Annotated in this window: 56 protein-coding genes, 1 tRNA gene and 2 pseudogenes (2 of these 59 cut by a window edge); 18 read left to right on the forward strand and 41 right to left on the reverse strand. The window is 64.5% G+C overall.

Annotated elements, in window-relative coordinates; genetic code table 11:
- Positions 1–549 carry the 5' portion of a TetR/AcrR family transcriptional regulator gene (locus LGT36_RS08495; RefSeq protein ID WP_226096516.1) on the reverse strand. 15 nt of this gene lie to the left of the window's left edge, so 549 of the gene's 564 nt are visible here — the first part of the coding sequence; its start codon is at positions 547–549; its stop codon lies beyond the left edge, outside the window.
- 87 nt (positions 550–636) lie between these two features.
- Here LGT36_RS08495 and LGT36_RS08500 point away from each other — a divergent pair, with 87 nt between their 5' ends.
- Positions 637–1599: a ketopantoate reductase family protein gene (locus LGT36_RS08500; RefSeq protein ID WP_226096515.1), complete on the forward strand. Its 963-nt coding sequence runs from the start codon at positions 637–639 to the stop codon at positions 1597–1599.
- A gap of 49 nt (positions 1600–1648) precedes the next feature.
- Positions 1649–4024, forward strand: coding sequence for an MMPL family transporter (locus LGT36_RS08505; protein ID WP_226096514.1), 2376 nt, complete (start codon positions 1649–1651; stop codon positions 4022–4024).
- A gap of 14 nt (positions 4025–4038) precedes the next feature.
- Here LGT36_RS08505 and LGT36_RS08510 read toward each other — a convergent pair whose 3' ends face one another.
- Together LGT36_RS08510 and LGT36_RS08515 are read right to left on the reverse strand one after the other, a co-directional pair.
- On the reverse strand, positions 4039–5502 hold the full coding sequence (locus LGT36_RS08510; RefSeq protein WP_226096513.1) for a YdiU family protein: 1464 nt from the start codon (positions 5500–5502) through the stop codon (positions 4039–4041).
- A gap of 278 nt (positions 5503–5780) precedes the next feature.
- On the reverse strand, positions 5781–6146 hold the full coding sequence (locus tag LGT36_RS08515) for a VOC family protein (RefSeq protein WP_226096512.1): 366 nt from the start codon (positions 6144–6146) through the stop codon (positions 5781–5783).
- A gap of 154 nt (positions 6147–6300) precedes the next feature.
- On the opposite strand from LGT36_RS08515, the gene LGT36_RS08520 reads away from it, so the two are divergent.
- Entirely contained in the window at positions 6301–6666 is a 366-nt protein-coding gene (locus tag LGT36_RS08520; RefSeq protein ID WP_226096511.1) for a cupin domain-containing protein, read from the forward strand.
- A 297-nt stretch (positions 6667–6963) separates the two neighbouring features.
- Here the strand turns inward: LGT36_RS08520 and LGT36_RS08525 are convergent, their stop codons facing one another.
- From LGT36_RS08525 to ychF, 5 genes are all read right to left on the reverse strand, one after another.
- Positions 6964–7536, reverse strand: coding sequence for a hypothetical protein (locus LGT36_RS08525; RefSeq protein ID WP_226096510.1), 573 nt, complete (start codon positions 7534–7536; stop codon positions 6964–6966).
- A gap of 259 nt (positions 7537–7795) precedes the next feature.
- Positions 7796–8086, reverse strand: coding sequence for a hypothetical protein (locus LGT36_RS08530; protein WP_226096509.1), 291 nt, complete (start codon positions 8084–8086; stop codon positions 7796–7798).
- Positions 8087–8114: 28 nt separating this feature from the next.
- Positions 8115–8435: a HigA family addiction module antitoxin gene (locus LGT36_RS08535; RefSeq protein ID WP_226096508.1), complete on the reverse strand. Its 321-nt coding sequence runs from the start codon at positions 8433–8435 to the stop codon at positions 8115–8117.
- Entirely contained in the window at positions 8410–8691 is a 282-nt protein-coding gene (locus tag LGT36_RS08540) for a type II toxin-antitoxin system RelE/ParE family toxin (RefSeq protein WP_226096507.1), read from the reverse strand. The genes LGT36_RS08535 and LGT36_RS08540 overlap by 26 nt, the downstream gene beginning before the upstream one ends.
- 33 nt (positions 8692–8724) lie before the next feature.
- Positions 8725–9810: a redox-regulated ATPase YchF gene (gene ychF / locus LGT36_RS08545; protein WP_226096506.1), complete on the reverse strand. Its 1086-nt coding sequence runs from the start codon at positions 9808–9810 to the stop codon at positions 8725–8727.
- A gap of 72 nt (positions 9811–9882) precedes the next feature.
- On the opposite strand from ychF, the gene LGT36_RS08550 reads away from it, so the two are divergent.
- A complete protein-coding gene (locus LGT36_RS08550) occupies positions 9883–10116 on the forward strand; it encodes a hypothetical protein (protein WP_226096505.1) in 234 nt (77 codons plus the stop codon).
- Positions 10117–10124: 8 nt separating this feature from the next.
- Here the strand turns inward: LGT36_RS08550 and LGT36_RS08555 are convergent.
- The 5 genes and pseudogenes from LGT36_RS08555 to LGT36_RS08570 all read right to left on the reverse strand — a co-directional run.
- Positions 10125–10382, reverse strand: a pseudogene (locus tag LGT36_RS08555) (ABC transporter ATP-binding protein); the annotation flags it as partial.
- 951 nt (positions 10383–11333) lie between these two features.
- The gene (locus LGT36_RS14230) at positions 11334–12611 is read right to left on the reverse strand and encodes a lanthionine synthetase LanC family protein (protein ID WP_371922741.1); all 1278 of its coding nucleotides are present in this window, start codon (positions 12609–12611) and stop codon (positions 11334–11336) included.
- Positions 12602–14590 (reverse strand): thiopeptide-type bacteriocin biosynthesis protein, encoded by a 1989-nt coding sequence (locus LGT36_RS08565; protein WP_226096519.1) that lies wholly within the window; start codon positions 14588–14590, stop codon positions 12602–12604. Before LGT36_RS08565 ends, LGT36_RS14230 begins: the two co-directional genes overlap by 10 nt.
- 63 nt (positions 14591–14653) lie before the next feature.
- Positions 14654–15394: pseudogene (locus tag LGT36_RS14235) on the reverse strand (lantibiotic dehydratase); the annotation flags it as partial.
- 1094 nt (positions 15395–16488) lie between these two features.
- A complete protein-coding gene (locus tag LGT36_RS08570; protein WP_370634280.1) occupies positions 16489–17151 on the reverse strand; it encodes a DDE-type integrase/transposase/recombinase in 663 nt (220 codons plus the stop codon).
- A gap of 854 nt (positions 17152–18005) precedes the next feature.
- On the opposite strand from LGT36_RS08570, the gene LGT36_RS08575 reads away from it, so the two are divergent.
- The 3 genes from LGT36_RS08575 to LGT36_RS08585 all read left to right on the forward strand — a co-directional run bounded on the left by LGT36_RS08575 (position 18006) and on the right by LGT36_RS08585 (position 19130).
- Positions 18006–18302 (forward strand): transposase, encoded by a 297-nt coding sequence (locus tag LGT36_RS08575; protein WP_226096502.1) that lies wholly within the window; start codon positions 18006–18008, stop codon positions 18300–18302.
- An 82-nt stretch (positions 18303–18384) separates the two neighbouring features.
- Positions 18385–18705: an IS3 family transposase gene (locus tag LGT36_RS08580; protein ID WP_248642054.1), complete on the forward strand. Its 321-nt coding sequence runs from the start codon at positions 18385–18387 to the stop codon at positions 18703–18705.
- Positions 18706–18920: 215 nt separating this feature from the next.
- Positions 18921–19130 carry an integrase core domain-containing protein gene (locus LGT36_RS08585; protein WP_226094641.1) on the forward strand — a complete coding sequence of 70 codons (210 nt, stop codon included), beginning with the start codon at positions 18921–18923 and terminating at the stop codon, positions 19128–19130.
- Between the two features lie 443 nt (positions 19131–19573).
- Here LGT36_RS08585 and LGT36_RS08590 read toward each other — a convergent pair whose 3' ends face one another.
- From LGT36_RS08590 to LGT36_RS08605, 4 genes are all read right to left on the reverse strand, one after another.
- Positions 19574–21328 carry a dipeptide ABC transporter ATP-binding protein gene (locus tag LGT36_RS08590; RefSeq protein ID WP_370634264.1) on the reverse strand — a complete coding sequence of 585 codons (1755 nt, stop codon included), beginning with the start codon at positions 21326–21328 and terminating at the stop codon, positions 19574–19576.
- Positions 21325–22266, reverse strand: a complete 942-nt coding sequence (locus LGT36_RS08595) for an ABC transporter permease (RefSeq protein ID WP_226095978.1) — start codon at positions 22264–22266, stop codon at positions 21325–21327. The genes LGT36_RS08590 and LGT36_RS08595 overlap by 4 nt, the downstream gene beginning before the upstream one ends.
- The gene (locus LGT36_RS08600) at positions 22259–23185 is read right to left on the reverse strand and encodes an ABC transporter permease (RefSeq protein ID WP_226095977.1); all 927 of its coding nucleotides are present in this window, start codon (positions 23183–23185) and stop codon (positions 22259–22261) included. Before LGT36_RS08600 ends, LGT36_RS08595 begins: the two co-directional genes overlap by 8 nt.
- A gap of 177 nt (positions 23186–23362) precedes the next feature.
- Positions 23363–25003: an ABC transporter substrate-binding protein gene (locus tag LGT36_RS08605; RefSeq protein ID WP_226095976.1), complete on the reverse strand. Its 1641-nt coding sequence runs from the start codon at positions 25001–25003 to the stop codon at positions 23363–23365.
- Between the two features lie 258 nt (positions 25004–25261).
- On the opposite strand from LGT36_RS08605, the gene rmuC reads away from it, so the two are divergent.
- Positions 25262–26617, forward strand: a complete 1356-nt coding sequence (gene rmuC / locus LGT36_RS08610) for a DNA recombination protein RmuC (RefSeq protein ID WP_226095975.1) — start codon at positions 25262–25264, stop codon at positions 26615–26617.
- Here the strand turns inward: rmuC and LGT36_RS08615 are convergent.
- Positions 26614–27591 carry a 4-hydroxy-3-methylbut-2-enyl diphosphate reductase gene (locus LGT36_RS08615; RefSeq protein ID WP_370634265.1) on the reverse strand — a complete coding sequence of 326 codons (978 nt, stop codon included), beginning with the start codon at positions 27589–27591 and terminating at the stop codon, positions 26614–26616. The two genes, rmuC and LGT36_RS08615, sit on opposite strands and share 4 nt — an antisense overlap.
- A 30-nt stretch (positions 27592–27621) precedes the next feature.
- Between LGT36_RS08615 and xseA the strand changes: the two genes are divergently transcribed.
- Positions 27622–28911: an exodeoxyribonuclease VII large subunit gene (xseA, locus tag LGT36_RS08620; RefSeq protein ID WP_226095973.1), complete on the forward strand. Its 1290-nt coding sequence runs from the start codon at positions 27622–27624 to the stop codon at positions 28909–28911.
- A gap of 10 nt (positions 28912–28921) precedes the next feature.
- Here xseA and LGT36_RS08625 read toward each other — a convergent pair whose 3' ends face one another.
- Positions 28922–29344 (reverse strand): hypothetical protein, encoded by a 423-nt coding sequence (locus LGT36_RS08625; protein ID WP_226095972.1) that lies wholly within the window; start codon positions 29342–29344, stop codon positions 28922–28924.
- A 105-nt stretch (positions 29345–29449) separates the two neighbouring features.
- Between LGT36_RS08625 and LGT36_RS08630 the strand changes: the two genes are divergently transcribed.
- Together LGT36_RS08630 and LGT36_RS08635 are read left to right on the forward strand one after the other, a co-directional pair.
- The gene (locus tag LGT36_RS08630; RefSeq protein ID WP_370634288.1) at positions 29450–29668 is read left to right on the forward strand and encodes an exodeoxyribonuclease VII small subunit; all 219 of its coding nucleotides are present in this window, start codon (positions 29450–29452) and stop codon (positions 29666–29668) included.
- Complete coding sequence (locus tag LGT36_RS08635) at positions 29658–30578, forward strand: carbohydrate kinase (protein WP_226095971.1); 921 nt, start codon at positions 29658–29660, stop codon at positions 30576–30578. The genes LGT36_RS08630 and LGT36_RS08635 overlap by 11 nt, the downstream gene beginning before the upstream one ends.
- A gap of 55 nt (positions 30579–30633) precedes the next feature.
- On the opposite strand, the gene LGT36_RS08640 is transcribed toward LGT36_RS08635, so the two are convergent.
- On the reverse strand, positions 30634–31023 hold the full coding sequence (locus LGT36_RS08640) for a hypothetical protein (protein WP_226095970.1): 390 nt from the start codon (positions 31021–31023) through the stop codon (positions 30634–30636).
- Between the two features lie 230 nt (positions 31024–31253).
- Here LGT36_RS08640 and LGT36_RS08645 point away from each other — a divergent pair, with 230 nt between their 5' ends.
- Entirely contained in the window at positions 31254–32654 is a 1401-nt protein-coding gene (locus LGT36_RS08645; RefSeq protein WP_226095969.1) for an aspartate ammonia-lyase, read from the forward strand.
- 47 nt (positions 32655–32701) lie between these two features.
- Positions 32702–34015, forward strand: coding sequence for an NAD(P)/FAD-dependent oxidoreductase (locus tag LGT36_RS08650; protein WP_226095968.1), 1314 nt, complete (start codon positions 32702–32704; stop codon positions 34013–34015).
- Positions 34016–34036: 21 nt separating this feature from the next.
- On the opposite strand, the gene LGT36_RS08655 is transcribed toward LGT36_RS08650, so the two are convergent.
- From LGT36_RS08655 to hemE, 4 genes are read right to left on the reverse strand one after another with little or no spacing between them, the layout of a single operon-like run.
- Complete coding sequence (locus LGT36_RS08655) at positions 34037–35218, reverse strand: ferrochelatase (protein ID WP_226264559.1); 1182 nt, start codon at positions 35216–35218, stop codon at positions 34037–34039.
- Positions 35215–35889, reverse strand: coding sequence for a hydrogen peroxide-dependent heme synthase (gene hemQ / locus LGT36_RS08660; protein WP_226097419.1), 675 nt, complete (start codon positions 35887–35889; stop codon positions 35215–35217). The genes LGT36_RS08655 and hemQ overlap by 4 nt, the downstream gene beginning before the upstream one ends.
- Positions 35890–35916: 27 nt before the next feature.
- Complete coding sequence (locus LGT36_RS08665) at positions 35917–37209, reverse strand: NAD(P)/FAD-dependent oxidoreductase (RefSeq protein ID WP_226097420.1); 1293 nt, start codon at positions 37207–37209, stop codon at positions 35917–35919.
- Positions 37199–38275, reverse strand: coding sequence for a uroporphyrinogen decarboxylase (gene hemE / locus LGT36_RS08670; protein ID WP_226097421.1), 1077 nt, complete (start codon positions 38273–38275; stop codon positions 37199–37201). Before hemE ends, LGT36_RS08665 begins: the two co-directional genes overlap by 11 nt.
- 42 nt (positions 38276–38317) lie before the next feature.
- On the opposite strand from hemE, the gene LGT36_RS08675 reads away from it, so the two are divergent.
- Positions 38318–39610, forward strand: coding sequence for a glutamyl-tRNA reductase (locus LGT36_RS08675; RefSeq protein WP_226097422.1), 1293 nt, complete (start codon positions 38318–38320; stop codon positions 39608–39610).
- Between the two features lie 39 nt (positions 39611–39649).
- Here the strand turns inward: LGT36_RS08675 and LGT36_RS08680 are convergent, their stop codons facing one another.
- Both LGT36_RS08680 and LGT36_RS08685 read right to left on the reverse strand, forming a co-directional pair.
- A complete protein-coding gene (locus LGT36_RS08680; RefSeq protein ID WP_255633216.1) occupies positions 39650–41044 on the reverse strand; it encodes a PhoH family protein in 1395 nt (464 codons plus the stop codon).
- A 276-nt stretch (positions 41045–41320) separates the two neighbouring features.
- Positions 41321–42085, reverse strand: a complete 765-nt coding sequence (locus LGT36_RS08685; RefSeq protein WP_226097424.1) for an isoprenyl transferase — start codon at positions 42083–42085, stop codon at positions 41321–41323.
- Positions 42086–42150: 65 nt separating this feature from the next.
- Between LGT36_RS08685 and LGT36_RS08690 the strand changes: the two genes are divergently transcribed.
- The 3 genes from LGT36_RS08690 to greA all read left to right on the forward strand — a co-directional run bounded on the left by LGT36_RS08690 (position 42151) and on the right by greA (position 44030).
- Entirely contained in the window at positions 42151–42867 is a 717-nt protein-coding gene (locus LGT36_RS08690; protein ID WP_226097425.1) for a hemolysin III family protein, read from the forward strand.
- Between the two features lie 209 nt (positions 42868–43076).
- Positions 43077–43466 carry a DUF4307 domain-containing protein gene (locus LGT36_RS08695; RefSeq protein WP_226097426.1) on the forward strand — a complete coding sequence of 130 codons (390 nt, stop codon included), beginning with the start codon at positions 43077–43079 and terminating at the stop codon, positions 43464–43466.
- A 78-nt stretch (positions 43467–43544) separates the two neighbouring features.
- The gene (gene greA / locus LGT36_RS08700) at positions 43545–44030 is read left to right on the forward strand and encodes a transcription elongation factor GreA (protein ID WP_370634286.1); all 486 of its coding nucleotides are present in this window, start codon (positions 43545–43547) and stop codon (positions 44028–44030) included.
- 57 nt (positions 44031–44087) lie between these two features.
- On the opposite strand, the gene rlmC is transcribed toward greA, so the two are convergent.
- Complete coding sequence (rlmC, locus tag LGT36_RS08705) at positions 44088–45260, reverse strand: 23S rRNA (uracil(747)-C(5))-methyltransferase RlmC (RefSeq protein ID WP_226097428.1); 1173 nt, start codon at positions 45258–45260, stop codon at positions 44088–44090.
- A gap of 17 nt (positions 45261–45277) precedes the next feature.
- Positions 45278–46531, reverse strand: coding sequence for an AI-2E family transporter (locus tag LGT36_RS08710; protein ID WP_226097429.1), 1254 nt, complete (start codon positions 46529–46531; stop codon positions 45278–45280).
- A gap of 70 nt (positions 46532–46601) precedes the next feature.
- Between LGT36_RS08710 and msrA the strand changes: the two genes are divergently transcribed.
- Positions 46602–47246 carry a peptide-methionine (S)-S-oxide reductase MsrA gene (gene msrA, locus LGT36_RS08715; protein WP_226097430.1) on the forward strand — a complete coding sequence of 215 codons (645 nt, stop codon included), beginning with the start codon at positions 46602–46604 and terminating at the stop codon, positions 47244–47246.
- A gap of 16 nt (positions 47247–47262) precedes the next feature.
- Here msrA and LGT36_RS08720 read toward each other — a convergent pair whose 3' ends face one another.
- From LGT36_RS08720 to mfd, 13 genes are all read right to left on the reverse strand, one after another.
- Positions 47263–48246 (reverse strand): acetylxylan esterase, encoded by a 984-nt coding sequence (locus LGT36_RS08720; protein WP_226097431.1) that lies wholly within the window; start codon positions 48244–48246, stop codon positions 47263–47265.
- 29 nt (positions 48247–48275) lie between these two features.
- On the reverse strand, positions 48276–49037 hold the full coding sequence (locus LGT36_RS08725) for a Bax inhibitor-1/YccA family protein (protein WP_226097432.1): 762 nt from the start codon (positions 49035–49037) through the stop codon (positions 48276–48278).
- Positions 49038–49139: 102 nt separating this feature from the next.
- Positions 49140–49898: an ABC transporter permease gene (locus LGT36_RS08730; protein ID WP_226097433.1), complete on the reverse strand. Its 759-nt coding sequence runs from the start codon at positions 49896–49898 to the stop codon at positions 49140–49142.
- On the reverse strand, positions 49895–50716 hold the full coding sequence (locus LGT36_RS08735; RefSeq protein WP_226097434.1) for an ABC transporter ATP-binding protein: 822 nt from the start codon (positions 50714–50716) through the stop codon (positions 49895–49897). The genes LGT36_RS08730 and LGT36_RS08735 overlap by 4 nt, the downstream gene beginning before the upstream one ends.
- Positions 50713–51078 (reverse strand): DUF1048 domain-containing protein, encoded by a 366-nt coding sequence (locus LGT36_RS08740; RefSeq protein WP_255633215.1) that lies wholly within the window; start codon positions 51076–51078, stop codon positions 50713–50715. Before LGT36_RS08740 ends, LGT36_RS08735 begins: the two co-directional genes overlap by 4 nt.
- Positions 51075–51410: a PadR family transcriptional regulator gene (locus LGT36_RS08745; protein ID WP_226097456.1), complete on the reverse strand. Its 336-nt coding sequence runs from the start codon at positions 51408–51410 to the stop codon at positions 51075–51077. The genes LGT36_RS08740 and LGT36_RS08745 overlap by 4 nt, the downstream gene beginning before the upstream one ends.
- Positions 51411–51646: 236 nt before the next feature.
- Positions 51647–51720 (reverse strand) — tRNA-Leu (locus LGT36_RS08750).
- A gap of 37 nt (positions 51721–51757) precedes the next feature.
- The gene (locus tag LGT36_RS08755) at positions 51758–52711 is read right to left on the reverse strand and encodes an exopolyphosphatase (protein ID WP_226097435.1); all 954 of its coding nucleotides are present in this window, start codon (positions 52709–52711) and stop codon (positions 51758–51760) included.
- Between the two features lie 10 nt (positions 52712–52721).
- Positions 52722–53255, reverse strand: a complete 534-nt coding sequence (locus LGT36_RS08760) for a DUF501 domain-containing protein (RefSeq protein ID WP_370634248.1) — start codon at positions 53253–53255, stop codon at positions 52722–52724.
- Positions 53243–53773: a septum formation initiator family protein gene (locus LGT36_RS08765; RefSeq protein ID WP_226097437.1), complete on the reverse strand. Its 531-nt coding sequence runs from the start codon at positions 53771–53773 to the stop codon at positions 53243–53245. The genes LGT36_RS08760 and LGT36_RS08765 overlap by 13 nt, the downstream gene beginning before the upstream one ends.
- 232 nt (positions 53774–54005) lie before the next feature.
- A complete protein-coding gene (eno, locus tag LGT36_RS08770) occupies positions 54006–55289 on the reverse strand; it encodes a phosphopyruvate hydratase (RefSeq protein WP_226097438.1) in 1284 nt (427 codons plus the stop codon).
- 94 nt (positions 55290–55383) lie between these two features.
- Positions 55384–56028, reverse strand: coding sequence for a hypothetical protein (locus LGT36_RS08775; RefSeq protein ID WP_226097439.1), 645 nt, complete (start codon positions 56026–56028; stop codon positions 55384–55386).
- Between the two features lie 5 nt (positions 56029–56033).
- Positions 56034–56658 carry the 3' end of a transcription-repair coupling factor gene (mfd, locus tag LGT36_RS08780; RefSeq protein ID WP_226264478.1) on the reverse strand. 2912 nt of this gene lie beyond the right edge of the window, so only the last 625 of its 3537 coding nucleotides appear in the window; its start codon lies beyond the right edge, outside the window; the stop codon is at positions 56034–56036.

The raw sequence follows: 56658 nt of genomic DNA on the forward strand, positions 1-56658 counted from the left end.
CCCGTCAACGAGTAGTTGGATGACGGCATCCGCTTCCGTCCGAGACGCTGACCTCGTCGAAGCGAACGCGATGCCGTGAAGGGCAAGCATCAACGCTCCCGTTGAGACATCGTCGCGGATGTCTCCTGCCTGGATTCCACGTTCCAAGAGCGCGCTGACAGCGTCTTCGAGCTCAACGCCCTCACCAGCGATCGCGCCGCCAGCGGCCTCCGCGAAGGCGGCGAAGGTGCGCCCAAGACCGCGGTGCGTGTACATGTGATCCACCATCTCGCGCAGGAACAGCGCAAGTGCTTCACGGGGGGCATGAGCTTCGGACAGGTCGCGCGCCCTGTCACATAGCGCAGACACTTCTGCACGGTAGACCGCAGCCGCCAGCGCGTCCCTCGTGGGGAAGTGGCGGTACAGCGTCCCTGCTCCCACGCCGGCACGCCGAGCGAAATCCTCGAACGGCACCTCTGTTCCCTCCGCGGCGAAGATCTCGCGGGCAGCGGCGATCAGGGCGTCGCGATTGCGACGGGCGTCGGCCCGTAGGGGCTTGTCCTGGTTCACGGTGTTCCTCGCGCTTGACAAGTGGAGACCGTCTCCATATCGTTAACTGGAGACAACGTCCACTTTAGCACGAGGCCAGGAGATGGCATGAAGATCTTGATGATCGGCAGGGGCGTGATCGCCTGCGTGTACGGCTGGGCGTTCGAGCAGGCCGGGCACGTCGTTGAGTTTTTGGTGAGGCCAGGACGCGCTGCGAAGTACGCGCGCCCGATCGACCTCGATCTGATCGACTCGCGCCGACGAGGGGGCCAGGCTCAGGTGTTGCAGGAGTGGTCCCCTCGATATCGAGAAACCCTCTCCCCCGATCACGATGTTGATCTCATCATTCTCAGCGTGCCCCACTACAGCCTCGCCGATGCGGTGGATTTACTGTCCACTCGCACAGGGGACGCCACGGTGCTGATGTTCGGCAATATGTGGCAAGAGCCGCTCGATGCGATCGCCCCCCTCCCCTCTGGTCAGGTCGCCTGGGGCTTTCCACAGGGCGGCGGGGGCTTCGATGCGACAGGCGCCCTGCGCGGAGTGTTGCTCTCGTCGGTCGTGTTCGGGCACTTCGGAGAGGGTCTAACCGAGCGAGAACTGGCGGTGCGTGGCCTCTTTCACGGTGCCGGGTTCCGCGTGTGCGAGCAGCACGATTTCAGGGGATGGCTCCTGTTGCACACCGCGGTAGGAGCGGGCCTCTACTCACAGGCACTTCAGCGCGGGGCGATGGCCGACCTCGTCCGAGACACGGGGGCGTTTGCCGAAGCGATGCGGGTGGGGCGCGAACTCCTCCCGCTCTTGCGGGCGCGAGGTGTCGACCTCTCACGGCATCGAGGCACGTCGATGATGCTCAGGGCCCCAAGCTGGTTGGCTGGCGCAGCGATGTCGCTGGCAATCAGTCGCATTGCCGCCGCGCGGCGATCCTTCGAAGCCCAGGCGGATCCCAACGCCCTGGAACCACGACTGGTCTGCCGCGATGTGGAGGCCGACGCGCGCCGGCTCGGTGTTCCCACGCCACGCCTGTCCGCGATCTCGGCGCTGTTCGCCGACGCACCGCATCCGCGCTGACTCGAACAACCACGCCACCCCGCATCCGGATTCAAGGCAGGAAACTCCCATGGCAACGCTTCTTCAACGACTAGGCCTCTTCTCCGCTCGGCATCGATGGTGGGTGATCGCGGCGTGGATAGCCATCCTCGGCACGGTCGCGCTGACGTACGCAACGGTCGGCGGCGCCCTGTCAACGTCCCTGTCGATTCCAGGGACGCCTGCCCAGAAAGTCAACGATCAGCTCGCGAGCGCCTTCCCTAGCGCGGGGGGCGGCAACGGGCAGCTCGTGTTCTCGACGCGCAACGGGGAGCCCTTCACGGCGGCCCAAGAGGCAGCCATCGCCGACGCATTGAGCAGGGCCGTCGACGTCGATGTGGTCAGCGGTGCAATGGACCCCTTCGTGTTCGCGGATCAGCGTGCGGCTGCCGCGGAACAACTGGAAGAAGCCAGGAGTCAGATCTCGATGGCCAGCGAGCAAGTAACGTCGCCGGAGGAGCAGGCGGCCCTCGATCTTCAGGCGCAGGTCATCGAGGACCAACAGCGGATCATGCAGGCCGGGTCAGGCTTTGCCAGCGTCTCTCCCGGTGAAGACACGGCCGTAGCGACGTTGCAGTTCACCACAGCCAATGCTGAGATCGCACCGTCGGAACTCGCGCAGATCAGGGACGCCGTGATCCGCCAAGAGATCGACGGAGTCACGGTGGAGTTCGACTCTGCGATCGCTGACCCCGGCGAACCGCCAGGCGCCACGGAGGCGATCGGCGTCGTCATTGCCGCCGTCGTCCTGTTCGTGATGCTCGGCTCACTGGTGGCAGCCGGCCTGCCACTCGTCTCAGCCATCGTTGGCGTCGCCGTCGGAGCCGTTGGCATCCTGTCGTTGTCCGGCGTCGTCGAGATCTCGTCGACCACGCCAATCCTCGGTGTCATGCTGGGCCTTGCCGTCGGCATCGACTACTCGCTGTTCATCCTCAACCGACACCGGCAATACCTCCGCGCGGGGGTGCCGGTGCGGCGCTCCATCGGTCTTGCGACAGGCACCTCCGGTAGCGCCGTGCTTTTCGCCGGAATGACCGTGATCATTGCCCTCGCCGCCCTCAACCTCACGGGAATCGGCTTGATTGGTTTGATGGGCACGGCAGGGGCCATATGTGTTGCCATCGCCGTCCTGGTGGCGCTGACTCTCACTCCCGCGCTGCTCGCTTTGGCGGACGTGCGCGTTCTTCCCAAGCGCGAGCGACGCCTCGCCCATACGGACGACGACGCCCTTGCCACCGCGCCTAGCAACCTGGGTTCGCGGACCGCCAAGGGCGGACGCCAAAACGGGAGCGTCGCTACCCGCCACCCCGTCGTCGTCATTGTGAGCGGACTGTTGGCCTTGCTCGTTCTCGCGGTACCAGCGGCGAGCCTCCGGCTCGGCTTGCCAGACGCGGCCTCGCAACCAGCGTCGTCCACGCAGTACAAGGCCTACTCGCAGATTGGCCGCGCCTTTGGCCCCGGAATGAACGGGCCGATCGTGGTGGTCGCGACCCTTCCCGAAGCGGCGAACGAAGCCGAGCTGACGCGCATCGAAGCCGACGTGGCGGACCACCTCATGACGATCCCCCACGTCACCGCGGCCGCACTCGGCGGGGCGTCGGAAGACAACAGCGTCGTCGTCTTCCAGGTGATCCCTGCAGAAGGTCCCGTGGCGGCCTCCACCGAGCAACTGGTCAAGGACCTCCGTGCTGCCTCGTCAACACTCGAGACGGACTTGGGGGTGACGATCGGCGTCACGGGTTTGACGGCCATGAACATCGACACCTCGGCGAAATTGGGGGACGCCCTGCCTCTCTATCTGATCGTGGTCCTAGGGCTGTCGATCTTGATTCTCGTGGTGGTGTTCCGGTCGATTCTGATACCGCTCATCGCCACTGCTGGATTCCTTCTGAGCATTCTGGCGACCCTAGGCATCGTCACTGCGGTGTTCCAATACGGCTGGGGGCTGTCGCTGCTCGGCCTCGAGACGCCTTCGCCTGTCCTCAGTTTCTTGCCGACGCTCCTGGTGGGAATCGTCTTCGGCCTCGCCATGGACTACCAGCTCTTTCTTGTCTCAGGAATGCGCGAGGCTCACGTCCAGGGCGCAAAGGCGCGAGATGCGGTGCTGGTCGGCCTCGACGGATCAAAGGCGGTCATCACGGCCGCCGCCCTCATCATGATCGGCGTCTTCGGAGGCTTTGCGCTGTCGCAGAGCTCGACCGTCACTCCCATTGGCCTTGGCCTGGGCCTTGGAGTTCTGATCGACGCGTTCGTGGTCCGCATGCTGCTGATACCCGCGACCATGACGCTCCTGGGGGAATCGGCATGGTGGCTCCCCAAGCGGATCGACAGGATCTTGCCGGACATGGATGTCGAGGGAAGTCAGCTCACGCACGGGCCGCAGTCACGCGGGGCAATGAGCGCCTAGGGCACGGCCCAGAGTCAGGTGCCGCAGAAGGTGCGGTAGGTGCCGAACTCTTCGGGCGCCGCGGCGGCGTAGCGTTCAAGGCCCTCGCGCTCGTCGTACGGGCGGGTCACCGCGGCCAACAACCGCTGGAAGGGGTCGACGTCTCCCGCAGTCGCCGCCGCGAGAGCTTCTTCGACGAGATGGTTGCGGGGGATGTAGATGGGGTTGACCTTGTTCATCAGTTCGGCATCTGGTCGAAGCGGTATCCAGCGCTCCATCCAGCCGTCGAACGCCACTGGGTCGGAGAAGAGGGACCGCGCCTGCTCGGGTGCGCCCGAAGCCGCGGCGCCCAGACTGCGGAAGACCGCCGTGTAGTCGACCTCGTGCTTCTCGAGCACATCCAACAGGTCTTGCACCACTCCCGACGCGATGTGGTCCACGACGTCATCGCCCAGTCCGATCTTTGCCTTCGCGCCTGCCAGCCAGTGGGTTCTGTACTCGCGTGAGTAATGGTCGAGCGCCTGAGTGGCAATCGCTACTGCTTGGTCCTGATCGTCGTGGAGGAGCGGCAGCAGCGCCTCCGCGAGGCGGGCAAGGTTCCACCCAGCCACCGCCGGCTGATTGCCATAGGCGTAGCGGGCCGCGTGGTCGATGGAGCTGTAGACCGCGCCAGGATCGTAGGCGTCCATGAATGCACACGGCCCGTAGTCAATGGTCTCGCCCGAGATGGTCATGTTGTCGGTGTTCATCACCCCGTGCACGAAGCCGACGAGCATCCATCGGGCCACGAGCGACGCTTGAGCGTCAATCACCCCTCGAAGCAATGCCTGGTACGGATGCTCCGCCTGCGCCGCGTCGGGGTAGTGGCGGGCGATCGCGTGGTCGGCAAGCCTTCGCAGCAGGTCGACGTCACCCGTGGCGCGCGCGTACTGAAAGGTGCCGACGCGCAGATGACTGCTGGCCACGCGTGCCAGCACAGCCCCTGGAACCCGGGTCTCTCGAAGCACCGTCTTCCCTGTGCCCACGACCGCGAGTGACCGCGTGGTGGGGATACCCAAGGCGTGCATCGCCTCACTGAGGACATACTCGCGCAGCATCGGCCCCACCACGGCCTGGCCGTCGCCCGCACGGGCGAAAGTTGTTGGACCGGAGCCCTTCAGATGAAGGTCGCGAAGACGGCCATGGCTGTCCGTGATCTCGCCCAGCAGCAACGCGCGCCCGTCGCCGAGCCGCGGCGAGTAGTGGCCGAACTGGTGTCCCGCGTAGGCCTGAGCGACTGGAGCAGCGCCCTCTGGAACATGGTTCCCCGCCATCAAGAGCAGCCCGTCTGGACTGCGCAAGGCGGACGGGTCGAAGCCTAGATCGACGGCCAGCGCGTCATTGAGCACCAGCAGTTGTGGGCCTTCAAGCTCTTGCGCCTTCCACGGGACGCAGAGTTCCGGCAGCTCCTCGGCGAAGCGAGCCTGGAAAGCAACCTCGACGTGCGATGACGTGCTCATCCATCGAGGCTACCCGCCGCGTCCGGTGACGGTGCCGGAGCGCAAGTTGACGCGGGGCTACACGTTGAAGCGGAACTCCACCACGTTCCGTAGCCGAATAGTGTTCCGACACCTGGGCCCTCTCTCCAAGTTGCCAACCTCATCGCCACCGCCCTCGGCTGAAAGCACCTCAGACGCAGCGGGCGTTAGCCCCCCGATCAACCTCACCGCCTGCTCGCGAATCTGTGGCTCGCGCTGCGCAGCCGCGCCAGGAGGATTCCCGTCGACTCCACGAAGGCTCAGTCCGTAGGAGAGACGCGAATGAGATTGCCATCGGGGTCCGTGATCACAAACGTGCGGCCAAAGACATCGTCGTGGGGCTCTTGGACAACCCTAACTTCCTTGGCCGCCCAGAAGGAATACACCTCGTCTACAGCCTCGGCACCCCCAGGCACCATGAGCCCCACTTCGGACATGCGCGGCGTCGACGCCTCCGCGTCCGAGCGGTGACCATTCCACAGAGCGAACAGCACTCCGGGCGCAACCTCAAAGGGGACATAGCGCGGCGTGACCATCGTGGGTTCCATCTCGAACAAGTCGCTGTAGAACGCGGTGGCGCGTTCGATGTCAGTGACGTGGATCAGGAACAGGTTCGGTGTGCCCACTTCGAGATCTCCCTGGTTGCTTGCGGTTGCGACGGCCTGACAATTGCAGCAGCCCCTGACAGTTCACACCGATTCTCGCCACCTGGGCTGACGTCGGACACTGATGGCGTCCCAAGATTGTTCCTGAAGACGCACGTCGCATAGGGTTTTCTGCATGGCAGACGACGTTCGCAACGTTCATGAGGCGCTTTCCACGATCGCTACGCCTTGGCGGCCGCACCGGCTGACAAGCGTCAACGACTACGACGTCAAGGTCGTCAAATTGCATGGCGAGTTTGTCTGGCACACCCACCCCGACACCGATGAACTTTTCATGGTGGTGAGCGGGCGACTGACGATCCAGCTTCGCGACCGCGATGTCGTCTTGAACCCGAACGACGTATTCGTGGTGCCGCGTGGCGTCGAGCACTGTCCGAAGGCCACGGAAGAGGTCCACGCGATCCTGTTCGAGCCGCAAGGCACCGCCAACACCGGGGACGCCGGAGGCGACATGACTGCGGACTTGCGAGAACTCTCCTAACTCTTTCGTGTGATTGCTCACGCTCGCGCGGATCGACAGCGAGCATCTCCTCGCTTTGAGAGTCGAAGGCGACGAACCGCCGCTGTCGCCCGATGCGTAAGGTCGCTCTGGGTTATGACTTCTCACCGCCAGAAATGCGACCTGAACTACACGTTGAAGCGGAACTCCACCACGTTCCGTAGCCGAATAACGTCTGTGACTACGCCCGAAGAGTCTAGGTGCGCATCGACTCAATTCTGCTGATACGTGCGGCGACAATCCGCGACCGAGGCGCGCGCCTGTGTACTCCACCGAGGCTCACCCGTGCTGACGGGCAGCGCGCAAGTCCGCGTCGTTGATAGGGCGGAGGCTTGCGTAGATCTCTGCCACCTCGTCGGCATTCGCAGGTCGATCTCCATCTTCGTCACCCCAGGAAGCCTCTTGGCTGCGCACGATCGTGTACGAGCCGTCCTTGTAGCCCGCAACGGCGGTGCCGTCCGCACGCACCCAGAGATCGCCGTCGAGCACGCACCACGAATCGAAGTCCTCGTTGAGATCGCCCTCGTAAGCTAGCCATGTACACAGTGGACGTGACTCGGCGTTAACATTCTCAGGGTCGACGAGCGGGGCCTCGACGCGCTCGATAGTGAGAAGACCCCCGCCAGCCGTCTCCACGTGTGTCAGCGATCCATACACGTGCCTGATCGTGAGCCCCGGGACGTCCGCAACCCACGCCTCAGCGTTCTGGCGCTTGAATTCTTGGAACTGCTCCTCCGGTGATAGCGATGCGCCAGCATCGGTCACCGACGGCCCCGAACGCTGCGCAAGGGCCGCGACACCCACACCAATCACGACAATCCCAAGGGTCAACGCCGCACCGAGGACCCTCACTCCCTTACTCCTAGTCCATGGGACGAAAAGCACAGGACAGACTAGAACAAACGCCCCCGCCGCCAAGAAGAGAACCGCCGCGGCGGGATCATCGCCGGCGTTGCCACAGCCATCAAACCCGCACTGCGACAGTGCTGACAACAGCAAGAGATACGTGGCTCCTGCTACGGCGAGGGGCATCGTCCACAGCAGGTGGAGCCAGGGTTGTCGAGCAAAGATACCTGGCCGAGCTGAGTGCCCGAGTTCGGTCTGCATCGATCTACCCAGCTTCGACGTTCGTCATGGCGTCGACGAACTGGTCGAGCGACGGGAGATTGGAGCCAGCCACCAGGAGGTGGAGATCGGCCGGCACGATGATATTGAGCCACCGCTCTGTGCCATAGGGGGAGGACCCGGTGACCTGCCTCAAGAAGCGCTCTTCCAGTTCCGCTTCCGTGGGCGGCTCCCCTCCCGTAAACCGGTACAAAGAGAGGTCCGCAAGAACCGTGGGCATCACGCGCGCATCGCCGACGCGCAGTCGTCGCAGCAACACGCCACCGTTCACGCTCACTAGACGCTCGACAAGACCGCGGCCGAACTCACGCCACACGCAGCGGTGTGATGGCCGCCACCTGATTCTTCAAAGCCCGGCGCTCGAGCCTCAGCTCGTAGTGGGACTGAAGACTCATCCAAAACTCCGCCGAGTTTCCGAAGTACGCGCTGAGCCTCACTGCGGTATCGGCGGTGATCCCACGCTTGCCATGAACAATCTCGTTGATGCGGCGTGGAGGCACGCCGATTGCCACGGCGAGCTTGTTCTGGGTGATACCAAAACCCTCGATGAAGTCCTCCATGAGGATCTCACCGGGATGGATGGGCCGCATCCGCGAGCCGTCAGTGGTAGTCAACGAGTTCGACATCATCCGCACCTCCACCTCTCCAAACGAAACAAATCCGCCACTGAGCGTTCACGCGGATGCTGTGCTGGCCCTGGCGGTCACCGACCAACTTCTCAAGTCGGTTCCCCGGAGGGATCCGCAGATCCTCGACGTCGCGCGCAGCGTGGAGAATCTCCAGCTTGCGCAGCACGACGCGCTGAACCGTCGGGTCAACAGACTTCGTGAACTGCTCGTTCCAGATGCGCTCGGTGGCCTTGTCACCGAAAGACCTGATCACGCAGCCATCGTATAACGCTTCGCGCCAATAACGCTATACGTTAAAGCGGAACTCCACCACGTCGCCGTCGTGCATCACGTAGTCCTTACCCTCAATACGCACCTTGCCGGCAGCCTTCGCCGCGGCCATGGAACCGGCTTCAACGAGGTCGGCAAAGTGCACCACCTCCGCCTTGATGAAGCCCTTCTGGAAGTCGGTGTGAATCACCCCAGCGGCCTCTGGCGCCGTCGCACCCTTGCGGATGGTCCACGCGCGTGACTCCTTGGGTCCAGCCGTGAGGTACGTCTGCAGGCCGAGCGTGTCGAAGCCAACGTGCGCCAACTGGTCAAGCCCTGACTCGTCCTGGCCGTTCGCCTCGAGCATCTCGCGCGCTTCGTCCTCGGTGAGGTCCACCAGCTCGGATTCGAACTTTGCGTCAAGGAAGATGGCCGCGGCCGGCGCCACCTGCGCGGCGAGCGCGGCCTTCTTGTCCTCGTCCACCAAACCCGCCTCGTCGGTGTTGAACACGTAGATGAACGGCTTGGCCGTCAGCAGGTTGAGCTCGCGCACGTCGGCAGGGTCAAGGCCAGCCGCCTTGGCGCCTGCACTGATGGCTGTGCCGGACTCCAGAATCTCCTTGGCCGTCTGCACTGCAGCGAGGTACGAGGGGTCTGCCTTCTTGATGCGGACCTCCTTCTCAAGCCGCACCATCGCCTTGTCGACTGTCTGCAGGTCCGCGAGGATCAGCTCGGTGTTGATGGTCTCGATGTCGCTCGCCGCGTCCACCTTGCCGTCAACGTGCACCACATCGGGGTCCACAAACGCGCGCGTCACTTGGCAAATCGCATCCGCCTCGCGGATGTTCGCCAGGAACGCGTTGCCTAGACCCTCACCCTCTGACGCGCCCTTGACGATGCCGGCGATGTCCACGAATGAGACCGTCGCCGGGAGGATGCGCTCCGACCCGAAGATCTCGGCAAGCGTGTTCAGGCGCGGGTCAGGGAGAGGCACCACCCCGACGTTCGGCTCGATCGTCGCGAACGGGTAGTTCGCGGCAAGAACCGTCGCGCGCGTGAGCGCATTGAACAGGGTTGATTTGCCGACGTTGGGCAGGCCGACGATGCCGATAGTAAGAGCCACGGGCAGAGAGTCTACCGGCGCGCGGCTTGGCCAACCCTCGCGCGGGCCGCGCTCGACGCGTACCGTGTGCCCATGAGCTTTGAAGAGATCTTCAACCCAGGCGCCCGCCACCGCCAAGAGGAGCTGGACGCCGAGAAGATCTTGCCGGTCCCCATCCCTGTCGACGTGTCATTCACAGGACGGCTGCCGGACCTGGGTGTCTCGATGCCTGGCCTCGACTCGCCTCCCTCTCGCCCCGACCTACCTGAGGCCACGGACGACGATGGGGACCCGGCCGTAGCCGAGCCCCCGCCATCTGAGAAGTAGCGCGCGCCTTAAGAGGCGAACTCGATCCCAGAGCCAGGGATCGCGTCAAGCAGCCTCTGCGTGTAGGGCTCCTTCGCATTGTCGAAGATGTCGTCAGTGAGACCCGTCTCCACAATCTTGCCCTGGTCCATCACCGCGACGGTGTCTGCGACCACACGCACCACCGCGAGGTCGTGGGTGATGAACAGATAGGTCAGACCCAGTTCCGACTGCAGGTCCGCCAGCAACTGGAGAATCTGCGCCTGGACCAAGACGTCGAGCGCCTGGCAGATCCGTTCGAACGCGAGGAGAGCACGATCACCATCGATGAACTGTACGACCCCAGAGGTCCCGGGTTGAGCCCCCATGCGAATATCGAGCGAGCCGCCTACAGAGTTCCGATGGCGCGCTTCGGCTCATGCACTTCAGCTGCGAGCGCTTTGACGCGCCGCACTTCGCTCATCGTGGTCCCATTAAGTTCGCCCGCGTGAGTCGCAGCCTGCTCGCACCAGCCTCGCAGGATTCAGCGACAACTGCGTATCTCCCTACGCGATCTCGCCAACACACCGCATCGCCCGCTCACGAAACTCCGGTCGATGCTGCCTCGGTGGCGGCGTCGCCATCTTCTCGACAAGTCACAACATCCTCGAGAGCCAGGTAGACTCGCGGCGCCTGCTTGCGCCGTCCTCGCACAGACTCCGGTGCGACCTCCAACTGTGTCGCGACACCTTCGGTGGTCCGATGCTTGCCGATATCCGTGCCACCCGTGGCCTAATCACAAAGACGCACCGCTCGCACCTCGGGGCCGTCTCGATTGGTGCCCGGCACGATCCACGCCTCCCAAATGGAGATCGGAACCGTACCCGAGACGGACTATCCGTAACCGATTGGCCACTCCACGCTCGTGCCCGTCTTGTGGCGCGATCTCCATGCACCACATGTCTGGAGAACCGTGGCCGGCTCCGACTCGCAGTCGCGGCGCCGCTTCTCATCGGGAACCGTCTCTCGCGGACCACACTCCTCTAGGCTCACTTGAGCGAACTGGTGCTCGACAAACGATTACGGTGGCGCACACTTGGCCACTTCGCGCTTGCTTGCGCCCCACCTGCGGTCCGACCTCGGTGGACGTCGACTCTCACCGTCACGCACCCCCCATCGCAAGCCGTTCCCGAGGCCCTGGCTAGAGTTGCGCCGTACTCGGCTTGCACCATCGGATCGACGGTTCGACGCTCAAAAGGCTAGTCGCGTAGGGACTGCGGCGCACCCAGCCATGGAGCGCCGTCCACCTCACTCGCGCCGTGTTGCGACTGCCATACCGCGATCGCGATACCTGCGGCTCCATTCAGCAGGCCCGGCACGGAAGCCGGCGTACTTATGCCCGGGGGAGTGTAGTCAAATCCATAGAGACTCTGAGGTTTGAAGGACGCGATGACGCGGTTCCGGACGAGCGACTCGGCCTCCTCAAGCCGCGAGTCGTTACTTACAGACCGGCCCGAGGTGAGCACGCCAAGAACTCCCGCTACACCATGACAGAGACTATTGTCCGCGAGAGAATCTATACGTTCCGCGGAAAGCAACGCAAGCTCGATACCGTGATCAACGATTGCGCTGTCTTCCAGAAAACTACCGACGGCGAACATCAGAAGAGCATGTCCTGTCGTTCCGTAGCACCATGATGGGACGCCGCCATTCCAGACAAACTCCACAGCATTCTCTTGAGTGTGCCCGTACATTGGGATACTTAGGTCCTCAAACCACGTATGAAGCCACTCATAGTACGTACGCAATGAAGCTTCCACGCCTGTAGTTGGCCTTTGCTCACGCCGAAGAAATTCCCCTACGCGCACCAACGCAAAAGCAGTTCCGGTAGCCCCATGCGCGAAGCCGAGGTTCCAGTGCGACTCAATGCGGTCGCCTTCTCGTCCGAAAAAGGGCGGACCTTGAACGCGGCCCACCATCCCATTCTCATCCGGGTCGAGAAGCGCACCGAGTACCTCGGCTCCACGGGAGAGACGCTCGGACGAGTCTTGGTCGTTTGAATTGGCAAGGATCACGAGAGATCGACCAAGGCCCGTTAGCGTGTCACTGGTCCAAAATGCTGGCGAGCCTATTCCCCTCCTCGTCGCGCTCTCGAGCGCAACGATTTCCGAGTCGGCCTTTCTCTGTAGCAACCCTCTGATCCGCCCGGCGAGATGCGCCAAACCGGAGTCTGGTGCGGCAAGGTGCGCCGCGACATCTGCTCCAACAAGCGCACTTTGGGCCCCGGGCAACCTGTGATTGAGAGCCGTTGGGAGCCGATCCTCGATCCATTGTGTGTATTCAAGGACCGCTTCACGATCATCGAGCAAGTGAGCCAGTAACAGGACGCCCGATGCGCCGTTCTCGTACGACACCGTGTCCCGGAGTACGACCGAGTTTCCATCTGTGTCCAGGACCTCTGCCGAGGGAGCCGTTGCAGGATCGAATACGAAGTCTGGGTGGGCAGTTCGCTCCAGCACAGCTCGGGCTATCTCCACATCTGCCTCTCCCCCGCCAAGCCGTGTCGGATAACATAACTTCGAAGAACCGACAGCATCTGTGCTTCCTCATCTCCGTCAGCCGCAAACACGCGATTTGCATGCATGTGCAAGACGCTCATCGCGACTCCCACGGGGTGGCTTCCAACATCGAAGGGATTAAGGATGGGGTCGCCCTCGAATGGGGCTCGTGCCGCCAATTTCGAAAGAACCTCATCGCGGGCCTTCCTGCCCACGTGCAAAGGCTTGTGCTCTGATAGACCCTGCGCCACGATGACATTCCATCGAGCCCCCAGTAGTTGTTCCATAGACTCAATCGCCGTCGAGCATGCGGTTTCGAGCCGTGATATTCTGTCCGTCGTAGCAACGTTTGCGCGAAGGGCCACCTCGCTGCTTTGTGTAAAAACCCTGACAATCGAATCGAAACTTCGCTCTCCGCCGTATCGATGATATTCCGGCAGAAAAGGGACCTCGCGCGCGATACGGACCGACGAGCCAACCTCGCTCAACACCGCTTCGCGCAACGCCTCAATGGGAGCCTCGGCGCCCCGTCCGACATGAAACCGAAGTCGGGTGTGTGGATCAGGGTCACGGTAGACAACGAAGTGCCAGTCACTAACGTCGAGGCTCCGCGCTACATTGACAACGCGTTGCGTCGCTCTTGGTAGCCACGCCGTGTCAGGGCCGCCCACCAGTTCGAATCCCAACCAGTCGCGCCGCACAATAGGCGGGACGAACGCCGGAGTGGAATCGAAGCGCGGGAACGGCTCCGTCCGCGCAACCGGAGGCCGCGAGACATGCTGCACATATTCGACAGCCGTCTGATTATGTGTGGTTCTCCCACTTTCAAAGGCGACCGGCGAACTCTTCTCAAGCACCCTGCGAATCTCTGATAGCTCAGAAGGGTCGGTGATGTCGAAGGGCAGGAGATTGTCTCCGGCACCAAACTCCATCCACTTCGGCAGATCCATTGCGCGTTTCCAGCGCGCGAATTCACCACGCCACGCGTCACTGGAGAGATCGCGCCGGAACAGCCGCGACGGCAGACGCCAAGTAGGCTTCGAAATGCGAACATTGCGATAAACTACCCCAGGAAGAAACTCTCGAGCGGACTGACTAGCCCAATTGAAGGGCGTCCAGTCTCGCTCCGTCTCGCGCCCAAGTGTAATGAGGGTTTGCGCGTCGCGCGAGAGATGTCGAGGATAGTTGACCATCGACAAGTTTCGTATGACCAGCGGATCCGCCGAGTCGCGAGCTAACAGCCAAACCTGACCGCCATCATGGATCAACTCGATATCATCCAGCGTGAGGCAACTACTACTCGCATCCGCGAAACTCAGGGATATGTATCGCTCAGTCACCTGCGGCGCATGCATCACGTCGAGGATGTGCCGCGACCTCGGAAAGCACCAGAGTTCGACGGGCTCGACTTCGCGCCCGGTGCTGTCATACCTGCTCGCCACCTCATCGAACCAGGTCCTCGGCAACTCGTCCCAATGACGTACGACCGCCTGGCCCGAGAGCGCCGTTGTGGGCATATTCGCAAGCTCGACCCTTCCAGACACGTCGTCAATGGAGTAGATGACATCCGTATCGATGCCCAGGCTCCGGCGTGCCGGGTCAGTCAGTAGGTCAACGTCACGATCGCCAATTGCGACTTCAGTCGAACCCTCCGCGCGCGCCCTCAACACCAGGTCCTCAAGCAAGTGCTCCGCAGCACGGGTGTGGGCGATGATTGAAGCGCTCGTCTTCTCAAGGTTGATGAGGCCTACCCCCACGATTCCATCAACGGCAGTGCGGTAGGGCACGCGCACTCCGACGCCGAACCGATCCAAGAAGAGGTCCGAAAGGTTACTCTTCGCCGATGCGCTCGGCGTGGATTGCCTCATTCGAAACAGGCGCGCCACCACGCCTTCAACGTTCCGGCTCTGCCCCAAAGGCGCGCCAGCGAGCGGCAACGTGACGCGCGTTACGTTCATGGGTCCGGGAGTCCCCGACCTCTCCTGACGTCCAACGAGTTCGGGTATCGATCGAGGCGCTTCCAGTGTGAATAGGAGTTGCTTCGTGACCATCAGCGCGACAATGCGGTCAAATTGTTCCCTGCTCGCGCCATTTGCTAGAGACAGGTGTTGCGCGAGGTCCTCGGTCCAGATCCCGAATCGGCATCGGCCCCAGATATGTGCCACGAGAGGGGGCATTCGAAATGTCTCCCTGCTGGGTGCCCCATTCTTCTCGTAGAGCACTGCTTCTCTTAGTTCTGCGTCGCAGTCGTCCACGTCGACAGCCAGGTTCGCCACTAGCCACTTGGCATCCAGATTGCTCGCATCGAGAGGTTCCCGGGAGCCGTGGCCCGGCGTGGCAATGGCTTTGCACTGACTCGACCTGTCCGGCAAGCGTCCGGTTGACCCTTGTGGAGGCTGCAGTATTCCCACACCCGCAAACAACCCAAACGGTGTCGCACGGTGCGCAGCCCGTCTCGCGTAGCGCGCAACTGCTCTGGTGATGGCATCCGGGTCTCCACCACCGGAATTCACTCGCTCTAGAATAGCGGTCGAAAGAGACTCCGATGCCACATGTATGGCGGCGAAAAGAGGATTCTCCCTCAGGCGCGCCTCGGCGGTCATCTGGGGCTCTCGAATAGCGACTGCCAACTCCTCAAGAGCCAAGGCAACTTCCCGATGACTAAGCACCGCTGCGCGCCGTGCGTACAGCCCCTTCGACGCCACTTTCAACCGTGCCGAACGTGCATCGCTGTACCGAAATACGCGTCTCCACAGGGACATGGGCCAGTTGTCACGTCGCGTGGAATTCCGGCGAGGAAAGGAACCCCAGCACTTCTCGCGGATACCGCTCCAGCGCTTGGGTCATCATCAACAGGCTGGATCTTAGTCGTCCCGAACGATCGGTCAATTCCCTCGAGAACCAAGCCGAGTCCGATACTCTTCGTTTTCACTTTCCGCTCCCTCATAAGTAGCGCGTTCACCTGGGAGCGCTATCCTGCGTTCCTAAAAGGAGCCCTTGCAGGACACCGCGCGTGCAACTGAAAGTCACTCGTCGTTGCTCGATGTATAGCCAAGGCGCAGGAGACGGGTGTTCGCGTTTCGCCTATGCACGCGCCTTGCCAAACAGGGTTCGCGTCCAGAGACGCGGTATCCCACCGCTTATCCCAGGCTCCGCGCGGTGGGATACCGCGATTAACTCGCGGTGTGCCAGAAGTAGCCTCACGCCGCTTGCGAGACGCACGAGAACACTAGATCCCTGCGGCGCAAGAATCGCTCAACCACCAACCAACGATCGATCCTAGTTTTCTCTGAGCCCGCGCCCTTAAGCCCGCACGGCATGCACAACCGCACGTCCCCAGCAGCACTCACGAACGAACTGCCCTGATTGGCAGCTTCTGAGGCCCGCCGTCAGGTGCAAGGAACGCACATCGCCATACCCAAATACGTGTTCCCGCATGGGGACGGAGCCGCCGAACAGTTGGCACACGTCCAGGTGTTGCATGCCCACCCACCGGTGTTATTTGGCGAGCCTCCGGGTTCTTGCTCACCTTCCGTGGGTGCGACCTCGATAGTGACGAACGACTGCTCGAATTCACTCAGCACCGAATCAATGTCAACGGTTCCTTGGTCCATGTCTCTTCCCTCCCTAGACTGACTGGTCATCTGCCAGCCACAGTTTCTTTCTATCACAGGCTCCTCCGCCGAGCGCTGGGCTGTGACTGATGCCACACCGCTGTCGGACATGGGTCGGTCGAAACGTGTTCGTCGCTGGCAGTGTCAAACGGCAACTCCATGGCTTGGACCACTCTTGTATGTCGGCTTCCCAGCCACCAGTTGAGATCCTCGCTGCGACTCATGGGTGAGTCTCCCCGGGTCTAGTGGTGGGTGAGTTGTCCCGGAGGCGGTTGCCGCTGGGCTTTGCTCTCGCGGTAGTACAGGCCATGCGGCTCGATTGGGGTGATGTATCCGTTCGAGGAGTGCAGGCGGCTCTCGTTGAAACCGTGCGGCCGGGGCGGGGCCGCGTACTCAAGCTCGTCGGCGGTGCATAACAGGCCGCCGAGTCTTACGCACTCGATCATGTAGAACCCGACGAAGGTCTCTGGGAGGGCGTTGTCATATGGGTCGCCGAACGTCTCGTTGGAAGCGATGGCGCCCATGTCCGCGAGCCGTTCGGAGTAGCGGATGCTGGTGTATCTGGCTCCCGCGTCCGAATGCTGGGCCACCCCGGCGATGCCCTGGCCTGCAGGTTCTCGCACCCACTGCACCATTTCGAGCGCGTCCAGGGGCAGGTCTGTGGGCATTCTCGACGTGGTTCGCCACCCGACGAAACGGTGCGAGTAGACCTCGGTGAGAAACACAGTGACGGCCATCTCTGGCCATGTCGCCACATAGGAGAAGTCCACTACCCCCAATTCGTTGGGAGGCGCGGCACGGAGGGATGTTTGAACGTGATCAAGTGCTCGGATCGCGCACAAGTCGCGTCTGGTATTGACAGCCTGTTTGCTGCGACGTGTTCCTCGCGGCACTTGGGCACGCATCAGATGTTCCACGACGCAGCGAGCGACATACTCGGTCGCGGCGCAGCAGACGCCACACCTTTCGGGGGCCACTGGTGCCCCGGCATCGGCTGCGGTCCCAGAACACAGTCTCAATGAACGCGGGGACCTCGGGGTCGCGCACCGAACGCGCCGAGTAGGCACGGTTCCTGGCGGCGTAGTATCCCGGCGAGCCAATCTCCATACCGTGCTCGGTGAGCTCCCGCCTGCTTGGCTCGACGCCGAACTGCGAGCGATGCTCGTCGATGAAGGCCACTAGAACGGAAATCGCGGGTCGGGCACCCGCGCGAGGAAGGACGACGCGGCGAGCGGAGTCTCCTTCGGGCGTTTCTGTTTTGGGACTGCACGCTCCAACGCCTTGATCGTGGTCGCGTCCGTCGTCGTGGCCTCGACCACCTCGCCGGCATCAGTCCGGCCTGCCCCACTCAGCCGCGCAACTTGCCGGGATTGACTCCGACCCGCTGGCCCACACGGATCACCGCGGCGTTCGACGACAGCAGCATTTCCTGCGGCATCGTTTGTCAGTGGCCGCACGGAACGCTCCCTAAGCTCCTGCGGCAACGACCTCGGCGTCGGCAGGACTTCCTTCCGTTCGGAGAATCAGACCCTCCACCAAACTCGGGGCGATTGAGGGATCCTTCTCGCCGGTTGGGACTTGATTGGGGGCGGCACGCGGGCTGAAAAAAGGTGGGAGCCTGACCCTCTTTGGTGGATACTTGATGTGAGGCGAGTGAATTGTCGGCGGCGCTTGAAAATGAGGCCATAGCGGCGGGCGAGAACGAGGCCACCCAGACAGATTGGGTGGATGATCCCATTGGAAGATTGGGCGTCGAGCATTGGATCTGGCTGCGCAGGTTGGGCAGATCGCGGCCACTGCCCGCAATCTGGGGATCAGCGAGTCGTGTCTGCGCCGCTGGATGTCCCAGGACGAAGTCGACCGCGGCTACCGTGAAGGGCTGACGACCACGGATAAGGACGAGTTGGTCGAGCTGCGCCGCAAGAACCGGGTGCTCGAGACCGAGATAGAGATCCTCAAGCGCGCCTCGGCCTATTTCGCTCGCGAGAACGTCCTCCCAAAATGGCGTTCCGGCTCGTCCGCGAGCTCACCGCTGACAGCTTTGCCGTCGCGGTGACGTGCCGGGTGTTGAAGGTCTCGCGCGCCGGCTACTAAGCCTGGTGCAACCGGGCCCGTCGGCAAGATTGGTCGCCGACCAAGTGCTGGCGGCAACGATTTGTCAAGTCCATTTGGAATCACGTGGCACCTGTGGCGCTCCCCGAATCCATGCCGAGCTGCGCTTGGGGATGGGTATGAACGTTGGGCGCAAAGGTGTCTCCCGCCTGATGCGCCTGGCGGACCTGCAAGGCGTGTGTCACCGACGCAAGCGTCGCGGCTGGAAGCCAGCCCCCGCGCCACACGAGGACCTCGTGAATCGGATCTTCCGCGCTGAGGCCCCTGACCGTCTGTGGTTTTCGGACATCACCCAGCATCGCGCGAAGGACGGGTGGGCTCACTGCCCTGCCGTGATCGACGCTTGACTCTCGGCGCGTGGTCGGGTGGTCGGGTGGTCGATCTCGGATCGCATCAGCTCCGAGATTGTCGTCGACGCCCTCGAGATGGCCCGCTGGCAACGCCGATCCCAGCCCGACACCATCGTGCATGCTGATCGCGGAGCTCAATACACCAGTTGGGTCTTCGGCCAGCGGCTACCTCAAGCCGGGCTGCTGGGCTCGAGGGCCGGGTCGCCTCGTACGTGGACAACGCCCTGGGCGAGTCGTTCTGGTCGACAATGCAGCGCGAACTTCTGGATCGCCACGAATGGGAAACGCGCACCGAACTCGCCTCAGCGATGTTCGAGTGGATCGAGGCGCTCTACGACCCTCGCCGCCGCCACTCGTCGCTCGGCGACCTCAGCCCAACCGACTACGACGCACTTCGCAACCGTGTCGCCACTGCGACATGATCAACACACCACCCGTGTCCACGAGACCGGGTCAGGATCCACAGGTCCTTTGCGACGGAGGGTTGTACCAGTATTTCCATCCTGCCCCAAGGCCTATCCCGCCCTCACACCCCGAACCATGTCAACAACCTCGTGAGACGCAACAGCAAGCGGGGCCGCCAACGATAGTCACCGTTCCCCGGAGGCCGCGGTGCTCGGAACCGCCCGCAGCACGAACCGCCGTCGCAGGCGCCCGAGCCTGCCATATGGCTCCGCTACGCACGCACCCATATGGGAAGCCGATCGCGCGACCGGAGTGGAGCGCTGGAACATGCCCCACGATGACCGTTAAGGCCAGGTTGCCACAAAGCACCGGCCACGAGCATCACGGGGCGAACGCACCGTTACCAGGGTCATGAGCAGGAACGATGTGCCACCGCATCCCGACGGCCCACAATGATCCCTTACGAAGGCCACCTGATTCCGGAGCCCGGAATGGCGTCCAGCAGTCGCTGAGTGTAGGACTGCTTAGCGTTGTCGAAGATCTCGTCCGTAAGGCCGGTCTCCACGATCTTGCCCTGATCCATGACAGCAACGGTGTCTGCGACCACCCTGACCACCGCGAGGTCGTGAGTGATGAACAGGTACGTGAGCCCCAGTTCCGACTGAAGGTCGGCCAGCAACTGGAGAATCTGCGCCTGGACCAACACGTCGAGCGCCGACACGGCCTCGTCGAGCACCACCACGTCGGGCTTCAGAGCGAGCGCCCTCGCGATCGCGACACGCTGACGCTGGCCACCCGACAGCTCGTTGGGATAACGGTGCGCGAGCGCCGTGGGCAAAGCGACCTGGTCGAGAAGCTCCTCGACCCGCTCCAAGCGGCTGTTGCGGTCTCCCACCCGGTGAACCTTGAGCGGCTCGGCGATGATCGCGCCAATAGAACGCTGCGGGTCGAGCGAGGCGTACGGGTCTTGGAACACCACTTGCATGCGCCTGCGAAGATCGAAGAGTTGCCGACGGGACACGCCCGTCATGGCGGTACCGCTGACGACGACCTCGCCGGACGTGGGCGGCTCGAGGCCCAAAATGAGCCTAGCGGCCGTCGACTTGCCAGAGCCGGACTCCCCCACGAGCGCCATGGTGGTGCCCTTGTGAATGTCGAACGAGACCCCATCCACGGCGTGCAGCGGCTCAGACTTGAAGCCTCCTCGCCTGATCGAGTACGTCTTGCGTAGGTCCTTTACAGACACGGCGATTGGAGCGGCCTCGACCGTCGAACCCGTCTCTTCATGTCGTGTGGCAAGCCTGAGCATGTCGGGAACGTCGTCGTCCGTGAGCGGCGTCGCCGACGACGACGAGTGGATACGGCGCGAAGCGAGCGACGGCGCGGAAGCGATGAGGCGCTTCGTGTAGGGGTGCTGAGGATTCTGGAGGATGTCCAGGCTCTTGCCAGACTCCACGATCTTGCCCTGGTGCATCACGATGAGCTTGGTCGCGCGATCAGCCGCGAGGCCGAGGTCGTGGGTGATCAGGAGCACGGCGGTGTCGCGGTCGCGCGTCAGCGACTCGATGTGGTCGAGGATGACCTTCTGGACGGTGACGTCGAGCGCCGACGTCGGCTCGTCTGCGATCAGCAGGCGCGGCTCCGCACCAAGACCGATGCCGATGAGCACGCGCTGACGCATGCCCCCTGAGAACTGGTGAGGGAACTGCTTCATTCGCCGGGCGGCGTCGGGGAGGCCTGCCTGCTGGAGCACCTCGATGGCCTTGGCCTGAACGGCTTTGCGTCCCGTAGCGACACCATTGGCCTGGATCGCCTCGCGCACCTGGAATCCGATGGACCACACGGGGTTCAGGTTGGACATCGGGTCCTGAGGAACGTAGCCGATCACTCCCCCACGAATGCCTGCCATCTGGCTCTCGCTATAGCTCGTGATGTCCTTGCCTTCGACGAGGATTCGCCCTCCAGACACGTGGCCATTGCCCGCGAGCAACTTGATGAGTGCCGTCGCTGTGGTCGACTTTCCAGAACCCGACTCGCCGACAATGGCGACGGTTTCCCCAGGGAAGATCTCGAACGACACTCCGCGCACCGCTTGCACGTCGCCCATGCCGGTCTCGAAGGTCACCTCGAGGTTCTCGACCTGAACGATGGGTGCATTGGGATCGACGGCTGCCTCGCGGGTCGACCGAACTTCCACTGTGGTCTCCCGGGTCATCGACGAGCCCTCGCCTTCGGGTCAAGGGCGTCTCTGATGAGCTCGCCGAGCATGATGAAGGCCAGCACCGTGACGGTGAGTGCGAGCGATGGCCAGAACAGCACCATCGGCGCCGTCCTCAGCGTGGTCTGAGCCTGGGCGATGTCTCCGCCCCATGAGACCACCCGAGTCGGGAGTCCAATGCCGAGGAAGGACAGCGTCGCCTCCGCAGTGATCGCGGCACCAAGGGCGATGGTCAGGTAGACGATGACGGGGGTCAGGGAGTTGGGAAGCACGTGCCTGAGCAGCGTGGAGAACTTCGAGCGCCCCACCGCCTCAGAGGCCATGACGTACTCGAGGTTCTTCACCTGCAGGACCTCAGCTCTCAGGATCCTCGCAAGAGAAGCCCACGCGAAACCTCCGATGGCCAACGCAATCACAAAGACGTTCCGGTGTGCGGAAAGCACCGACATCACCACCACGGCGGCGAGGAAGTAGGGGATCGCGAAGAAAATGTCGCCGACGCGGGACAGTAGCGAGTCGACCCAGCCGCCGTAGAAGGCCGCAAGTGCACCCATGGGGATGCCGATCGCTGCGGTGATCAGGACCACCAGGATGCCGACGGACAGCGAGGTACTCGCGCCGTAGATGATGCGTGCATACACGTCGTAGCCCTGGCGCGTAAAGCCCAACGGGTGCCCGTCCATGGGCGGCTGGTTGGACTTGGACAGTTCGCCGAATGCCGGATCGACCTGGGTGAACAGCGAAGGGAACAAGGCCGCAGCGCTCACGATGAGCACGATGGTGACGGCGACGTAGAACAAGGGCCGCCGGCGCAAGTCACGCCACGCATCGAGCCACAGGTTGGAGCGGCGGTCACCCAACTTGATCTTGTCGACCTCGATCGCGTCCGCTGGGTCAACGGGAGCAACGTAGTGCTCGACTGGGCGGTCAGACATAACGAATCCTTGGGTCGAGAACGGCGTACAACAGGTCCACCAAGATGTTCATGGTCACATACATGAGGGTGAGGATGGTGACAAAGGACACCACGGTCGCATTCTCTTGAAGACGAATCGCGTCGAAGAGCACCTTGCCGATGCCGGGGATATTGAAAATGCCCTCGGTCACGGTGGTGCCCGCAATGAGTGCACCAAAGCTGGCGGCCGTGTTAGTCAGCACCGGGATGAGCGAGTTGCGCGCGATGTGCACGGGAATGATGCGTCGGCGGCTGAGGCCCTTCGCGGCGGCGGTGCGCACGTACTCGGCAGACTGGGCCTCGATGACGGACCCGCGCATGAGTCGCATGCCGATCACGTAGATGGTCAGCGCGATGACGATCGCAGGGAGCAGCATCGCCCCCCACGTGGAATTTGCTCCCACGGTGACGGGCGACCATCCGAGCTTGATCCCGATGAAGTATTGGGCCACGAACAGCGCGACGAATGGCGGCACCGAGCTCAACACGAGCGCCGTGATCAGGTTCGCGTTGTCGACGATGCCGCCCTTGCGCAAGCCAGAGATGAGGCCAAGCACCACGGCCAGGATCAACTCGATCACCACGGCCATGAGCACGAGCTTGAGCGTGATGGGGAAGGCGCGCGCGAGGATATCGCTGACCTCGCGTCCGGAGAAGGTGACGCCGAGGTCGCCGGTGAACAGGTTCTTGAGGTACAGGAAGTACTGCACCATGAACGGCTTATCGAGGTTGTACTGAGCGGTGACCGCTTCGAGCACCGCAGGGCTCGGGGTCTTGTCTCCGAACAACGCGAGCACAGGGTTTCCCGGCATCGAGAAAACCATGAAGTAAATCAGGAACGTTGTTCCCAAGAACACGGGGATGGCCTGCAATAAGCGGCGCACCACGTACATCAGCATGGGTGGACCCCGTACGTATCGGTTGGAATGGGCATGTGGGAATTAATTCTACTGTGCCAGTGAGTACGCGATCACAGCAAAGGGCCTAGCCCTGTGCGGCGTGGTGGAGGCGTCGTCACCAGGAAGCGAACGGGAAACGGCCCGCCCCGCACGAGGCGGGACGGGCCGTCGACTCACCTAGTTCTTGGTGATCTGGTAGTACAGCGGCACGGAGTGCCAGTCGAATACCACGTTGTCAACGGTGTCGGCGTAGCCGCCAGTCACGTTGGAGTACCACAGCGGGATGGCAGGAAGTTCCTCGAACAGGATCTCCTGTGCCTCCTGGAACGTGGCGTTCGCCTCTTCAGTGTCGGTCATCGCCGAACCCTCCTTGAGAAGAGCGTCGAACTCAGCCGACGAGTAGTCGCCGTCGTTCGATCCTGCGCCGGTGCCGTAAAGCGGGCCGAGGAAGTTGAACAGCGACGGGTAATCCGCCTGCCAACCTGTGCGGAACGCGGAGTCAATAGACCGATCGGTGACCTGGGTGCGGAACTCGCCGAACGTCGGGAAGGGGTTGCCCTCCGCCTCGATGCCGAGCGAGTTCTTGATCGAGTTGATCACTGCGTCGACCCAGCCCTGGTGACCACCGTCGGCGTTGTAGCCGATGCGGAAGGTACCGGTCCAGGGGTTAATGGCGTCGGCCTCTGCCCACAGTTCAGCGGCCTTCTCGGGGTTGTACTCGAGAACCTCTGAGCCTGGGATGGAGTCAGACCAACCGCTGATGACCGGCGACGTGAAGTCGCTGGCCGGCGTGCGGGTGCCCTGGAAGATGACGTCCGTGATTTCCTCGCGGTTGATCGCCATCGACAGCGCCTGACGACGCAGGTTGCCCTCTTCGCCAGAGAAGTGGTCGAGGCGGGCAGGAATCGTGAACGACTGGAAGACGGCGGCCGGCTGGTTCACAGCGCGGTCACCGAGGTCCGACTCGAAGACCTCAAACGCGGAGTCAGGGATGCCGTCGATCACGTCGACGTTGCCTGCGAGGAGGTCAGCGTAGGCCGCGTCCTGCTGTGCGTAGAAGACGATCCTCAGGCCATCGTTCTGAGCAACACGCTCACCCGCGTAGTCCGGGTTGGTCGCGAGCTCGATCTGAACGTCGTGCTGCCAGTCGGCCGGGTCTTCGAGCATGTAGATGCCGTTGCCCACCGGGTTCTGACCGAAGGCCTCGAGGTCCTCAAAAGCGACGTCGGGGAGCGGGTAGAACGCGGAGTAACCAAGCGACAGCGGGAAGTCAGCCTGCTGCTGGTTGAGCGTGACGGTGAACGTCAGGTCATCAACGACCTCAAGGCCGGACATCTCGGGAACGGACTCTTCCCAGCTGAAGCCCTCGATGGGCTCGAAGAAGTAGCTGTTGAGCGAGACGTCGGCGTTCGCCAGGTCTGCGCCCCAGTTCCAGGCGTCCACAAAGTTGTGCGCGAGAACGGGGGTGCCGTCCGTAAACGTCCACCCCTCCTTCAGCTTCACGGTGAAGGTCTGAGAGTCGTCGGTCGTGATCGACTCGGCAACCTCGTTGTGAGGGGTGCCTTCGCCGTCGTAGTAGACGAGGCCAGCGAAGAGTGCGTCGACAATCTTGCCGCCGCCGGTCTCATTGGTGGCCGAAGGGATCAGCGGGTTCGCGGGCTCGGAACCGTTGGTGGAGATAATCGCCGTACCGTCGGTGGTGCCGCCGGTGCCGCCGGAAGTGGTGGGGTCTGCGTCGTCGCTGGAACCGCAAGCGGCCAGCGTCAGTGACGCCGCCGCAACGACCGCGAGGCCCTTAGTCCATGTACCGAGTTTCATACTCGGGCTCCTTTCTTCTCTCGCAAGGCCGTTCGCGAGCATGGATATGTCCGCGTGAACGTCTACGAGGGGACGCAGGGGAGGTTCCCCTGAGTCTCAATCATTTTAGGGAATAGCACGTAACGAACACGTTACGCGCAGGCATCGATTCCGATATGCAATCGGAGTGTCATGTGACGTAGATCACACTTTGAGCACAAAAGGCCCGTTGCTGACCAAAACGCGCGCCTTGTCTGTGTCACATGACAGAGTGTGGGCATGGAGTACTTGATTGCCGTTGTAGCAGGCATTGCAGGAATCGCTATCGGTTACTTGCTGGGCGCGCTGCGCACCGCATCGGCCACTCGCGACGCCGATGCCAGAGTGGCAGAGGCCCGTTCGGCGCTCGACGTCGAACGCGCCAGGGCGGTGGATTTCGAGCGTCGCATTGTCGAGACCGCCGAGGCCGCGGCAAGGCGAGAGGCGGCGCTCACTGAGGCTCACGACAAGTACGTGCTGCAGATTAGGGGCGATCAAGAGACCCTCCGGCGAGAGTTCCAGGCTCTGTCTGCGGAGACCCTCAAGGCCAGCCAAGAGCAATTGCTCGCCGTGGCGCAAGAGCGGTTGAGTAGGGAACGGCAGGCGGCCGACGCTGAACTGGCCAAGCGCGAGCAGTCGGTCAAGACCATGGTCGAGCCCATCGCAAAGGCCCTTCTCGAGGTTCAGCGCCAGACAACAGAGACCGACAGGAGTCGAGCCGAAGGGCAGGCCGCACTCGCCCAACAAGTGCGCCAGATGCTCGACGCCTCGGAAAAACTCGACAAGAAGACATCGGATTTCATCAACACCTTGCGCCGCTCAGACGTGCGAGGGAACTGGGGAGAGGTGCAATTGCGCCGAGTTGTCGAACTCTCCGGCATGGTGAACCACGTCGATTTCGAGGAGCAAGAGAACGTCAAGGACGCTGAGGGCAAGAACTTGCGTCCGGACATGACGGTCAAACTCGCCGGCGGCAGGACCATTGTTGTCGATTCCAAGGTCGCCCTTTCGGCACTGCTGGAGGCCTTCGAGACCGATGACGAGGTGGTGAGGGCCGAACGCCTGCTCGCGCACGCGCGCCACGTCAAGAAGCACGTGGACGACCTCGCCTCCAAGAAGTACTGGGACATGTTCGACTCTGCGCCGGAGTTCGTGGTGATGTTCGTGCCTTCTGAGGCCTTCTATCAAAGCGCTCTCGAGCAAGACCGAGGGTTGCAGGAGTACGCGTTCGCCAAGCGCGTGGTCATCGCAACGCCCACCACGTTGGTGGCGATGCTGCGCACCGTCGCGCACGCCTGGAAAGAGGACACGCTCGCCAAGAACGCCCAGCAAGTCCTCGCGACCGGCAAGGAACTCTACGACCGCCTGATCACCATGGGCGGCCACTTGGCGCGCGTCGGCAAGGCGCTAGAGGGCGCAGGCAAGGCCTACAACGCCACGGTCGCTTCCATGGAATCGCGGGTGCTCGTCAGCGCGCGGAAGTTTGGCGAAATGCAAGAGATCAGCGGTGCCATCGAGGAGTCGAACCCAGTACACCTCGATATTCGACAGATTGCCTCGCCTGAGTTCGACGCTGGAGACGAGCCGACGACCTAGGCGCTCGCGGCCGCCTCGCGCTGCTTCAGATCGGCACGAATCTCGCGTGGCAGCGAGAACATCAGGTCCTCCGTCGCGGTGCGCACCTCTTCCACCGTCTCGAAGCCGCGCGCGGCGAGAGCGTCGAGCACGTCGCGCACCAAGATCTCAGGAACAGACGCACCAGACGTGACGCCCACGGTGCTCACGCCGTCGAACCACTCGTCGCGCAGCTCGCGGGCCCTGTCGATGCGGAACGAAGAGTCGGCACCTGACTGCAGCGCCACCTCGACAAGGCGCACCGAGTTGGACGAGTTCGCCGAGCCCACCACAATCATGAGTTCAACTTGCGGAGCAATCTTCTTGACCGCCACCTGCCGGTTCTGGGTGGCGTAGCAAATGTCGTCGCTGGGAGGATCCTGAAGTTCTGGGAACTTCTCTCGCAAACGGCGGACCGTCTCCATCGTCTCGTCAACGGACAGGGTGGTCTGGGAAAGCCATACGACGTTGCTCGGATCTGGCACCTCGATGCCCGCTACGTCCTCCGGAGAGTTCACGACGATGGTGTTCTCGGGCGCTTCCCCCGCAGTCCCCTCCACCTCTTCGTGGCCCGTGTGGCCAATGAGCAAGATGGTCTGGTTGTCGCGCGCGAAGCGGACGGCTTCCTTGTGCACCTTGGTGACAAGAGGGCAGGTCGCGTCGATCGTGGTCAGCTGGCGAGCCGCTGCGGCATCGCGCACTGCGGGTGACACGCCATGAGCCGAGAACACGACGCGCGCGCCCTCAGGCACCTCGTCGGTCTCCGAGACAAAGATGGCTCCGCGCTCCGTCAACGTTTCGACCACGTACTTGTTGTGGACGATCTCTTTGCGAACGTAAATGGGGGCGCCGTGCAGTTCAAGCGCCTTTTCCACGGCGATGACGGCCCTGTCAACGCCGGCACAGTATCCGCGCGGCGCGGCGAGAAGGACTCGCTGGGTGGTGCTGGGAGGCATGTTCTCCATCCTACGTGGCAGGCTTGGACGGTGGCCCACGCTCAAGGAGACAACGAACCCGCACCGCACATCCTTCCCGCGGCCACCATCTCGCTCGCAGGCACCGCTGCGGACACGTCGGCGGAACGACCCTGGCCGGTGCGCCACCTGAGCCCAAAGATCGGCGAGTACATCGCGCGTATGAGTCCCGTCTGGGTCGAGGGGCAGGTACTCAACGTCAAGCGCTGGCGTCACCTCGTGTTTCTCACGTTGCGTGACACAGAAGAGAACATGTCGCTCAAGGCCACGCTTCCTGCGTCAGAGGTCGACGCACTTGGCGTTCCCCTGAAGGACGGGGCGCGCGTGGTGGTCCACGCCAAGCCGCAGTGGTGGCCAAGGGGCGGAGACCTTCAGATGGTCGGCGACCAGGTGCGTTCCGTTGGCCTCGGGGACCTGCTCGCGCGCATCGAAGCTCTCAAGGCGGCGCTGGCAGCGGAGGGACTCTTCTCGCCCGACCGCAAGGTGCCCTTACCGATGATTCCCCGCCGCATCGGCCTGGTGGTCGCGACTCAAGGCGACGCAGAGCATGACGTGGTCACCAACGCGACCGCCCGATGGCCAGCTGCTCGGTTCGAGATCAGGCGGGTTACCGTCCAGGGACCGCGCGCCGTCGCAGACGTCTCAGCTGCCCTCCAAGAGCTTGACGCGCTACCCGACGTTGACGTCATCGTCGTCGCTCGAGGCGGCGGATCCTTGGAGGACCTGCTCGCCTTCAGCGACGAGAAGTTGGTGCGCGTCGCCGGAGCGGTCCTCACCCCTCTGGTGAGCGCCATTGGGCACGAGATGGACAGCCCGCTCCTCGATCTCGTGGCCGACTATCGCGCGTCGACGCCCACCGATGCGGGAAAGCGCGTCGTGCCCGACGCCGCCGCCGAGGGCGAACGGCTCGCTGGAGCCCGTGCACTCATGGTCGCCGCGGTGACAGCGCGAGTTGGCCGCGAGCGCGAACGTCTGGCTGACCTTCGCGCGCGGCCTGTGCTCAGTCAGCCGGTGCGCATGCTCGAACCTCACCGCGACAAACTCCACCACCTGCGCGCGACTCTGCGTACGGCCACTACCACCACGGTTGCCCGCGCGCGCGGCGAACTGGCCTCCGCCACGGCATCCTTGCGCGCACTCAGCCCGCAATCGACGCTCGATCGCGGCTACGCAGTGGTCAGGGACTCGGCCGGAAGAGTCATCACGTCATCGGACGACGTCGCTGTGGGCGACGACGTCTTGGTACGCCTTGCCTCAGGCGGGCTTGGCGCACGCGTGACCGAGGTGTCACCGCCGTCCTAGCGTGTGAGGACTAGCCGCGCAGCGCGGCGAGCCCTCCGAGAATGCCTGTCTTGGTGCCGGACTTCGACAGCCGCGCCTTCGCAGGGCCGTAGGCGTCCTTGTGCTTTCCTCTCATGACGCGCGCGATGACAGAGTCGGGGACCGAGTCATTCGCGATGAGCGCGAAGACCACCTCTGCCGCATTGTCAGTGGCAAGGTCGCGCAGCACCTCTTCAGGGATTCCCGGTCGCGGGTTGCGAGCCACACCGGCTCGCACCACATGCGCTTCGTCGCGCGCCAACTGGAGAATGATCGTCAGCGGAGTGTTCGGGTGTGCGGCTGCTGCTGCGCGAACCGTAGCCTGCTCCGACCGCGCCAATTGGGCGAGGTCGTTGTCCGACAGGCTCGGGTCTAGCGGTCCTGGTAGCGCGGCGCGCGAGTGATCGTTGGCCATGGTGTCACCTCATTGTGAGCAGTGGCGGAAGATGTGCACTTTTCTTCCATCGTGTACGTCATGAGAGGACCGAAGTCCCGGACTATGACGCGATAACGTGAGCACGTGACAAAAAAGATGCCGCCAGCAGACGATCTGACCTATGAACAGGCACGCGATGAGTTGATCGACATCGTCGCGCGCCTTGAGGCAGGGGCAACGACGCTGGACGACTCGATGTCACTGTGGGAGCGAGGCGAAGCCCTCGCGCGCCGCTGCGAAAGCTTGCTCGCCGGTGCAGAAGACACCATCGCCAAGGCCACCGGGAGTGACAGTGACAAGTAATCATGCGTTGATCGTGGGCGAGGCGCTCGTCGACGTGGTCGTCTCGCCAGACGGCGTCTCCGCGACGCATCCCGGGGGATCGCCTGCCAACGTGGCGCTCGGCCTGGGCCGCCTGGGTCGCGACGTCGAGCTCCTCACCTCGCTTGGCGACGACCCTCACGGTGAGTTGGTGCGCGCGCATCTGGAGGCGTCTGGAGTCCGGCTCGCCGCCGGCGCTCCTGCTGCACACACGTCGGTCGCGACCGCCACGATCGACGCCGAGGGTGTGGCCTCTTACGACTTTGACCTCGCGTGGGAGTTGCCCGGCAAGGCGGTGACAAGGCCAACGCCGACGGTGGTGCACACGGGCTCCATCGCTGCGGTCCTCGAGCCGGGAGGAAGCGACGTTGAGGCGTTGCTTCGCGCCGCACGCGCCACCTCGACCATCACCTACGACCCCAATGCCAGGCCCTCGCTGATGGGAGATCCGTCGAGCGCCTTGCGAAGGATTGAAGCATTCGTCGAGCTCGCGGACGTGGTGAAGGTGTCTGACGAAGACCTCGAGTGGCTCATGCCTGGCGCCGACCCGCTCGACGCCGCCCGTCAGTGGGCCGCCGCCAACACGGCGCTCGTCGTCGTCACGCGGGGCGGCGAGGGCTCCATCGCGGTCGCCGCTGGCGAGGCCATTGATGTGCCGCCAGTGCGCGTCCAGGTGGTCGATACGGTCGGCGCAGGAGATTCCTATATGGCCGGCCTGATTGACGGGCTTTGGGAGGCCGGTCTGCTGGGCGCTCAGCGCCGCGATGCGCTCGCAACGGCCCCCCGAGACGTCATCGCCGACGTCCTAGGGCGTTGCGGCCGGATTGCTGCGATCACTGTCTCGCGCGCAGGCGCGAACCCGCCGACGACCGCCGAACTCGCGGCGCCCTAGCGGCGCGAGAGACAGCGCTCAGCGACAAGCCTGACAGTCAACCCGCCGTACACGCTCAGGACAGACGCGCAATCCGCTCAGCCGCGAGCTTGCGAACACCCTTCTTGCCGTCTTCGGCCAACGTGCGAAGGGTGTCGAGAGGAGTCGCCGGGTTCATCGCGAGGGCGATACCCACGTCGGTGTCCTTGTCCGCAGCGAGCATGCCAAGCACCGACTGCGCCTTCACCACGGCTGGGTTGGAAGCGAGCGCGTAGCGGACCTTGGACTTCGAGTCCTGAGCGAGGACGATCATGGCGCTGATGGGCGCGTCTTGGCGCGCCGCGACGCTCTCGCGGATGGAAGCGTCGCGAGAGGAAGCAAGATTGATGAGTTCGAGCGCCGAGGCCTCTTCGCCCTCTTGAATAGCAGCAAGCAGTCGCTGTGGTGGGACGTCGGTCAACGCCATAGTTCCCCCTAGTTCGCTTCTGAAGAGCAACTGAGGAGCACGGTCCGTCACCTTGACAGGTCCCACACCGGAGTCGACGTTCTCAACCCGGCAAATGCCTGGTGATGGAGTCGCCCTCGACGGTTGTGGCTGGGCAGCCGTGTTCAGTGTAACGGCAGCCCCCCGGGACGTTCTACCCGAGGCTCGCCATCAACTCCAGTCGCTACCCATTCGCTGACACAATGGGACCTATGGACTACCGCATTGAGCACGACACGATGGGCGAGGTGCGCGTTCCCGCCGCAGCCCTGTACCGGGCCCAGACCCAGCGCGCCGTCGAGAACTTCCCGATCTCTGGGATCACCCTCACGCGCAGACACATCGAGGCCCTGGCACGTGTGAAGAAGGCTGCCGCACGCGCCAACGTCGAGTTGGGAGTTCTCGAGGCTGGCGTTGCGGAGGCGATCGTTTCCGCGGCCGACGCGGTGGCTGGCGGAGAATACGACGGCGAGTTCCCGGTCGACGTCTTTCAGACGGGTTCTGGCACCAGTTCCAACATGAACATGAACGAGGTTCTTGCCACTCTTGCCACCCGTGGACTGGGCGCCGAGGTTCACCCGAACGACCACGTCAACGCCTCGCAATCGTCCAACGACGTCTTCCCCACGTCGGTGCACGTCGCCGCGACCTCGGCCCTCGTGAACGACCTCGTTCCCGCACTCGATCACCTCGCCTCCTCGCTTGAGGCCAAATCAAGCGAGTTCTCCCAGGTGGTGAAGTCGGGGCGAACCCACCTCATGGATGCCACTCCCGTGACTCTTGGCCAGGAGTTCGGCGGATACGCGGCGGCCGTCAGGCTCGGCATCGAAAGGCTCGAGTCCGCCTTGCCGCGCCTCGCTGAGGTGCCGCTCGGAGGAACGGCGGTGGGAACGGGCATCAACACGCCTCAAGGCTTCCCGCAACGCGTCATTGAGTTGCTGGCAGAAGACACGGGGCTGCCGATCAAGGAGGCCAGGGACCACTTCGAGGCGCAATCCGCACGTGACGCGCTCGTGGAAGTGTCCGGCGCCCTTCGCACCATTGCGGTGAGCCTCACGAAGGTGTGCAACGACTTGCGGTGGATGGGCTCCGGACCCAACACGGGGCTGGGCGAGATCGCGCTACCGGACCTCCAGCCAGGGTCGAGCATCATGCCAGGCAAGGTCAATCCCGTGGTGCCGGAGGCGGTGCTGATGGTGTGTGCGCGCGTCGTGGGCAACGATGCGACCGTCGCGTGGGCGGGAGCCTCGGGAGCCTTCGAACTCAACGTCCAGATCCCTGTCATGGCACTTGGCGTGCTGGAGTCGATGAGTCTGCTCGCCAACTCCACCCGCGTGCTTGCTGACAAAACGGTGTCGGGCATCACGGCCAACGTCGAGCGTGCTCGATTCCTTGCCGAGGCCTCCCCCAGCATCGTCACCCCCCTCAACCGCGTCGTCGGCTACGAGAACGCCGCCGCGATCGCAAAGCACGCCGTGAAGAACGGCGTGACCGTGCGCGAAGCGGTCGAGGCACTCGGCTTCGTCGAGCGCGGAGACGTCACGGAAGCGCAACTTGATGCCCTCCTCGACGTCACCACCATGACGGGCGAGCGGTCGAGACTGCGGCCTTGAGGAACAGCGAGCGAGTTGCCACGGTTGACCCCTGAGGGAGGTACACCATGGCTCACACCCGCGTACTCATTCTTGGCGGAGGCTACGTCGGCCTCTACGCCGCGCTGACGTTGCGCCGAAAGGCCGGCAAGAGCGTCGACATCACCGTGCTTGATCGGCGCCCGTACATGACCTACCAGCCGTTCCTGCCGGAGGCGGCGGCCGGATCGATCGAGCCGCGCCACGCGGTGGTCCCCCTGCGCAAGGAGCTGAACGGCGTCAGGGTGATCCAGGGCAGGGTGACCCAGATCCGGCACGCCGACCGCACGGTCGACGCAGCGACGGACTTTGGCGACACGCTTCACGTGGAGTACGACGAACTGATCGTTGCGCTGGGCTCTGTCGCGCGCACGCTGCCCATCCCTGGACTGAAGGACTTCGCGATCGGCTTCAAGTACGTCGAGGAGGCCATCAACCTGCGCAACAGGGTGCTCGGTCGCATCGCGAGGGCGGCGAGCACCCAGGACCCGCGGCTGCGCAAGCGTCTGCTCACGTTCGTCTTCGTCGGGGGCGGCTTCGCGGGCGTCGAGGCCTTCGCCGAGACGGAGGACATGGCGAAGGCAGCCCTGCGGTACTACCCCGAGATCGACCCCAAGGAACTGCGGTTCATCATGGTCGAAGCGATGGGTCGCATCCTGCCGGAGATGGGGCCAGAAATGGGCGAGTACGCTGCCAAGCAGATGCGGGCGCGAGGCACGGAAGTGCTCATGGAGACCCGTCTTGAGTCTTGCGTCGAGGGGTACGTCGAACTATCGAACGGCGATTCTTTCGAGGCCGACACCGTGGTGTGGACGGCGGGGGTGAAGCCCTCGCCCATCCTCGCCAAGTCCGACCTGCCGCTCGGTCCCAAGGGCCACGTGATCTGCTCGCCGACCCTCCAGGTCACCACCGAGGACGGAGACGTTGTCGCCGGAGCGTGGGCGGCAGGCGACTGCGCGCAAGTGCCCGACCTCACCAAGGACGAGGGAGCGTTCTGCGCACCGAGCGCCCAACACGCAGTGCGCCAGGCGCGGCATCTTGGCAAGAACATCGCACGTCACCTCGACGGCAACGAACTCAAGGACTATCGCCACCATCACCTTGGACTGGTCGCTTCACTCGGACTCAACAAGGGAGTCGCGAACATTCTTGGCGTCAAGCTCAAGGGTTGGCCGGCATGGTTCATGCACCGCACGTACCACCTGATGCAGATTCCCACGGTGAACCGCAAGGCACGCATCGCGCTCGACTGGACGGCCGCTGCGTTCTTCCGCAGGGACTTGGTGTCCATGGGCAGGCTCCACGACCCACGCCGCGCCTTCGAAGAGGCAGCGGGATCGTGACTGGCAGGACCTGATTCGCCCTTAAGACGCCGACGCGATGGTGGGCTTGGACGCCCGGCCGACGCAGCAATCGGTGGGACACACGTCTTGCCACGGGCCAAGCGGGGTGAGCGCCTCACGGGTGAGGGGTTGCCCCTCGCCGACGACGTGGCGCTCCTGAACCAAGTCGATCAGGCCCTCCACAAAGCGCTGGTCAACGCCAACGGTGGGCACGCGAACGGCCGTGAGCCCGCGCGCTTCGCACGTCTCCATCGCCTCGTTGTCCAGGTCCCATGCGACCTCCATGTGGTCGCTGACAAAGCCAAGCGGGGAGATCACCAGCCCAGTAACGTCGGCCGGTAGGGCGTCGATCGCGAGATTGATGTCGGGCTCCAGCCACGGCACCCGTGGATCGCCGGAGCGCGACTGGTACACGAGGGACCAATCAACTCCAGGGAACTCATCCGCGATCGCATCCATGACGAGCGTCGCGACCGCGCGCTGCTGCGTGGCGTACCAACCGCCGCCAGCGTTCCATTCTTCGCCGCCACCAACCGGCACGGGAGTACCGTCCGGCAACGACTCCCTGGGACCGGACGAGTCGGCTGCGGCCGACGGGATCGAGTGGGTGGCGAACATGACGTGCGGGTTCGCGCCCTTGCCGTCAGTCGCAAGCGCCCGTAGGCCGTTTCGCACCGCGTCGATATTGGGGTTCACAAAGCCGGGGTGGTCGAAGTACTGGCGCACCTTGTCGAGCACGAGTTCGCCCTCGAGCCCCGCCTCTGCCAGGGCAGCGGCCAGATCCTCCCGGTAGGCGCGGCAACCGGAGTAGCTCGAGAACGCGGTGGTCACCAGCACGAGAACCCGCCTGTGCCCGTCGGCGTGGAGTTCCTTGAGTGCGTCGGTGAAGTACGGCTCCCAGAAGCGATTGCCCCAATAGACGGGCAAGCCGAGACCGCGCTTGGCTATCTCCCCCTCGAGTGCGACCTTGAGGTCCCTGTTTTGCTGGTTGATGGGGCTCACGCCGCCAAAATGCCGATAGTGGTGCGAGACCTCTTCGAGGCGCTCGTCAGGCACCCCGCGCCCGCGCGTCACGTTGCGCAGGTAGGGAATCACTTGCTCTTGACCCTCTGGGCCCCCGAATCCGGCGAGCAGGATGCAGTCGTACGCCGCCGGGGCGACCGTGCGCTGTGCCGCGGCGAGCGGCGGCAAGGTCTCGGTCATGCCGCCAACACCTCCACCGCTTCGGCCGTGGTGACGCGCTTGCCCGTGTAGAAGGGCAACTCGTGACGCACGTGCAGTCGGGCCTGTGTGTACCGCAGGTCACGCATCATGTCCACCAGTTCGGTGACGTCGTCGGCTTCCATGGGCAGCAGCCACTCGTAGTCGCCCAGGGCGAAGGCTGCCACCGTGTTGGCGATGACGCCCGTGAACTTGGCACCAGCGACGCCGTGCTCGCGCAGCATCTGGGAGCGCTCGTCCTCTGGCAGCAGGTACCACTCGTAAGACCGCACAAAGGGATAGACCGTGAGCCAGTCGCGAGCGCGTTCCCCTCGCAAGAAGCCAGGCACGTGCGCGCGGTTGAACTCCGCCGCCCTGTGGACCCCTGCCGCTGACCACGTCAGCGTCGTGTCCGCCAACAGCGAGGTCGCCCGCAAGTCTCGCAACGCCAACTGCAGGTCCTCCAGCCGCGGGCCGTGGAGCCACAGCATGATGGCGCCATCAGCACGCAGTCCCGAGACGTCGTACATTCCTCGCAGCGTCACGTCGTGATCGGCCAGATCGGCGATCGCGGCGTCGGCTTGCTCGACGATCTCCGCGAGTTCTTCGTCTGGTGCGTCAAGGAAGCCGTCAAGGACGGAGAACAGGGTGAAGCCCTCTGGCTGATCAGTCATGGTGTCAGTGTCTCTCTACCGGGCCGTTCAGGTGAAATCGGCGCTCTCGTCGGCCGCAACAATGGCTGCGAGCCCGCTCAGGCCAGCGGCTGAGCCCACCAGATGGACGCCGGGACGAGGTTGTCTGTCGGCGACGGCCGCTGGACTCGCGTCAGGCCATTCGACCTGCTCGATCCCAGCCACCTGCTCGGCGCTCAGTTCAACGCCCAGCAGTCGGGAGGCGTCGGCGAGAGCATGAGACCGGACGTCCTCACCGGGCGTGACCGCATAGGAGAGCCGCAACACGTGGCGCCCCTGGGGCAATCGGGAAGCGAGCCACGGCCATTTGGCGCTCGCATGGGTGAGCGCCTTCGCGCGAGTGGCGGATTGCCGCACGAGCACTCCTGTGCCGCGTGGAGCCGCATCCAGCGCGGGGGCATCGAGCACCATCACCACGATCGCCACACACCGAGCCGGTGTGGCGTCTTCATTCATGACGGCGGCGAGCCTGTGGCGAGGGACCGCCACGACCACGGCGTCGGCCTCGATGGGCCCTTCGTTTGTCTCGAGGCGCCAACCGTCACCAGCGACGTGGAGGCCCGTGACCGTCACCCCGGTGCGAAGTGCGGCGCCCTTGTGTACGGCATCGGCCGCGACGGCCTTCGCGAGAGTGGCCATCCCACCCACCAGCCCACGCACGGCGGCGCCAGGGGTGCCGAACGCACGCCGCGACCGCGCGGCCCTGATGAGCCCGCCGCGCTCCCGCACGTCTGCGGCAAGACCCGGCGCGATCGCGTCGAGCGGCAAGTCATCGAGGGGTCGGGAGTACACGCCAGACATGACGGGCGCGAGCAGCCTGTCCGTGGCGCGCCTGCCGAGCCGCGTTGCAGCAATACGGCCGACGGTGGCGCCCTCGCCGATATGCGTCGTCGGCAAGAGCAGGTCGAGGCTGGCGCGCAGCGATCCACGCCATCCAAGGATGCGGCGCACGTCAGGAGCGAAGGGCTTGAGCGGTATCCCCAGCCAACCGGTCACCGGCAGGGGGTACGCGGTATCGCGGCCCACGACCCACGCGGGCGCGGTCGTGGGCGAGACGACGGCGTCCGCGAGCCCCAACTCGTTGCACAACCGCTGCACAGCGTCGCCGCGCGTGGCGAAGGATTCCGCACCCGCGTCGAGAGTATGACCAGCGACGTCGATGTGCCGGAGCCTGCCCCCCACCTCGCGGTCCGACTCGAGCAACGTCACCTCATGACCCTCGCCGGCGAGGCGGCGCGCGGCCAACAGACCGGCGATGCCACCGCCGATAACCACCCAGCGCTTGGCTGGGCTAGAGCTCATGCACGAACTCCACGATGCGGGTCAAGACGGCGGGGTCGGCATCTGGCGGCACGCCATGACCGAGATTCACGACGTGCGCGGGGGCGGCGCGGCCGCGCGTCACCACGTCGCGAACGTGCGATTCAATCGCCTCCCAAGGCGCGCCGAGCACGGCAGGGTCGATGTTTCCCTGGAGCGGCACTCCTGGAAGCCTCCGCGCGGCGTCCTCGAGGGGGACCGTCACATCGATGCCCATCGCCGTCGCGCCCGCCGCGTACATGTCCTCCAGCAGGTGCCCCGTGTGGGTGCCGAAGTGAATCCTCGGCACGTCAAGGTCGGCGACGTGGGCAAAGGCCTTGGCGGAGGCAGGCGCGCAGTGCGCGGCGTAGCGCTCGCGAGGCAGGCTGCCAGCCCACGAGTCGAACAGCTGAACGGCACTGGCTCCCGCGAGAACTTGAGCCCTCAAGAACAGACCAGCGGCGTCGGCCGCCCAGGCCATCAGGGCATCCCATGCCTCAGGGTCGGAGATCATCAGCCGCCTCGCGGCCAAGTGGTCGCGCGAGGGCCTGCCCTCCACCATGTAGGCCGCGAGTGTGAAAGGTGCCCCGGCGAAGCCGATGAGCGGAACGTCGCCCAATTGTTCGAGCGAAGCGGTCACGGAAGAGCGAACAACGTCGAGCGATCGATCAAAGGTTCCGCCGTCCCCCGCCGCGCCCAAGGGAGGCAGTGCGGCGATGTCGGCCGCTCCTGCAATCGGCTTGCCAAAGACGGGACCCACTCCAGGCTCGATGGCAACATCGACGCCCGCGAGGAGCAGCGGCACCACAATGTCGGAGAAGAAGATGCCTGCGTCGACCCCGTGGCGGCGCACGGGTTGAGCCGTAATCTCGGCCACGAGGGCCGGGTTCACGCAGGCCTCGAGCATGGTGGTGCCTTGCCGCGCTTGCCGGTACTCAGGCAGCGACCGGCCTGCCTGGCGCATGAACCATACGGGGGTGCGTTCAGGGCGATCCCCCCGCAGCGCGCGAATCAGGTCAGACGCCGCGGCGTGGCCTGCGACAAGGGGGTGGGAGTCGGGGAGAGTCATGACTTGATTCTCCCCCACTCGCGGGCATGTCAGAATTGACGGATGGCATTGCTGTCCCTTGTGGCGAGCCACCACAACAGAGACCTGAACACCCTGGAACAGCTCAGCGTCGGCGCTGAGCGTCTGGGGAGCACCGTCCTTGGCTCCACGGTGACGGGTGCCGTCGTGCTGCCTACGTGCAATCGCTTCGAGGTCTACCTTGACGTCGCCGACCCCGCACAGGCGCGCGCGGAGGTGGTTGCGGCGCTGTCCTCGATGACCGCACTCGACATCGACGCGATCAACGCCTCGCTCGTGGCCTACGAGGGCGACGACGCCGTCGAACACCTCATGTCCGTCTCCGCTGGCCTGGAATCGATGGTCGTGGGCGAACGCGAGATCTCCGGCCAAGTGCGTCGCGCGCACATCGATGCCCGCGAGTCAGGCCACCTCTCCCCCGCCCTCGATCGCCTCTTCCAGTCGGCGCTACGCACCGCGCGGGTCGTCGCCTCCTCGACGGGTCTTGGCACGTCGGGACGCTCGGTCATGTCCGTCGCTTTCGACCTGGCCGACCCGACGGTCGCGTGGCGCGGCGCGAGCGCCCTGGTCGTAGGAACGGGGGCCCTCGCGGAGACGGGGATTGGCGTCCTTCGAGGCCGCGGCGCACGCCTTGCAGGGGTGTACTCACCGTCCGGCCGCGCGGAGGATTTCGCTGAGCGCCATAACATCCCCGTGGTGACACCGGAGAGCCTGGTGGCCGCCCTCGAGGAGGCTGACGTGGTGCTCGCGTGCTCTGGCGGCGAGTCCATCGTGCTGACGCCTACGCTCGTGGCGCAGGCCATGAGCGAGCGCAGCCACCCGCTGACACTCATCGATCTTGCTCTTCACCGCGACGTGGCCACAGGCGTCGAACTGTTGCGTGACGTCCACGTGGTGCGACTCGAAGACGTCAAGTCGCACGCCCCAGAGGAGTCGATGGCCGCCCTCGAGTCAGCTCGAGCGATCGTGGCCCACGCCGTGGCACGCTTCTCGACAGGCGAGTCCGGCCGCTCTGTTGACCCGGCCATCGTCGCTCTGCGTGAGCACGTCTTTGGCCTGCTCGAACGCGAGGTCGCACGCGCGCGGCCGCTGCCAGGGGACGACGAGGCCGCCTACGCGCAAGCCGCGGCCACCGAGGCGGCCCTCAGGCACTTCGCGAAGGCCCTCCTCCACACGCCCACGGTGAGGGCAAAGGAGCTCGCAGAGTCAGGACAGACCGCCGAGTACTTGAGTGCGCTCAGCATTCTGTACGGCCTCGACGTCGCCGTGCCAGATGACGCCTGCCCCGCCCAGGAGATCGACTCTTCCGACGACTAAGGCGGCCGACGCGTCGGCCGGGTTCTGCCGGGACTCCCGCTACAGGTCCAGGCGCTCGAGCATGTCGGTCACCAGAGCGGCCACGGCCGACCTCTCGGAACGCTCGAGGGTGACGTGCGCGAACAGCGGGTGACCCTTGAGGGCCTCGATCACAGCCGCGATGCCATCGTGGCGTCCCACGCGGAGGTTGTCGCGCTGGGCGACGTCGTGAGTGAGCACCACCCGTGAGTCGCGCCCGATGCGGCTCAGCATGGTCAGCAGCACGTTGCGTTCGAGTGACTGGGCCTCGTCGACAATCACGAAGGCGTCGTGCAATGAGCGCCCGCGAATGTGCGTCAGGGGCAGCACCTCGAGCATGCCGCGAGCCATGACCTCTTCGACCACCTCGGAGCTCACCACGGCGCCCAAGGTGTCGAACACGGCTTGAGCCCACGGATTCATCTTTTCCGCCTCGGAACCTGGCAGGTAACCCAGCTCCTGACCGCCCACGGCGTACAGCGGGCGGAACACCATGATCTTCTTGTGCTGCCGCCGCTCCATGACTGCTTCGAGGCCTGCACACAGCGCGAGTGCCGACTTTCCGGTGCCGGCGCGGCCACCCATCGAGACGATGCCGATCGAATCATCCATGAGCAGGTCGAGGGCGATGCGCTGCTCTGCGGATCGACCATGCAGGCCGAACACTTCAAGGTCGCCGCGCACCAGCCTGACCGCGCCGTCCTCTGTCACCCGGCCCAGCGCCGAACCCCGAGCGGAATGCATCACAAGGCCCGTGTGGACGGGAAGCGTGGCCACGTCCTCACCCGACTCATCGGCAGAGGGCGCCGCGATCGTCTCCGCCTCCCACAGCGTCGCCATCTGGTCCTCGCTCAACTGAATCTCGCGCATGCCCGTCCACCCGGACTCGACCGCGAGTTCTGCCCTGTACTCCTCCGCCTCCATCCCAAGAGCGGAGGCCTTGACCCGCATCGGCAAGTCCTTGGACACGACCGTCACGGCGTTGCGCTCCGCCCGCAGGCTCGCGGCCACTGACAGGATTCGCGTGTCGTTGTCGCCTAGCCTGAAGCCGCTCGGCAACACGCTGGGGTCGGTGTGGTTGAGTTCGACGCGTAGCGTGCCGCCCACGTCGTTGACAGGGATCGCCTGGTTGAGGGTGCCGTGCTGAACTCGCAGATCATCGAGAGCGCGCAGCGCCGATCGGGCGAAGTAGCCGAGTTCAGGGTGGTGACGCTTGGCCTCGAGTTCCGTGATGACCACGACGGGAAGCACTACCGAGTGCTCCGCGAAGCGCTTGAGCGCGCGTGGATCCGACAGGAGAACAGACGTGTCGAGAACGAAGGTGCGAACCCCCACCTGGGTGGGGACTGCTGCGCTGGTCTCGGTGCTGGTGTGGGTCACGGGCTCTCCCGGCGAGTCAGGCCGCGGGGCGCCCATCGCCCAGCGGCGAGGGGGTCAGAACGGTCCCGGTTGGGGCCGCCTTCTGTGAAGTACCACGTTGCCGACGCTACGCCCGAGTGCGTAGAACGGCTTGAGACACGCCGGATGTCATCTGTTCGTCACCTACGCCCCTTGACCCGGGCGCGCCGCCCCCGCAAGTGGCTCGATTCGTACCGCGACACGCCGCCCACCGGCCTTAAGTGGCTCGATTCGTACCGAATCTCGCGACACCCGCGCCGCGATGGCTCAACCCGTGCCGCTAGACAGACCCTGCTAGCGCCCACGCCTGCGCTCCCGCTGCGCGTAACTGCGCAGCGCACGAAGAAAGTCAACGCGGCGAAAGTCGGGCCAGTACGCGTCGCAAAAGTAGAACTCGGTGTGCGCGCTCTGCCACATCAAGAAGCCGCTGAGCCGTTGCTCGCCTGAGGTGCGGATCACCAGGTCGGGGTCCGGCTGACCCTTGGTGTAGAGGTGCTCGGCAATGTGCTCGACCGAGAACTGCTCGGCAACTTCCTCGAGCGAGTGCCCTGCCTCGACCCCTGCGAGCAGGAAGGACCGCACGGCGTCGGCGATCTCGTGGCGCCCCCCGTAGCCAACGGCCACGTTGACGTGGAGCGCCGTCGCGTCCTTAGTGGACTCAACGGCCGCGTTCAGCCGTTCCGTGACGTCCTCAGGCAACAACGACGAGTCGCCGACGTGCTGCAGGCGCCAGCGGCCATCGCGAGCGAGGCGTTCAATCGCGCCGACGATGATCTCCAGCAGATCGCCGAGCTCGGCCCTGTCGCGACCGAGGTTGTCGGTGGAAAGCATCCACAGCGTGACCACCTGCACGCCGCTTTCTTGAGACCACTCGAGCACCTCGGTGATCTTGTCGGCTCCCCGCTGGTGCCCATGCGCAGCGCTCGCGCCGCTCAGCTTGGCCCATCGCCTGTTGCCGTCGAGAATGACGCCGATGTGACACGGCCCTGATCCGCGAGCCTTGAGGTCGCGCGACAAGAGTGCTTCGTACCCCCGGTACGCCGCGTTACGAATCCCCATGCATATCCTCCGCACATGATGCTACGGCGAATTGCGCCAACGCCAACCTACGGTATCGTAGGTTAGTGGCCAAAACATCGCCCAACGCGGGGCCAGAGACCGCGCCGAACGGACACGACACTGCAGCGGCCGACGCCGCCCTGCCGACGATTGGCAAGCCGCTCCTGCGTGGATGGCTGCACCTTGGCGCCGCTCCCCTCGCCCTCATCGGCGGCATGGCGCTCGTGGTGTTCGCTCCCACTCTTGCCGGCCGCGTCTCGTCGGCGATCTTCACGCTCACTGCCGTCATGCTCTTTGGCACCTCTGCCGTGTACCACCGCGGAAACTGGTCGCCCAGGACGCAAGCAGTGCTGCGACGCATGGACCACGCCAACATCTTCCTCATCATCGCAGGCACCTATACGCCATTGTGCGTGATCCTCCTCGATCGCGACACAGCGACGGTCGCCTTGTCGATCGTGTGGACGGGCGCGGTGCTTGGCTTGCTCTCGCGCATCCTGTTCCTCAACGCTCCGCGATGGGTATACGTGCCGATGTACGTCGCGCTGGGATGGGTCGCGGTCGGCTACATCGGGCCTCTGTACGACGCCGGCGGTCTTGCGGTGGTGCTGCTGATCGGCGCTGGCGGTCTTTGCTACACAGTGGGCGCCGTCTTCTACGGCTTCAAGTGGCCCGGCGCCTCAGCGCGCTACTTCGGGTTCCACGAGATCTTCCACTCACTGACCGTCGCTGGATTCGCCTGTCACTACGTCGCCGCCGCTCTCGCCGTCTTCCGCACCTGACGCGGACGTCCGTCCGCCCTCCCGATCGAGGCGAGCCTGCTGCTCCCTCTCGGCGTCCCTACGGACCTTGCGCAAGTGCTTGGACAGCGAGCGGTAGATGAGGAAGATGGCAAGAGCCATCACGAACGTCGCCAAAAAGCCCCAGAATCCGGGGCCGACTTGGTAGTAGTTGGGATCCACAATGCCTCCGGGGACTATCCTGCCTCACAATGAGTACTGACGATTTCCTCGAGGATGACGCTCCCACAAGGGCGCGGCTGTCGACGCGCGCCAAGTGGCTGATCGGCGTCGGCCTCGCAGCGCTCACTGCGGTATCCGCCTTGTGGGCGTGGTGGATCGCCGACCAGCCGGTGCGCTGGCAAGAGGTGGGCTTCAACATCGCGTCCCCCACCGAGGCGAGCGTCACGTACGACGTCTTCTTGTATAGCGACGACGCCGTGACCTGCCACGTGCAGGCGCTCAACGTGCGCTTTGCAGAGGTGGGCGTCACGACGGCACGCATCGATCCGGCCGACGGCACGGAGCAGCGGGTCACCACCACCATGGCCACCACGGAAGAGGCCACGACGGCCGTGGTGGAGTACTGCGAGGCCGACTAGCGCGCGTTGTCCACAGGCCCTGATTGTCCTCCTGGCAGGGACTTCGTTATCCTTGATCATTTCGCCACGAAGGAAGTGATGATGACCGAGCAGAACAGTACCTGGCTGACCCAAGAGGCGTTCGACCGTCTGCAGCAGGAGTACGACCACCTGGTGAAGGTGGGGCGCGTCGCCATCGCGAACGAAATTGACGAGCGACGCCAAGAGGGTGACCTCAAAGAGAACGGCGGCTATCACGCCGCTCGCGAAGAGCAGGCGAAGCAAGAGGCCCGTATCCAGCAGTTGCGCGGCATCCTTGAGTCAGCGCACGTGGGCGAGCCCTCGACAGACGGCAGCGTTCAGTCGGGCTCAGTGGTCAACGCCAAGGTCGCCGGTAGGGACATGCGTTTCCTCGTGGGATCACGCGAGGTCGCGGAGGGAACGGACCTGGACGTCTTCAGCGCGCAGTCTCCGCTTGGTGAGGCCTTGATCGGCCACAAGGCTGGCGAGACCACGAGCTATCTTGCGCCCAATGGCAACGAGATCAAGGTCGAGATCGTCATGGTGGAGCCTTTCACCGGATAGCCCGCTCGCGCGGCGATGACACGCGGCCTATCGCCGCCCGTTGAACCGCCACCAGCGTCAGCGTCGTTCAAGCAGCACTGCAGCCTCGAAGTGCTCCGTCTGCGGGAACATGTCGAGCAGTCGCGCGCGCACGGGCACGAGCGACGGCATCGCGCGCAGATCCCTCGCGAGCGTCTCCGCATTGCAGCTCGAATACACCACGCGCGGAACGCCACTGTGCTCGAGCCAGCGCGCGAGTTCGGCGCCGATTCCGCGTCGCGGCGGATTCACGATCACCACATCGGGCACTCGCGCCGAGGCGGAGTCCCCCTGAGCCAGCGCCCACTGGGTGGCGTCGGCCGCGACAAAGTGCGCTCTCTGAGCGCCAGGCACGCCGCTTTCGGCCAACGCCCTGGCGCTTGATTGCGCGCTGACCACAGCCTGAGTCGACGACTCGACGCCTGTCACTGTGCGACCGTCGGCGAGGCAGTGGAGCGCGAAGCCACCGACGCCGCAGTAGAGGTCCCACACGTCGCTTGGCCGTGACTCGTGCACCCACGCTGAGACCAGAGAGTAGAGCGCCCCCGCGACATCGGTGTTGGTCTGGAAAAAGCTCTGGGGGCGTAGCCGCAGAGTCACGTCGCCAAGGTCCATAGGAAGTTCGTCAAGGGACGTCAGCACGATCTCTCGCTCCCCCTCGATCACCGCCCGGTGTTCAGGCAACACGTTCACGGTCACCACCGTGAGCGCTGGCAACTGCTCCTGCAGCCAGGGCAAGTGCTTGCGGATCCGCGAGAGCGCCTCGGTGGAGCGGAGGACAAAACGCGCCATGAGACCGCCGGAAGGAGAGACGGTCACGACGATGTGCTTGAGCTCTCCGCGGCGTTCAGGGACCGCATAGGGCTCCACACCCGCGACCGACACGAACGCCGCCAGCGCGGGAAAGGCCGCCGTCAGCCGAGAGTCGTACAGCGGGCAATCGCGCAGGTCCACTCCACGACCCTGGGCGTCGAGGATGCCGATCGTGGGGGCGTCGGCGCTGCCCGCTACCACCATCTTGGCTTTGGTCCTGAAGCCAGACTCGGGCCCGACCACCGGTTCTTGCCACGCGATGGAGGCGTCGCCGTCGGGGAGGCTCTCGCCCAGCAGACGCTCGAGTGTGGCCTGCTTGGACTCCACCTGTCGTACGTAGGGCGTCTCAATGAGTGTGCAGGAACGACAACGGCCAGAGTCGTAGGCGAGGCACTCCATGGTGAATGGCGCCGATGCTAGCGTCGGCGGCGCTTGCGCACCTTGATTTGTGACGTGGTCACTTTGGTGCGCGCACGCCTCAGTGCCTCGCGAGAGCGCTCGGCCATGAGCGGTATCTGGCCGGTGATCGGCGGGAAAGGTTCCTCCTTAGCCGCGACGTACTCCTTATGAAGGCCACGCGCGAACGCCGTGGTGAAGGCGAGAATCGGCACCGCGATGACCGCGCCTGCGAGACCGGCGAGCAGAGTTCCCGACGACACCGCGAGGAGGATCGCCATGGGATGGACGGACGCGGCCTTACCGAACAGCCAGGGGTAGAGGACGTTTCCTTCAGTCTGCTGAACAAAGAGCACGATGATGAGCATGAGCAGCGCCGTGGTCCAGCCGCCATCGACGAGCGCCACCAACACGGCAAGCGCACCGGAGATCGCGGCACCGAACATCGGGATGAAGGAGAAGAGGAACACGGCAATGGCGATGGGAAGTGCCAGTGGGACCCCGAGGATCCAGGCTCCTGTCCCGATGCCGACGGCGTCGATGAACGCTACGAGCACCGATGTCTGGGTGTAGCGACGCAAAGTCGTCCAGCCAGCCTGACCCGCGCGGTCGATGCTCGCCTGGGCTCCCTTGGGCGCAATCCTCACAAAGAAGGACCAGATGGTCGCTCCGTCACGCAAGAAGAAGAACAGCGACAGCAGCGCGAGCACGATTCCCGCGATGAGGGCGGTGAGGGTTCCCGTCACGCTCCACGCGCCGGACGCAAGGCCCCACGCGTTGTCGCGAACCGTGCTCATGACCTCATCGACGGCCGTGTTGATCTGCTCGCTTGAGACGTGCAAGGGCCCCTCGACAAGCCAGTCGACAAGCGTGTTGAAGCCCTCTGCCGCAGAGTCGCGGAGCGAGCCAAATCCGGTGACCACGGAGGCGCCAACCGCGAAGGCCAGTCCCAGCACGACCGTGACCAAACCGAGCACCGAGAGCGCCGCTCCGAGGCCGCGCGGAATGCGATGCCGATGCATCCAGTTCACCAGCCGCTCGAGCGGCGCCGCGATCAACAGTGCAATGACCAAGGGCAGCACGATCGCGCTGAGCAGTGTCACGACCTTGGCGATCGCGATGAGCACGATCCCCACCACGATGATGCGCCACGACCACGCGCCAGCCACTCGAAGGGGTAGCGGGACGATGGGCGCCACGGTCTCAGGCTGCGCGTCGACCACCGCGTCAGGAGGGTTCGAGGTCTGCTCGGTTTCGAACTCGTCTGAGGCCATGTCACGAGCGTAGCGTGAGGGCTGGAACACAACGCATGTGCCGCGACGTTGAAGGGGCGGAGGTACACACATGCTTGGTGTCACGAAGACCCAGATGGTCACGAAGGATAGGGCTCTTGAGGGCAGGGACGTCCCCCTGCAGGTCGCGGAACGGCACATGGTGTTGGCCAACCCGCTCAAGGGCCCGTGGCCGGAGGGGATGGAGGTGCTGTACGTCGGCATGGGCTGCTTCTGGGGTGCCGAGCGCATCTTCTGGCAGCTCGACGGCGTGTACTCGACCGCTGCTGGCTACATGGGCGGCTGGACCAAGAACCCCACGTACCAAGAGACGTGCACGTCCCTGACGGGCCACACCGAGGCTGTCCAGGTGGTCTACGACCCCGCCAAGGTGTCGATCGAGACGCTCCTTGCTGCGTTCTGGGAGAACCACGATCCGACGACTCCGAACCGCCAGGGCGGTGATGTCGGCACGCAGTACCGCTCGGCCATCTTCACGACGACGCCCGAGCAACTCAAGGCCGCCGAGGAAAGCAGGGCGACGTACCAAGAGCGCTTGGCGAGCAAGGGCTTCGGCGCCATTTCCACCCAGATCGCCTCAACGGCCGACGCCGGCGACGGGGAGTTCTACTACGCAGAGGACTACCACCAGCAGTATCTGTACAAGAACCCTGGAGGCTACTGCAACCACGGTTTCTGCCAGGTGAGTTACTCCTAGCGGCGCGGCGGGTCCGCTAGGCGAGCACCCGCGCCACGAAGTTGATCTGCTTGGCGGTCTGATGCATCTGGCCACCCTCGTGGCCGTTGTAGGGGTAGACCTCCATCTGCTTGGCAACGTCGGGGGCCGACTGGCTGCCGTACCAGTTGAAGGCCGCGAAGCCCGTTGACGGCGGGCAAATGTCGTCCATCAGTGCGACTGACCAGAGCGATGGCGCCTTCGCGCGCTTCGCGAGGTTGACGCCATCGAAGTACGACAACGTGTTGAGTACCTGCTCGTCCCTGTCGCGATGCACGGCGAGGTACTTCTTGATCTCGCCGTAAGGCATCGTGTCCACGAGTGTCAGTGCGCGCTCAAAGTGACACATGAAGGGAACGTCTGGCATGACGGCGACGAGGTCGGGCACCAAGCCCGCTACGGCGAGTGTGATGCCGCCGCCTTGAGAGCCTCCCTTGAACATGACCCGCGTGGCATCGACACCTTCAAGCTCGCGCGCCGCGTCGACGGCGCGCACGGCGTCGGTGAAAACGCGCCGGAAGTAGTACTGCTCGGGCGACTCGATGCCACGGGTCATGAAGCCTGGACTGGCGGGCCCTCCGCCGATCGGGTCGGCCGTGTCACCACCATTGCCCCAACCGCCACCCTGACCCCGAGTGTCCATGAACAGGTACGCGTAACCAGCCGAGGGCCACAGCGTGTGTTCGATGGCGAGGCCACGGCCTCCGCCGTATCCGCTGACCTCGACGATGCAAGGAAGCGGCTCCGTGGCGCCGGCGGGCCTGGCGTACCACGCCTTGATGGGGTGGCCGCCAAAGCCTGGGAAAGTCACGTCGGTGACCTCGACGCCCGCCAGGCGCATCGTCTCACCCAGAACGACCTCGCCGCCGATGGCGCGGGCCTCCGCCAGCGTCGTCGTCCAGAACTCGTCGAAATCCGCCGGTTCCCTGACCTGTGGCTGATAGGTGCGCAGTTCCGAAAGTGGCAGGTCAAAGAGAGCCATCGCGTGTCTCCTGGTAGTGAGTGGTGTCTCTAGCGGCGCAAGTAGCTCAGCAGACGCAGCATCTCGATGTAGATCCAGATGATCGCGAAGACCAAGCCGTAAGCGGCGCTCCACTCCCACTTCGAGGGCAGTCCCTTGATCACGCCATTCTCGACAAAGTCAAAGTCGCTGATGAGCATGAGCGCGCCGATGCCGATGGCGAAGATCGACAAGATGAGGCCGAGGTTCACGCCGAGCCCGCCGATCTCGACCTCGCGCATGTTGAAGCCGCCGAACATGACCATGGCGACGTTCACGAGCGAGAACACCACGTACGCGGGCACCGCGATCGCGAGGAACTTGTTGATCTTCTTCGAACCGCGGATCCAGCCCATGCGGTAAGCGGTCAGAGCGCTCGCGAACACGATCGCGGTGGCGATGAGGGCCTGCATGATGATGCCGCCGTAGGCCGCCTCGTAGTACACGGACATTCCGCCGGCCGCGCCACCGAACAGGGCGATGGTGATGGCCATGAGCACCGGCTTGGGCTCGTGACGGGTGCCAAAGGCCACGACGAGGCTCATCACAAACGCTGCAAGGGAGATCGGGAGGGTCAACGCCGGGATCAGCATGCCGACAACAACGGCCGACGCTGCGGCCAGCAGGAACAGCGACGCCGCCTTGGCGATCGTGCCTTCGTACGTCATCCGGTCATCGAAGCCGATGACGCCTGACTGCTGCGCCTGGGGGTCGAATCCGACGGGGCTTCCAGACTGGAACTGCTTGGTGTTGGTGAAGACCGGGTTGGCCACAATGCCTCCTGTGAGTTTCCCCTCGAGTTTAGTCACAGCGCGGCGCAGTGACTCCACCTGCTTAACGTCCGGTGAGCACCGATCATGCCCGTAGCGTGGCGCCTAGCGAGTGCGCCGCCGATACGCGGCCATCGCCGCGAGGATCGCGCCGGCGAGGATCGCTGTGCACCACAACGAGGCGACCCAAATCTCCCCGCCAACAGGCTCTTGAGCCAGCAGGCCCCGGACGGAATTCACGATTGCCGTCACCGGTTGATTCTCGGCGAACCAGCGGACTGGCCCCGGCATGGTCGCCGTGGGCACAAAGGCCGAGCTGATGAACGGCAAGAAGATCAGCGGGTAGGAGAAAGCGATCGCTCCGTCCTGAGTCTTGGCGAGCAGCCCCGCCACCACCGCGAGCCACGTGAGAGCGACCGTGAAGAGCACGAGGATGCCAAGGACGGCAAGCCAGGCCCACGCGTCGGCGCCTGACCGGAACCCCATGGCAAACGCCACGATGATGACGACGGCAAGGGAGACAAGGTTCGCCACGAGCGAGGTGAGGACATGTGCCCAGAGCATCGAAGACCGAGCGATGGGCATGGACCGCAGACGCTCAAAGATGCCTCCCGACACGTCGAGAAAGAGCCTGTACGCGGTGTACGAGACGCCCGATGCGATGGTGATCAGGAGGATTCCTGGCAAGAGGTAGTTGACGTATGACTCAGAGCCACTATCGATCGCACCGCCGAAGACGTAGACAAACAGCAGCATGAAGGCGATGGGCATCACGGCGGTCGTGATGATGGTGTCGGGGCTGCGCAGAATGTGGCGCAGAGACCTGCCGGTCAGGGTGCGGGTGTCGATCAACAGTGCGGTCATGACTGCTCCTCCTTGGCGTCGCGGACGCCGCCGTCGCCGTTCTCATCGATCGCTGCGCTCTCTCCCCTGCCGACGATGGCGAGGAAGATCTCCTCAAGACTCGGCTGCTTCTCGACGTACTCGACCTGTGCCGGCGGGATCAGCGCCTTCAGTTCCGCGAGCGTCCCGTTGGCGATGATGTGGCCCTCGTGGAGGATCGCGATGCGGTCGGCCAACTGTTCGGCCTCGTCCAGGTACTGAGTGGTGAGCAACACTGTGGTTCCGCCGCGCGCGAGGTCCCTGATTGTCCTCCACACCTCGATGCGCGCCTCCGGGTCAAGCCCGGTGGTCGGCTCATCGAGGAAGATCACCGAGGGCTCGCCAATGAGGCTCATCGCGATATCAAGCCGCCGACGCATGCCTCCCGAGTAGGTCGACGCTGGCCTTGAGCCCGCATCGGTGAGTGCAAATCGGGCGAGCAAGTCGTCGGCGATCTGGCCGGGATGATCGAGGTGGCGGAGTCTTGCGACGAGCACGAGGTTCTCCCGCCCCGTCAGTACTGGGTCGACCGCAGCGAATTGCCCGGTCAGGCTGATCGACTCGCGCACGTCGGCCGGCTTAGTCGCCACGTCGAAGCCGTTGACGACGGCCTTGCCCGCGTCCGACGCGAGCAAGGTGGACAGGATCTTGACGAGCGTTGTCTTGCCGGCACCGTTTGAGCCGAGGAGGGCGAAGACGCTGCCGGCGGCGACATCGAGGTCAACGCCCCGGAGCACGTGCACCTCCCCGAACGACTTCGCCATGTCACGCACCGCGATCGCAGTGGCTGGAGCGTTCATCGCTGCTCCCGCCGTTCGGCATCCTCGATCGCCTTTGTGAGCCGGGCGCGCTCTTTGCGAATCCAGCTCCCGCCGTCGTAGTTCGCCATGAACGTCTCGACAAAGTCGACAGGATCTTCCCCGACGACGCTGCGTACGGGAGTCCCCTCCGCCGCGCTCGACTCGAGCAGGTCGGCGAGGTCGACGAGCATCGCGATGAGGCTCTCGCCGTTGCCTGTGGGGCCGATGTTCATCAGGTATCGCTCGAGCGCGAGGGCCGTCTCGCGATAGCCAGCCGGGAGCCCCTTCACCCTCGCCCGGTACTCCTTGTATTGCCTCTTCTGTTCGAACGATCCCGTGACCTTCTCGATCCAACTGGTCATGATGGCTTCCCTTCCTGGTGGAGCTGTCCAAGTCGATCCGAGAGGAAGCTCCACGTCCTCCAGAACTCGTCCAAGTAGTCGCGCCCGTTGGCGTTAAGCGAGTACACCTTGCGAGGCGGCCCCTTCTCCGACGGCACCTTCTCCACGTCGACGAAGCCACGCTGCTCGATGCGGACGAGGAGCGCGTAAATGGTGCCTTCGGCGATGTCCGTGAAGCCTTGTTCGCGCAGCCGGGCGGTGATCTCGTAGCCGTACGCCGGCGCTGCGGCGATGATCGCGAGGACGATGCCCTCGAGGGTCCCCTTGAGCATTTCGGTGATTTGCTTGCCCACGTCGTGGCACTCCTTGCTACTCATTGTCACTGACTACTAGTAGATAGTAACGCTAAATAGCGGGAGCGCAAGGGGGAACTTTTCGCAAGCGGGCAGCGTGTTGCCGGGACGACGCACGGGCCAGCCGCCACGGAGCCCTGAGGCGGGATGGACGACGCTCGGGCGGGACGACGCGTAGTCCGGTTGGCGCGTCGGCCGGGGTAACGCCGACGACGGGGCGGCGTCGGCCGTTGAAGTGCCCCCGGCGGGATTTGAACCCGCACTGTGCCGATTTTAAGTCGGCTGCCTCTGCCAGTTGGGCTACGGGGGCGAGCCTGCCGCGACTGCGCGGCAGGCGGGGTCAGTGCCTAGTGAGCCAGCTCTGCGGCGGAGAAGGCGATGCCGTCGAGGATGTCATGCTCGCTGGTCACCACGTGGGGTAACTCGCCGCCAGCATCGTGCACCGCGGTGCGGACCCGACCCATGAGCGTGTGCCATACCAAGGCCCCTGCGCCGATCACATCGACGCGTCCAGGGTGCATGAAGCCAAGTGCCGCTCGCGAACCGCGTGAGGCGTGAAGCAACTCATCGCAAGCCTTCATGGCGGCATCGATCGGCAGCACCGCGCCGTTGATGCGCTCGCGGTCGTAGGCGTGAAGCCCCAGTGCGTGGGCCGTGACCGTGGTGATCGAGCCTGCGAGTCCCACGAGGGTGCGCGTGCGCTCGACGGGCACTCCCTCGAACGCAGCGTCGATCGCCGCGTGAATGTCCCTGACGGCGTCGCCGATCTCGTGCGGCTCTGGAGGGTCAGACACGAGGTGGCGCTCCGTCATGCGCACGCACCCCACATCCATGGAGTGCGAAGACTCAGGGTGTTCCGTTCCGAGCACCACTTCCGTCGAACCCCCACCGAGGTCCACCACCAGGTACGGCGCGTCGTGACTGGCGTCGAGCACGGAGGTCGCGCCGCGGAAGCTCAACTCGGCCTCCTCGTGTCCAGAAATGACCTCGGGAAGCACGCCGAGCCGCTCGCTCACGCCGTCGAGGAACTGCTGCCGGTTGCGAACATCGCGGGTGGCGGAGGTCGCCACGAACCGCGTGGCCTCGACACCATGCTCGCGGCACAGCGCGGCGGCCTCGTCAACGGCAGCAAAGGTCCTGTCAAGAGCGTCGGCCGCGAACTCGCCCGTCTTGTCCACGCCTTGCCCGAGCCGCACCACCGTCATGGTGCGCACCACGTCGGTCAGTCTGCCCTCGGTGACATCGGCAATGAGGAGGCGCAGGGAGTTGGTTCCACAGTCAACGGCAGCGACGCGAGTCATGCGTGCCAGCCTAGTCGCGCTGCGCGACCGGGTCGCTCGCCCTCGGCACGTCGCATGCACAACGGTCTGGCCTCCACGTGCCGGACATCAGCGCGAGCGCCTCGTCTCCCAAAGGGTTGACCCCTGGGCCCGCCGCGAGGGAGTGGCCCACGAGCACGTGCAGGCACTTCACCCGGTCAGGCATGCCTCCGGCCGAGATGCCGTGGAGCTCCTCCACGTCCTCGATCGCGTAGCGCTCCTCGAGATAGCGTTCGTGCGCCGTGCGGTAGGCGGCGGCCAACTGTTCGTCCTCGCCCAAGCGCTCCTGCATGGGGCGCATCGTTCCCGTCGCCTCGAGAGTCGACGCCGCCGCGACCGCGCCTGGGTGCGTCAAGTAATACAGGGTGGGAAACGGCGTGCCGTCAGGCAGGCGAGGAGCCGTCTTGACGACGGTGGGGTTGCCACAGACGCATCGCGCCGCCACGGCCACCACTCCCCTGGGCACACGACCCAATTGCGCGTGCAGGGTCTCGATGTCCTCAGGGGCGACGCTCACCCGCCCAATTCTATGGGTGCGGCGCTGGGCTGCACGTCGGTCTGCGGCGCTTGGAGCGGGCTTGTGGGAGGACGCATCGGCGCCTTCGGCTCCGCGCCCGCCTCGGCGATTGACGCCCACATGGTGTCGTACCACGGCTCATCGTCGATGACGGTGTCGCCTGCGCGGACGGCGTCGAGAGAGCCCTCTGCCACAGGCCTGGCAAACTCGGGATCGACGACGCGGTATGGAGTCTCGCCTGGGAAGACGTAGGCCAGTCGCTCCCTGGCTTGGGCGACCACAAAAGCGGAGTCGTTCCACCTGGCGAGCTGCGCGTCCAGGTCGTCCACCTCGGTGCGCGCGGCGTCGCGTTCGGCCGCGAGATCCGCAATCTCCGCGCGCTGGTCGAGGTAGACCCTCACCGACGGCCACACCAATGCGAAGGCGAGCCCAAGCACCCCGGCGAGCACGAGCGTGCGCCAGGACAATACGGCGGCGAGCGACCCGCGCACGGGAGCCGCCTGGATCGCTTGCTTGACGGTAGGCACGGACCCAGAAGAAGCGTTCTGACCTGGGCGCGCGGGCGGAGACGTGCGCGCGCCGCCTCGAGACGAGCCGGAACGGGCCGTCCCAGAACGCGCAGACGAACGCGGCGCGCCGGGACGGGTGGGGGCAGACATGCCCCTATTGTCCTGGCGCGCCGCGCGCGTGAGGTGGTGACTCGCGGAGAGCCACCGTTGTTCAGTTGTGACGAGCCGACGCTAGCGCCGGCGGTAGAACCTACTTGCCGTAGCGGCGGGGGAAGGAGGACTTGCCCGCGTACACCGCGGCGTCGTCCAGCTCTTCTTCGATGCGCAGCAGCTGGTTGTACTTGTTGATGCGCTCGCCGCGTGCCGGGGCACCGGTCTTGATCTGGCCGGAGTTGTACGCCACCGACAGGTCGGCGATCGTGACGTCTTCCGTCTCACCCGAGCGGTGAGAAACCATCGCCGTGAAGCCTGCGCGCTGGGCCATCGCCACAGCGTCGGAGGTCTCCGACAGGGTGCCGATCTGGTTGAGCTTGACGAGCAGCGAGTTGGCAGCGGCCTCTTCGATGCCCCTCTTCAGGCGCACGGGGTTGGTCACGAACAGGTCGTCGCCGACGATCTGGGTCTTGGTACCGACCGACGCGGTCAGCGCGGTCCAGTTGGCCCAGTCGTCTTCGTCCAGCGGGTCCTCGATGGACACGAGCGGGTAGTCCGCCACGAGGCCCTCGTAGAACTCGATCATCTCGGCGGCGGACTTCTGGCCGCCCTCCCACTGGTAAGCGCCGTCCTTGTAGAACTCGGTGGCGGCGACGTCGAGCGCAAGCGCAACGTCGTCACCTGGCGTGAAGCCGGCCTTTTCGATGGCGACCAGGATCAGGTCGAGCGCCTCGCGGTTGGAAGCGAGGTTGGGTGCGAAGCCGCCCTCGTCGCCCAGACCGGTAGCAAGGCCACGCTCCTTGAGCACTGACTTGAGGGAGTGGTAGACCTCTGCACCCATGCGCAGCGCCTCGCGGAACGTGGCGGCACCAACGGGCGCAACCATGAACTCCTGGATGTCAACGTTCGAGTCCGCGTGCGAGCCACCGTTGAGGATGTTCATCATGGGGACAGGCAGCACGTGTGCGTTGGGGCCGCCAACGTAGCGGAAAAGGGCAAGGTCGGCGCTGTCAGCGGCGGCCTTGGCGACCGCGAGCGACACACCAAGAATGGCGTTGGCTCCCAGCTTGCCCTTGTTGTCTGTGCCATCAAGGTCGATCATGATCTGGTCGATGAGGCGCTGCTCGGTGGCGTCGAGGCCGACCACCTCAGGGGCGATCTCGTCGATAACGGCGTCAACCGCCTGCTCAACACCCTTGCCCAGGTAACGGCCCTTGTCACCGTCGCGACGCTCTACTGCTTCAAAAGCTCCGGTGGAAGCACCCGAGGGGACTGCCGCACGCGCAAACGTGCCGTCCTCAAGAGCGACCTCGACCTCAACTGTGGGGTTGCCGCGCGAGTCGAGAATCTCGCGGGCGCCGACGGCCTCAATGCTGGCCATGTTGCTCCTATCGTTGTGCCGCGTGAGCGGCCATCTATGGGGTTCTCCCCCGTGAGTCTATCGAGACGGGCGCGAGCCCGCCGGGCCACAGGGCCTAGGCTGACGCCTCGCTCGTGGCCCCTTCAACGCCCATCCAGTCACGCTGTGCGTGAGGATTGAAACCGTTGACGTTCTTCAGCACCAAATAGCTGATCTGGCCGGGAGCGTTCGCGTATTCGGCCACCTCCGTGACGGCACTTGCCAGGCTGTCGGCGAAGACTGCTTGAGAGAAGTCGCCGTACTCAGGGCTGACCTTGGCGCGCTCTTCGAGGCCAGCGATCACCTCAAGAACCGGCTCGGTGAAGGTCACGGAGTCTGTGCCGGCCGGGACCACCTGCGTGGCGAGCGCACGCACGGTACGCACCACCGCGATCTGGTCGTCCGTCACCTCGGTCAGCGTCTTGCCCTTGGCGAGCGCCCAGAACACCGCCGCCTCTTCGATCTCTTCGTCCGTCAAGACGTTGCCGTCGTCGAGCGCGGCCTTCTCTGCCACTGGCTGCAGCAACAGCAAGGTGAGCGTCTCTCCGGGGTCGTTGGCGAAGCCCAACTCGGTCAACGCGGTGGACCACGCGGCAACCTCGTCGTTGGTGACCGTATGACCGTCGAACACGGCGGCCGTGCCAGGAGGCGCCGGCTGGCCGGTCACGGCACAGCCACTGAGTGCAAAGGTCAGCAGGAGTGCGGCAGCGATGCGCTTCATGGTTTTCATCCTATCGGGGAGGGCAAGGCGGTCTTGAGCACGTCCCGCACCCAGTCGAGCACCGCCAGACCCTCCACAGGAGAGCCGCCGATGCGAGCAGTCGTGGGGGCAGGAACCAGGACGCTGCGCACCGCTGGCTTGATGAGCGTGCCTGGGTAGATCCTGGTCATCCGCATGGCCGCCGAGTCGGGCAACTCGATAGGAGCGATGCGGACGTACTTGCCTTGGGCGACCACGTCTGTCACGCCGAGTTGACGCAACTCCAACCGCGCCCGCGCGACCGCAAAGAGGTTTGAGACGGGCTCGGGGATTGGTCCGTAGCGGTCGTCGAGGGCGTCGGCGGCCGCCGCAAGAGCGGCGTCGTCCCCCGCGTCGGCGATGGTCCGATAGGCCTCCAAGCGCAAGCGCTCGTGCTCGATGTATTCGGTGGGGATGTGCGCGTCGATGGGCAGGTCGATCGTGACGGGCGCGCGCTCTTCTTCTCCCTCTCCCCTGAAGCCAGCGACGGCCTCGCCCACCATGCGGATGTAGAGATCGAAGCCCACTCCCTCGATGTGTCCAGACTGCTCGCCACCCAGCAGGTTTCCTGCGCCGCGGATCTCCAGATCCTTGAGCGCGACGGCCATACCG

Origin of the sequence: Demequina sp. TMPB413 (genome assembly GCF_020447105.2) — a bacterium.
In the GTDB taxonomy this organism is placed as follows: Bacteria; Actinomycetota; Actinomycetes; order Actinomycetales; family Demequinaceae; genus Demequina.

Bases quoted from the DNA above. Each gene is read 5' to 3' on its own strand.
- LGT36_RS08500 (WP_226096515.1), top strand. From the start codon at position 637: ATGAAGATCTTGATGATCGGCAGGGGCGTGATCGCCTGCGTGTACGGC.
- LGT36_RS08505 (WP_226096514.1), top strand. From the start codon at position 1,649: ATGGCAACGCTTCTTCAACGACTAGGCCTCTTCTCCGCTCGGCATCGA.
- LGT36_RS08510 (WP_226096513.1), bottom strand. From the start codon at position 5,502: ATGAGCACGTCATCGCACGTCGAGGTTGCTTTCCAGGCTCGCTTCGCC.
- LGT36_RS08520 (WP_226096511.1), top strand. From the start codon at position 6,301: ATGGCAGACGACGTTCGCAACGTTCATGAGGCGCTTTCCACGATCGCT.
- LGT36_RS08535 (WP_226096508.1), bottom strand. From the start codon at position 8,435: ATGTCGAACTCGTTGACTACCACTGACGGCTCGCGGATGCGGCCCATC.
- LGT36_RS08550 (WP_226096505.1), top strand. From the start codon at position 9,883: ATGAGCTTTGAAGAGATCTTCAACCCAGGCGCCCGCCACCGCCAAGAG.
- LGT36_RS08565 (WP_226096519.1), bottom strand. From the start codon at position 14,590: ATGAACGTAACGCGCGTCACGTTGCCGCTCGCTGGCGCGCCTTTGGGG.
- LGT36_RS08570 (WP_370634280.1), bottom strand. From the start codon at position 17,151: ATGCGTGCCCAAGTGCCGCGAGGAACACGTCGCAGCAAACAGGCTGTC.
- LGT36_RS08590 (WP_370634264.1), bottom strand. From the start codon at position 21,328: ATGACCCGGGAGACCACAGTGGAAGTTCGGTCGACCCGCGAGGCAGCC.
- LGT36_RS08595 (WP_226095978.1), bottom strand. From the start codon at position 22,266: ATGTCTGACCGCCCAGTCGAGCACTACGTTGCTCCCGTTGACCCAGCG.
- LGT36_RS08600 (WP_226095977.1), bottom strand. From the start codon at position 23,185: ATGCTGATGTACGTGGTGCGCCGCTTATTGCAGGCCATCCCCGTGTTC.
- LGT36_RS08605 (WP_226095976.1), bottom strand. From the start codon at position 25,003: ATGAAACTCGGTACATGGACTAAGGGCCTCGCGGTCGTTGCGGCGGCG.
- rmuC (WP_226095975.1), top strand. From the start codon at position 25,262: ATGGAGTACTTGATTGCCGTTGTAGCAGGCATTGCAGGAATCGCTATC.
- LGT36_RS08615 (WP_370634265.1), bottom strand. From the start codon at position 27,591: ATGCCTCCCAGCACCACCCAGCGAGTCCTTCTCGCCGCGCCGCGCGGA.
- LGT36_RS08625 (WP_226095972.1), bottom strand. From the start codon at position 29,344: ATGGCCAACGATCACTCGCGCGCCGCGCTACCAGGACCGCTAGACCCG.
- LGT36_RS08640 (WP_226095970.1), bottom strand. From the start codon at position 31,023: ATGGCGTTGACCGACGTCCCACCACAGCGACTGCTTGCTGCTATTCAA.
- LGT36_RS08645 (WP_226095969.1), top strand. From the start codon at position 31,254: ATGGACTACCGCATTGAGCACGACACGATGGGCGAGGTGCGCGTTCCC.
- LGT36_RS08650 (WP_226095968.1), top strand. From the start codon at position 32,702: ATGGCTCACACCCGCGTACTCATTCTTGGCGGAGGCTACGTCGGCCTC.
- LGT36_RS08655 (WP_226264559.1), bottom strand. From the start codon at position 35,218: ATGACCGAGACCTTGCCGCCGCTCGCCGCGGCACAGCGCACGGTCGCC.
- hemQ (WP_226097419.1), bottom strand. From the start codon at position 35,889: ATGACTGATCAGCCAGAGGGCTTCACCCTGTTCTCCGTCCTTGACGGC.
- LGT36_RS08665 (WP_226097420.1), bottom strand. From the start codon at position 37,209: ATGAGCTCTAGCCCAGCCAAGCGCTGGGTGGTTATCGGCGGTGGCATC.
- hemE (WP_226097421.1), bottom strand. From the start codon at position 38,275: ATGACTCTCCCCGACTCCCACCCCCTTGTCGCAGGCCACGCCGCGGCG.
- LGT36_RS08675 (WP_226097422.1), top strand. From the start codon at position 38,318: ATGGCATTGCTGTCCCTTGTGGCGAGCCACCACAACAGAGACCTGAAC.
- LGT36_RS08680 (WP_255633216.1), bottom strand. From the start codon at position 41,044: ATGGGCGCCCCGCGGCCTGACTCGCCGGGAGAGCCCGTGACCCACACC.
- LGT36_RS08685 (WP_226097424.1), bottom strand. From the start codon at position 42,085: ATGGGGATTCGTAACGCGGCGTACCGGGGGTACGAAGCACTCTTGTCG.
- LGT36_RS08695 (WP_226097426.1), top strand. From the start codon at position 43,077: ATGAGTACTGACGATTTCCTCGAGGATGACGCTCCCACAAGGGCGCGG.
- greA (WP_370634286.1), top strand. From the start codon at position 43,545: ATGATGACCGAGCAGAACAGTACCTGGCTGACCCAAGAGGCGTTCGAC.
- rlmC (WP_226097428.1), bottom strand. From the start codon at position 45,260: ATGGAGTGCCTCGCCTACGACTCTGGCCGTTGTCGTTCCTGCACACTC.
- LGT36_RS08710 (WP_226097429.1), bottom strand. From the start codon at position 46,531: ATGGCCTCAGACGAGTTCGAAACCGAGCAGACCTCGAACCCTCCTGAC.
- msrA (WP_226097430.1), top strand. From the start codon at position 46,602: ATGCTTGGTGTCACGAAGACCCAGATGGTCACGAAGGATAGGGCTCTT.
- LGT36_RS08720 (WP_226097431.1), bottom strand. From the start codon at position 48,246: ATGGCTCTCTTTGACCTGCCACTTTCGGAACTGCGCACCTATCAGCCA.
- LGT36_RS08730 (WP_226097433.1), bottom strand. From the start codon at position 49,898: ATGACCGCACTGTTGATCGACACCCGCACCCTGACCGGCAGGTCTCTG.
- LGT36_RS08735 (WP_226097434.1), bottom strand. From the start codon at position 50,716: ATGAACGCTCCAGCCACTGCGATCGCGGTGCGTGACATGGCGAAGTCG.
- LGT36_RS08740 (WP_255633215.1), bottom strand. From the start codon at position 51,078: ATGACCAGTTGGATCGAGAAGGTCACGGGATCGTTCGAACAGAAGAGG.
- LGT36_RS08755 (WP_226097435.1), bottom strand. From the start codon at position 52,711: ATGACTCGCGTCGCTGCCGTTGACTGTGGAACCAACTCCCTGCGCCTC.
- eno (WP_226097438.1), bottom strand. From the start codon at position 55,289: ATGGCCAGCATTGAGGCCGTCGGCGCCCGCGAGATTCTCGACTCGCGC.
- LGT36_RS08775 (WP_226097439.1), bottom strand. From the start codon at position 56,028: ATGAAGCGCATCGCTGCCGCACTCCTGCTGACCTTTGCACTCAGTGGC.